61 protein-coding genes and 1 pseudogene (2 of these 62 cut by a window edge) are annotated in these 57,671 nt (G+C 45.8%); 52 read left to right on the top strand and 10 right to left on the bottom strand.

The genetic code is table 11. The features are described 5' to 3' along the window. The 8 genes from DESRU_RS10750 to DESRU_RS10715 form a co-directional block, all read left to right on the top strand. A protein-coding gene (locus DESRU_RS10750) for an ABC transporter permease (protein ID WP_013842133.1) crosses the window boundary here: on the top strand, positions 1-863 show its 3' portion. It extends 157 nt beyond the left edge of the window; 863 of the gene's 1,020 nt are visible here — the last part of the coding sequence; its start codon lies beyond the left edge, outside the window; its stop codon occupies positions 861-863. Then, positions 863-1,780 carry an ABC transporter permease gene (locus tag DESRU_RS10745; protein WP_013842132.1) on the top strand — a complete coding sequence of 306 codons (918 nt, stop codon included), beginning with the start codon at positions 863-865 and terminating at the stop codon, positions 1,778-1,780. Before DESRU_RS10750 ends, DESRU_RS10745 begins: the two co-directional genes overlap by 1 nt. Next, complete coding sequence (locus DESRU_RS10740; protein WP_013842131.1) at positions 1,773-2,738, top strand: ABC transporter ATP-binding protein; 966 nt, start codon at positions 1,773-1,775, stop codon at positions 2,736-2,738. Before DESRU_RS10745 ends, DESRU_RS10740 begins: the two co-directional genes overlap by 8 nt. 12 nt (positions 2,739-2,750) lie before the next feature. After that, positions 2,751-3,740, top strand: coding sequence for an ABC transporter ATP-binding protein (locus DESRU_RS10735; RefSeq protein WP_013842130.1), 990 nt, complete (start codon positions 2,751-2,753; stop codon positions 3,738-3,740). 21 nt (positions 3,741-3,761) lie between these two features. Further along, positions 3,762-4,550: an aspartate/glutamate racemase family protein gene (locus tag DESRU_RS10730; RefSeq protein ID WP_013842129.1), complete on the top strand. Its 789-nt coding sequence runs from the start codon at positions 3,762-3,764 to the stop codon at positions 4,548-4,550. A 246-nt stretch (positions 4,551-4,796) separates the two neighbouring features. After that, complete coding sequence (locus tag DESRU_RS10725) at positions 4,797-6,635, top strand: methyl-accepting chemotaxis protein (RefSeq protein WP_013842128.1); 1,839 nt, start codon at positions 4,797-4,799, stop codon at positions 6,633-6,635. Between the two features lie 151 nt (positions 6,636-6,786). Next, positions 6,787-7,233: a MarR family winged helix-turn-helix transcriptional regulator gene (locus tag DESRU_RS10720; RefSeq protein WP_013842127.1), complete on the top strand. Its 447-nt coding sequence runs from the start codon at positions 6,787-6,789 to the stop codon at positions 7,231-7,233. 16 nt (positions 7,234-7,249) lie between these two features. Further along, complete coding sequence (locus tag DESRU_RS10715) at positions 7,250-8,641, top strand: MATE family efflux transporter (RefSeq protein WP_013842126.1); 1,392 nt, start codon at positions 7,250-7,252, stop codon at positions 8,639-8,641. A gap of 52 nt (positions 8,642-8,693) precedes the next feature. Here the strand turns inward: DESRU_RS10715 and DESRU_RS10710 are convergent, their stop codons facing one another. From DESRU_RS10710 to DESRU_RS10690, 5 genes are all read right to left on the bottom strand, one after another. Beyond that, positions 8,694-10,148 carry an amino acid permease gene (locus DESRU_RS10710; protein WP_013842125.1) on the bottom strand — a complete coding sequence of 485 codons (1,455 nt, stop codon included), beginning with the start codon at positions 10,146-10,148 and terminating at the stop codon, positions 8,694-8,696. 204 nt (positions 10,149-10,352) lie between these two features. Beyond that, positions 10,353-11,405, bottom strand: a complete 1,053-nt coding sequence (arsB, locus tag DESRU_RS10705) for an ACR3 family arsenite efflux transporter (protein ID WP_013842124.1) — start codon at positions 11,403-11,405, stop codon at positions 10,353-10,355. 44 nt (positions 11,406-11,449) lie between these two features. Next, the gene (gene arsA, locus DESRU_RS10700) at positions 11,450-13,213 is read right to left on the bottom strand and encodes an arsenical pump-driving ATPase (protein ID WP_013842123.1); all 1,764 of its coding nucleotides are present in this window, start codon (positions 13,211-13,213) and stop codon (positions 11,450-11,452) included. Between the two features lie 10 nt (positions 13,214-13,223). After that, on the bottom strand, positions 13,224-13,586 hold the full coding sequence (gene arsD / locus DESRU_RS10695; protein WP_013842122.1) for an arsenite efflux transporter metallochaperone ArsD: 363 nt from the start codon (positions 13,584-13,586) through the stop codon (positions 13,224-13,226). A 39-nt stretch (positions 13,587-13,625) separates the two neighbouring features. Further along, positions 13,626-13,955, bottom strand: a complete 330-nt coding sequence (locus DESRU_RS10690) for an ArsR/SmtB family transcription factor (RefSeq protein WP_013842121.1) — start codon at positions 13,953-13,955, stop codon at positions 13,626-13,628. A gap of 185 nt (positions 13,956-14,140) precedes the next feature. Here DESRU_RS10690 and DESRU_RS10685 point away from each other — a divergent pair, with 185 nt between their 5' ends. Further along, positions 14,141-14,857: a metallophosphoesterase family protein gene (locus DESRU_RS10685; RefSeq protein ID WP_013842120.1), complete on the top strand. Its 717-nt coding sequence runs from the start codon at positions 14,141-14,143 to the stop codon at positions 14,855-14,857. A gap of 246 nt (positions 14,858-15,103) precedes the next feature. Then, entirely contained in the window at positions 15,104-15,793 is a 690-nt protein-coding gene (locus DESRU_RS10680; RefSeq protein ID WP_013842119.1) for a hypothetical protein, read from the top strand. Between the two features lie 159 nt (positions 15,794-15,952). On the opposite strand, the gene DESRU_RS10675 is transcribed toward DESRU_RS10680, so the two are convergent. Together DESRU_RS10675 and sigI are read right to left on the bottom strand one after the other, a co-directional pair. Then, positions 15,953-16,855 (bottom strand): anti-sigma factor domain-containing protein, encoded by a 903-nt coding sequence (locus DESRU_RS10675; protein ID WP_013842118.1) that lies wholly within the window; start codon positions 16,853-16,855, stop codon positions 15,953-15,955. Beyond that, on the bottom strand, positions 16,852-17,589 hold the full coding sequence (gene sigI, locus DESRU_RS10670) for an RNA polymerase sigma-I factor (RefSeq protein ID WP_013842117.1): 738 nt from the start codon (positions 17,587-17,589) through the stop codon (positions 16,852-16,854). The genes DESRU_RS10675 and sigI overlap by 4 nt, the downstream gene beginning before the upstream one ends. Positions 17,590-17,866: 277 nt before the next feature. Here sigI and DESRU_RS10665 point away from each other — a divergent pair, with 277 nt between their 5' ends. Then, positions 17,867-18,190, top strand: a complete 324-nt coding sequence (locus DESRU_RS10665; RefSeq protein WP_013842116.1) for a hypothetical protein — start codon at positions 17,867-17,869, stop codon at positions 18,188-18,190. 173 nt (positions 18,191-18,363) lie between these two features. Here the strand turns inward: DESRU_RS10665 and DESRU_RS20870 are convergent, their stop codons facing one another. Next, positions 18,364-18,552, bottom strand: coding sequence for a hypothetical protein (locus tag DESRU_RS20870; RefSeq protein WP_187290674.1), 189 nt, complete (start codon positions 18,550-18,552; stop codon positions 18,364-18,366). A gap of 140 nt (positions 18,553-18,692) precedes the next feature. After that, positions 18,693-19,797: pseudogene (locus DESRU_RS20270) on the bottom strand (IS3 family transposase). Positions 19,798-20,096: 299 nt separating this feature from the next. Between DESRU_RS20270 and DESRU_RS10640 the strand changes: the two are divergent. The 8 genes from DESRU_RS10640 (at position 20,097) to DESRU_RS10600 (ending at position 29,784) form a co-directional block, all read left to right on the top strand. Then, on the top strand, positions 20,097-21,308 hold the full coding sequence (locus DESRU_RS10640; protein ID WP_013842115.1) for an abortive infection system toxin AbiGii family protein: 1,212 nt from the start codon (positions 20,097-20,099) through the stop codon (positions 21,306-21,308). A 184-nt stretch (positions 21,309-21,492) separates the two neighbouring features. After that, positions 21,493-22,290, top strand: a complete 798-nt coding sequence (locus DESRU_RS10635; RefSeq protein ID WP_013842114.1) for an abortive infection family protein — start codon at positions 21,493-21,495, stop codon at positions 22,288-22,290. Further along, entirely contained in the window at positions 22,271-23,593 is a 1,323-nt protein-coding gene (locus DESRU_RS10630) for an AbiJ-related protein (protein WP_238446274.1), read from the top strand. Before DESRU_RS10635 ends, DESRU_RS10630 begins: the two co-directional genes overlap by 20 nt. Positions 23,594-23,700: 107 nt before the next feature. After that, positions 23,701-24,924: a hypothetical protein gene (locus DESRU_RS20865; protein WP_013842112.1), complete on the top strand. Its 1,224-nt coding sequence runs from the start codon at positions 23,701-23,703 to the stop codon at positions 24,922-24,924. Positions 24,925-25,080: 156 nt separating this feature from the next. Then, positions 25,081-25,536: a hypothetical protein gene (locus tag DESRU_RS10620; protein WP_013842111.1), complete on the top strand. Its 456-nt coding sequence runs from the start codon at positions 25,081-25,083 to the stop codon at positions 25,534-25,536. A gap of 325 nt (positions 25,537-25,861) precedes the next feature. After that, positions 25,862-27,910 (top strand): alkaline phosphatase family protein, encoded by a 2,049-nt coding sequence (locus tag DESRU_RS10610; protein ID WP_013842110.1) that lies wholly within the window; start codon positions 25,862-25,864, stop codon positions 27,908-27,910. Positions 27,911-28,220: 310 nt separating this feature from the next. Then, complete coding sequence (locus tag DESRU_RS10605; RefSeq protein ID WP_013842109.1) at positions 28,221-28,547, top strand: thioredoxin family protein; 327 nt, start codon at positions 28,221-28,223, stop codon at positions 28,545-28,547. A 25-nt stretch (positions 28,548-28,572) separates the two neighbouring features. Next, positions 28,573-29,784, top strand: a complete 1,212-nt coding sequence (locus DESRU_RS10600; RefSeq protein ID WP_013842108.1) for an FAD-dependent oxidoreductase — start codon at positions 28,573-28,575, stop codon at positions 29,782-29,784. A gap of 392 nt (positions 29,785-30,176) precedes the next feature. Here the strand turns inward: DESRU_RS10600 and DESRU_RS10595 are convergent, their stop codons facing one another. Beyond that, positions 30,177-31,091: a choline kinase family protein gene (locus tag DESRU_RS10595; protein ID WP_013842107.1), complete on the bottom strand. Its 915-nt coding sequence runs from the start codon at positions 31,089-31,091 to the stop codon at positions 30,177-30,179. 433 nt (positions 31,092-31,524) lie between these two features. Between DESRU_RS10595 and DESRU_RS10590 the strand changes: the two genes are divergently transcribed. From DESRU_RS10590 to DESRU_RS10440, 33 genes are all read left to right on the top strand, one after another. Next, a complete protein-coding gene (locus DESRU_RS10590) occupies positions 31,525-31,824 on the top strand; it encodes a BMC domain-containing protein (protein ID WP_013842106.1) in 300 nt (99 codons plus the stop codon). Between the two features lie 39 nt (positions 31,825-31,863). Further along, on the top strand, positions 31,864-32,154 hold the full coding sequence (locus DESRU_RS10585) for a BMC domain-containing protein (RefSeq protein WP_041275726.1): 291 nt from the start codon (positions 31,864-31,866) through the stop codon (positions 32,152-32,154). 55 nt (positions 32,155-32,209) lie between these two features. Then, entirely contained in the window at positions 32,210-33,673 is a 1,464-nt protein-coding gene (locus DESRU_RS10580; protein ID WP_013842104.1) for an acetaldehyde dehydrogenase (acetylating), read from the top strand. A gap of 13 nt (positions 33,674-33,686) precedes the next feature. After that, a complete protein-coding gene (locus tag DESRU_RS10575; protein WP_013842103.1) occupies positions 33,687-34,823 on the top strand; it encodes a 1-propanol dehydrogenase PduQ in 1,137 nt (378 codons plus the stop codon). Positions 34,824-34,876: 53 nt separating this feature from the next. Then, a complete protein-coding gene (gene cutC / locus DESRU_RS10570) occupies positions 34,877-37,420 on the top strand; it encodes a choline trimethylamine-lyase (RefSeq protein ID WP_013842102.1) in 2,544 nt (847 codons plus the stop codon). Between the two features lie 81 nt (positions 37,421-37,501). Continuing rightward, the gene (locus tag DESRU_RS10565; protein ID WP_013842101.1) at positions 37,502-38,512 is read left to right on the top strand and encodes a DMT family transporter; all 1,011 of its coding nucleotides are present in this window, start codon (positions 37,502-37,504) and stop codon (positions 38,510-38,512) included. Between the two features lie 3 nt (positions 38,513-38,515). Beyond that, a complete protein-coding gene (locus DESRU_RS10560) occupies positions 38,516-38,803 on the top strand; it encodes a helix-turn-helix domain-containing protein (RefSeq protein ID WP_013842100.1) in 288 nt (95 codons plus the stop codon). 131 nt (positions 38,804-38,934) lie between these two features. Continuing rightward, positions 38,935-39,918, top strand: coding sequence for a choline TMA-lyase-activating enzyme (gene cutD / locus DESRU_RS10555; RefSeq protein ID WP_041275377.1), 984 nt, complete (start codon positions 38,935-38,937; stop codon positions 39,916-39,918). Positions 39,919-39,944: 26 nt separating this feature from the next. Further along, positions 39,945-40,298, top strand: coding sequence for an ethanolamine utilization microcompartment protein EutS (gene eutS / locus DESRU_RS10550; RefSeq protein ID WP_013842098.1), 354 nt, complete (start codon positions 39,945-39,947; stop codon positions 40,296-40,298). Then, entirely contained in the window at positions 40,295-40,750 is a 456-nt protein-coding gene (locus tag DESRU_RS10545) for a EutP/PduV family microcompartment system protein (RefSeq protein ID WP_013842097.1), read from the top strand. Before eutS ends, DESRU_RS10545 begins: the two co-directional genes overlap by 4 nt. A gap of 96 nt (positions 40,751-40,846) precedes the next feature. Next, positions 40,847-41,509: a hypothetical protein gene (locus DESRU_RS10540; RefSeq protein WP_013842096.1), complete on the top strand. Its 663-nt coding sequence runs from the start codon at positions 40,847-40,849 to the stop codon at positions 41,507-41,509. Next, positions 41,506-42,348 carry an ethanolamine utilization protein EutJ gene (gene eutJ / locus DESRU_RS10535; protein WP_013842095.1) on the top strand — a complete coding sequence of 281 codons (843 nt, stop codon included), beginning with the start codon at positions 41,506-41,508 and terminating at the stop codon, positions 42,346-42,348. Before DESRU_RS10540 ends, eutJ begins: the two co-directional genes overlap by 4 nt. Before the next feature lie 20 nt (positions 42,349-42,368). Next, a complete protein-coding gene (locus tag DESRU_RS10530) occupies positions 42,369-42,680 on the top strand; it encodes a BMC domain-containing protein (RefSeq protein ID WP_041275376.1) in 312 nt (103 codons plus the stop codon). Continuing rightward, complete coding sequence (locus DESRU_RS10525) at positions 42,677-42,937, top strand: EutN/CcmL family microcompartment protein (protein ID WP_013842093.1); 261 nt, start codon at positions 42,677-42,679, stop codon at positions 42,935-42,937. Before DESRU_RS10530 ends, DESRU_RS10525 begins: the two co-directional genes overlap by 4 nt. Before the next feature lie 21 nt (positions 42,938-42,958). Next, the gene (locus DESRU_RS10520) at positions 42,959-44,293 is read left to right on the top strand and encodes a 4Fe-4S dicluster domain-containing protein (protein WP_013842092.1); all 1,335 of its coding nucleotides are present in this window, start codon (positions 42,959-42,961) and stop codon (positions 44,291-44,293) included. Continuing rightward, on the top strand, positions 44,286-44,834 hold the full coding sequence (locus DESRU_RS10515; protein ID WP_013842091.1) for a BMC domain-containing protein: 549 nt from the start codon (positions 44,286-44,288) through the stop codon (positions 44,832-44,834). Before DESRU_RS10520 ends, DESRU_RS10515 begins: the two co-directional genes overlap by 8 nt. Positions 44,835-44,877: 43 nt before the next feature. Continuing rightward, the gene (locus tag DESRU_RS10510) at positions 44,878-45,552 is read left to right on the top strand and encodes a cupin domain-containing protein (protein ID WP_013842090.1); all 675 of its coding nucleotides are present in this window, start codon (positions 44,878-44,880) and stop codon (positions 45,550-45,552) included. Between the two features lie 11 nt (positions 45,553-45,563). After that, complete coding sequence (locus DESRU_RS10505) at positions 45,564-46,172, top strand: BMC domain-containing protein (protein WP_013842089.1); 609 nt, start codon at positions 45,564-45,566, stop codon at positions 46,170-46,172. A gap of 70 nt (positions 46,173-46,242) precedes the next feature. Beyond that, entirely contained in the window at positions 46,243-47,718 is a 1,476-nt protein-coding gene (locus tag DESRU_RS10500) for an acetaldehyde dehydrogenase (acetylating) (RefSeq protein ID WP_013842088.1), read from the top strand. 2 nt (positions 47,719-47,720) lie between these two features. After that, complete coding sequence (locus DESRU_RS10495) at positions 47,721-48,365, top strand: phosphate propanoyltransferase (protein ID WP_013842087.1); 645 nt, start codon at positions 47,721-47,723, stop codon at positions 48,363-48,365. A 21-nt stretch (positions 48,366-48,386) separates the two neighbouring features. Beyond that, complete coding sequence (gene eutM, locus DESRU_RS10490) at positions 48,387-48,677, top strand: ethanolamine utilization microcompartment protein EutM (protein ID WP_013842086.1); 291 nt, start codon at positions 48,387-48,389, stop codon at positions 48,675-48,677. A 320-nt stretch (positions 48,678-48,997) separates the two neighbouring features. Continuing rightward, positions 48,998-49,759 carry a MerR family transcriptional regulator gene (locus DESRU_RS10485; protein ID WP_013842085.1) on the top strand — a complete coding sequence of 254 codons (762 nt, stop codon included), beginning with the start codon at positions 48,998-49,000 and terminating at the stop codon, positions 49,757-49,759. 58 nt (positions 49,760-49,817) lie between these two features. Next, entirely contained in the window at positions 49,818-50,549 is a 732-nt protein-coding gene (locus tag DESRU_RS10480; protein ID WP_013842084.1) for an ABC transporter ATP-binding protein, read from the top strand. Then, positions 50,536-51,279 (top strand): ABC transporter permease, encoded by a 744-nt coding sequence (locus tag DESRU_RS10475; protein ID WP_013842083.1) that lies wholly within the window; start codon positions 50,536-50,538, stop codon positions 51,277-51,279. Before DESRU_RS10480 ends, DESRU_RS10475 begins: the two co-directional genes overlap by 14 nt. A gap of 313 nt (positions 51,280-51,592) precedes the next feature. After that, entirely contained in the window at positions 51,593-51,892 is a 300-nt protein-coding gene (locus DESRU_RS10470) for a hypothetical protein (RefSeq protein WP_041275375.1), read from the top strand. A 142-nt stretch (positions 51,893-52,034) separates the two neighbouring features. Beyond that, complete coding sequence (locus tag DESRU_RS20860) at positions 52,035-52,181, top strand: hypothetical protein (RefSeq protein ID WP_013842081.1); 147 nt, start codon at positions 52,035-52,037, stop codon at positions 52,179-52,181. Positions 52,182-52,516: 335 nt separating this feature from the next. Then, on the top strand, positions 52,517-53,710 hold the full coding sequence (locus DESRU_RS10465; protein ID WP_013842080.1) for a histidine kinase: 1,194 nt from the start codon (positions 52,517-52,519) through the stop codon (positions 53,708-53,710). A gap of 1 nt (position 53,711) precedes the next feature. Next, positions 53,712-54,482, top strand: coding sequence for a response regulator transcription factor (locus tag DESRU_RS10460; protein ID WP_013842079.1), 771 nt, complete (start codon positions 53,712-53,714; stop codon positions 54,480-54,482). 137 nt (positions 54,483-54,619) lie between these two features. Then, entirely contained in the window at positions 54,620-54,949 is a 330-nt protein-coding gene (locus tag DESRU_RS10455) for a hypothetical protein (RefSeq protein ID WP_013842078.1), read from the top strand. 226 nt (positions 54,950-55,175) lie between these two features. Next, complete coding sequence (locus tag DESRU_RS20855) at positions 55,176-55,316, top strand: hypothetical protein (protein WP_187290563.1); 141 nt, start codon at positions 55,176-55,178, stop codon at positions 55,314-55,316. A 4-nt stretch (positions 55,317-55,320) separates the two neighbouring features. Continuing rightward, positions 55,321-56,112 (top strand): TVP38/TMEM64 family protein, encoded by a 792-nt coding sequence (locus DESRU_RS10450; protein WP_013842077.1) that lies wholly within the window; start codon positions 55,321-55,323, stop codon positions 56,110-56,112. 343 nt (positions 56,113-56,455) lie between these two features. Continuing rightward, positions 56,456-57,058, top strand: coding sequence for a class I SAM-dependent methyltransferase (locus DESRU_RS10445; RefSeq protein WP_013842076.1), 603 nt, complete (start codon positions 56,456-56,458; stop codon positions 57,056-57,058). Between the two features lie 168 nt (positions 57,059-57,226). Next, positions 57,227-57,671: the start of an agmatine deiminase family protein gene (locus DESRU_RS10440; RefSeq protein WP_013842075.1), read on the top strand. It continues 719 nt past the right edge of the window; only the first 445 of its 1,164 coding nucleotides appear in the window; the start codon lies at positions 57,227-57,229; the stop codon falls past the right edge of the window.

Genomic DNA, 57,671 nt, shown 5'->3' with positions numbered 1-57,671 from the left:
TGAGACAGGAAATGCACTTGGATAAACCGCTGACCTCCCAGTACGTTTACTGGTTAAAGGGGGTTGCCACCGGTGATTTGGGAAAATCCCTGATCACCAAGCGTCCGGTGGTGGAGGACATTAAAGAGTTTTTGCCCGCCACCCTGGAACTGGCCCTCTATGCAGGCTTAATTATGGTTTTGTTTTCCATCCTATTTGGAGCCCTGGCTGCCAAGTACCGGGATTCCTGGCTGGATACTTTTATCCGTATCATGGCTTACTCGGGAGTGGCTGTACCGGCCTTTGTGCTGGCGGTGCTCTTTTTACTGCTCTTTGGCTATATCTGGCCTATCATTCCTGTTTTAGGGCGGTTAAGTCCCGGCATGGAGCCCACCACCATCACCAGCCTGGTGACGGTGGACAGCCTGCTGACCGGAAATTTTGCAGCCTTTTGGGACGGCTTTAAGCACCTGATACTGCCGGCTTTGGCTTTGGCCATCGGACCTCTTTTCCAGGAAGCGCGGCTGATCCGTTCCGCCATGACCGACAACATGGGCAAGGACTATCTGGCCGCAGCCACCGGCTATGGGATTTCCAACCGGGTCATCATGCAGAAGTACCTGCTAAAGCCCTCTCTGATCCCGGCGGTATCGGTGATGGGGCTGGACTTGGCCGCTCTGATGGGAAACGCCTTTCTGGTGGAAGTTATTTTCAACTGGCCGGGAATTTCCCGCTACGGCATGACCGCCATGCTGCAAAAGGATCTGAACGCCATCTCCGCCGTCATCATTGTATTTGGTTTGATTTTTGTGCTGGTTAACATCTTAGTGGATTTTATTGTAGCCTATCTTGATCCACGCATCCGGTTGGGAGGAAAGATGTAATGACAACAAAATTACAGCATGCTAGGGAATTATCGCTTCCCTCCGCCTTCACCAGATATAAACTGAGATTCCAAAAGAGTTGGTACAAATTTTCCGGGAATAAGCTTTCCGTCTGCGGCCTGGCCATTGTGTTAACGGTAACCTTTATTGCCATTTTTGCTCCTTATATCGCCCCCTACCCTCAGCATGCCAGGGAGCTGGTGGATTACCAAAATGCCGGTCTGGCTCCTTCGGCAAAATATTTATTCGGTACCGATGTCATCGGCAGGGATATTCTCAGCCGGATCTTCTTCTCCTTCAGGGGAGCCCTTTTGATGTCCGTGCTGGTGATCGCCATTGCCGTTCCCATCGGGGTTTTTCTCGGCCTGCTGGCAGGTTATTACAAAGGAAGCCGGTTGGATACCGTCATTATGCGGATAACGGACATTTTCCTGGCTGTGCCCCCGTTGATCCTGGCCCTGGCCATCTGTGCCGTGTTAAAACCCAACTTAACCAATTCCATGCTGGCCATTACCATTATGTGGTGGCCCTGGTACTGCCGGTTGGTTTACGGCATGGCCACCTCCCTGCGTAATGAATATTTTGTAAAAGCCGCCGAACTCATTGGAGCCGGCAGAGCCCATATTCTGTTTCGGGAAATCCTGCCCAACTGTCTTTCGCCCATTTTAACCAAAATGGCCCTGGATGTGGGCTGGGTCATTTTAATCGGGGCTTCCTTAAGCTTCGTCGGCCTGGGCGAACAACCGCCCACGCCTTCCCTGGGACAAATGGTTTCCGATGGTTCCCGCTATATGCCGGATCTCTGGTGGATGACCGTTTTCCCTTCCCTGGCCATTGTGCTGATCATTCTTGGCTTTAACTTCCTGGGGGACGGAATTCGCGACATGCTCTCGAAAGGAGAAAACGAATATGAGTAACAACATCCTGGATATTAACAACTTGAAGATCTGGTATCGCGTATTCGGGGGTTACTCTAAAGTCCTGGACGGGGTCGGCTTTTCCGTGCAAAAGGGGGAAAAGGTTGCCCTGGTGGGGGAGGCCGGCTGTGGTAAAACCACCACCATGAGGGCTCTGCTAAGAATCCTGCCGGAAAAACAGGTTCATATTGCCGAGGGAGAAATTTTTTTCCAGGGGCAGGATGTGCTGAAAATGAAGCCCAGGGAGCTGCAGCAGGTTCGCACCAAAGGCATCTCCATGATTTTTCAAGAGCCGTCCGCAGCCTTGAATCCGGTTTTCACCATCGGCACACAGCTTTTTGACGTTATAAAATACGCCAATCCTTCCTTAACCAAGGAACAAATAAAAAATATTGCGATGGAAGCCATTAAAGAAGTTTATATCCCGGATCCTGAAAGGATTTTAAACTGCTATCCCAACCAGTTAAGCGGCGGCATGAAACAACGCATCTGCATCGCCATGGCCATTATGACGCCGCGGGAAATGCTCATTGCAGACGAACCGGGCACCGCCCTGGATGTCACCATTCAAGATCAGGTGCACCGACTGCTTAGAGGACTGGTGGATAAGAAGGGCATGTCCCTGGTAATGATCACTCACTCCTTAGGGGTGGCCCGGGAGATGAGCGACCGCATTTACGTGATGTATGCCGGAAATATCGTGGAAATGGCCAAAACCAAAGATCTTTTCTTAAATCCCCTTCACCCCTACACTTTAGGGTTAATGGATTCTGTGCCCAGATTAACCGGAGGCGGTCTTTCGGAAGGAATCTATGGAAGAATCCCCAACTACCTGCGTCCGCCCACAGGCTGTCGTTTCCATCCCCGTTGCCCAAGGGCCACGGAGCAATGCATGGCGGAAAAACCCACGCTGATTCAGAAGGAAGAAGGCCACCAGGTAGCCTGTTTCCACGCATAGGAGGTGCTGGAGATGTCCCAGGAAATATTATCCATTCACGATTTAAAAACCTATTTTCCGGTAAAGGATTCCCAGGGAAAGGAGGTTTATGTCAAGGCGGTAGACGGGGTTCAACTGAAGGTTGAAAAAGGTGAAATTCTGGGTCTGGTGGGTGAATCCGGTTCCGGAAAAAGCACCATTGCTTACACCATTATGGGCATGTACAAACCTACGGGCGGGGAGATTCTTTTTCAGGGTCAAGACATCGGTATGTTAAGCCAAGAGCGTTCTCTGTCCTTGAAAAAGGATTTGCAGATTGTTTTTCAGGATCCCGGTTCATCCTTAAACTCGTACCAGGATATCCAAAAAATCCTGGAGCTGCCCTTAAAAGTGCACAAAATTGTAGGCAAAGGGGATATGAAGCAAAAAGTCATCGACATGCTGCGAATGGTGGAACTGTCACAAAGTTATTTAAATAAATCCCCTTCAGCCATGGGCGGAGGGGAAAGACAGTTGATTTCCATCGCCCGGGCTCTGGCCTGTGATCCCAAGTTCATTATCTTGGATGAACCCACGTCCGCCCTGGATGTCTCTATCCAGGCCAAAATCATTAATACGCTGCTTAAGCTACAAAAAGAAAGAGAACTGACGTACTTATTTATTACACACGATCTAAGTTTGATGCGCAATATTGCTACCCGGGTTGCCATTATGTACTTGGGTAAAATTTGTGAAACAGCCAAAACCAATGATTTTTTTACCAACCCGCTCCATCCCTATACCCGCATGCTGCTTTCTTCGATTCCGGTTATCTCCGAGCAGGAAGAAGCGTTTAAACCCAAAAAGATACAATCCACCGGGGAAATCCCCTCTCCGGTGGATATCCCGCCCGGCTGCAGTTTCCATATGCGTTGTCCGGAAAAAACGGATTTATGCATGAAGGAAGATCCGACAATGATTGAGGCTTCTCCCGGGCATTTTGTACGGTGTCATCTATATTCTAGATGCAAAAGTAAACCATAGAAGAAGGGTGAATTATTAAAAATGAATAGAGTTTTATTTCTTAACCCGGTTGGACATGATCAATGGGACCAGGCGGTAAAAGATGTATTGATGGAAGCCAAAAGAGATACCACAGAGGTTGAAGTTTTGTCTTTACTCCGGGGGCCGCATCATTTAGAGTATCAGTATTATGAAGCATTAGTGGGCCCGGATATGCTGCATGCCCTCAAATTTGCCGAAAACGGCGGTTTTGACGCCGTGGTGATCGGTTGCTTTTACGATCCTTTTCTCCATGCCGCCAGGGAGATTGTTGACAAAATGATTGTTACCGCTCCTTGCGAGGCCGGGGTGCAAATTGCCAGTACCCTGGGAAACCGTTTTTCCATTATCGTGGGCAGGAAAAAACACATTCCTGCCATGCGACGGAATGTTTATGAATATGGCTTTAAAGATAAGCTGGCGTCTTTTCGCTCCCTTGATTTAGCTGTACTGGAGCTTCATACCGATGAAGCGGCCACTCAGGAACGTCTTAAAAAAGAGGCCTTTAAAGCCGTGGAAGAGGACGGTGCGGAAGTGATTCTGCTGGGCTGCACCGTTCAGTTAGGTTTTTACAAAGAACTTCAACAGGAATTAGGGGTTCCTGTGATTGACGCCGTGCTGGCTCCTTTTAAACACGCCGAATATCTGCTGGATATGAAAAACCGCTTTGGTTGGTCCCATAGTAAGAAGGGAGGTTATGAAAAACCCCGGGTGGAGGAAATGATCAATTGGGGGCTGGAGGAACAATATTTTATCCAGGGCTTATGGACCCGGATAAAATGGCCCATTTAAAAGAAGGTGCAGTAATCCTATGCTATAGGATTGTATAAGGGAATTCCTGCGCTGGGATGACGGTTGTGGAAAGAAAAGACAACTTTAAAAAATGGATAGCCCGGAATTGCAAAGCACTTGCCTGAATCACAGGACAGTGCTTTTTATTTTTTGCCTTTACTCTAAATTTCGACAAACCTGGGAGGGAAAATAATACATTTGCTAGAAAAAAATAGTTATAGATGAATTGATAAGGAGAAGAATTTCTTGAAAAGTTTAAGATTAAAACTCGCTTTGTTTATTGCAATCATTCTGGTCCTCAGCAACGTCCTTCTAGCCGGCTTATCCCTCCGCACCATGTCTGTGGAAACGGGCAAAACAGTCTATGACAACACCCAGACCCTCAACCTCTCCCTTCAGGATACTATGGGGAGTTTTTTTGAGGGAGCAGCCAATATGTTGATCACCATCAGTCAATTCCCGGAAATTACCCAAAACAATCAGGAGCAGATGCTTTTTCTTTTTAAGACCATCCTAGCGGGCAATAAAAATTATTTAAATATTTACTTTGCCGATGCGCAAGGAAAAATTATTATTTTCCCGGCTGCGGACATCGGTCCCGACTTTGATGCCAGAACCCGGGATTGGTACAAGAACGCCAAAGAAGAAAACCGGTTGATTTTCTCCGAGGTTTACACGGACGTGGCAACCAAAAAGCAGGTCATTACCATTGCCATTCCTGTCAAAAATGAACTTGGCCAGTTTACCGGGGTTTTAGGCGTGGATGTATCTTTGGCGGACTTGAATGCCCTGATTAATAAACAGAAACTGGGAGAAACCGGTTATGCCTATGTTTCCGATACCCAAGGCAAAATGCTTATTCACCCGGAACCCGGCAAAATTGGTTCGGATCTGGCGGACAGACCTTATGTAAAAGAGGCTCTGGCAGGAAAGTCCGGTTCCGCTCATTATATGGAAGGCCAAGGGCAAAATAAGGTCATTTACTACTCCATGGTACCGCTGACCAACTGGGGATTGTTTGTGCAGCAGGACGAAGGAGAAGTTTTTGCAGTGACCGAACGAATTAAAAAACAGGTGGTTGTTTCCACCTTAATCATCCTGGCCCTGGCCGTACTGATCACCACCGTTGTCTCACAGAAGCTGGTTAAGGCCATAAAAACCATTGAAGCAGGAGCCGGTCTGGTGGCTGAGGGAGACTTAACCCATAGCGTGCCCATTAAGAGTAAAGATGAACTGGGTAGTTTAACCCGGGCTATCAATGCCATGACCGGGAAATTGCGGGAATTGATCTCCCAAGTTAAGGATTCCGCGGCCTCTGTGGCCGGAACCTGCGGCAATCTCATGGAGATAACCAACCAAACCACCGATGCCAATAGCAAGACCACCCAGGAAATAACTGAAGTGGCCGCCACCGTCGAGCAGATATCCGCCTCCTCCCAGGAGGTCAGCGCAGCGGCCCAGGAAGCCTATAACAGTGTGAACCAGGGTCATCAAAAGGTGAATGAAGTGATGGAGGTTATGCGGGAAATTCATCATTCCACCGGCGAAGTGGCTCGCTCGGTAGAGGAGGCCGACCGGAAGGCCCGGGAAATTGGACGGATTGTTGACCTGATAACCCAAATTGCCGAGCAGACCAATCTTCTGGCCTTAAACGCAGCCATTGAAGCAGCCCGGGCCGGGGATCAGGGAAGGGGCTTTGCGGTGGTGGCGGACGAGGTGCGTACGCTGGCCGAACAAACCACCAACGCCACCAAAAATATTACGGAATTGATTTCAGACATGCAGCACCGGACCCAGGATGCGGTGATCAAGATTCAGGATAGCGCGGGACTGGTAGACCAGGGCAGCCATGCCGTAAGCGGTACCGGTACGGTGTTTAACCAAATCCACCGGGTAATTTCCGGTCTGTCCGAGCAGATTGAGCAGGCCTCCGCCGCGACCCAGGGAGTATCCACCAGCATTCAAAATGTTGCGGCTCTGGCCCAGGAGCAAACCGCCGCCATGGAAGAAGTCAATTCTTCCATTGAAAGATTGAATAAAATGGCGGATGAACTGGATCAACTGGTTGACAACTTTAAAGTATAAATTTAGTCCCTTGTTCAGCCACCTGCCGGATTCCAAAACGGCGGGTGGCTTTTTACATGCTTTTTTCATTTGACTTTAGATCTTATTCTGATATAATAATATGGTTAGAATTATTATAGTTAGAATTATTACTAAATAAAGGGGTTTAACCATGAATCAGGAAAAAGCTAAAGAACTTCATTCCTTACTATTTACATTTATGGGGACCTTTCACGAAAAATTTGTCGTTCATTTTCGCAAAAATGTCCATTGTGAACCCAGAATTAAAAAAAATCATGCCAAGATCATCCATATTTTATATCAAAATGACAGCCTGACCCCTACTGAGATTGGCAAAATGCTGGATATCGAAAAGGGGGGGCTAACCACCATCATTGATCAACTGGCTGAAATGGGCCTTATTCTGCGTTCAGCCGATCCCGGCGACCGAAGAAAAATTTTACTATCCCTCAGCCCGGAAGGGAAAGCCCATATGGAGGAAGTCATACAAAAATTTACCCAAACTCTGATGGACTTGTTTGAGGATGTTGATGCAAAGGAATTGGAAAAATACCTTGTAAGCTTGCGGCATGTGGTTGAATTTATGCAAAAATTATAAAAAAGGTGATTTGAATATGAATCTTTCTGCTGACTTGCGAGATAAAGATATAGGCAAACTGTTGCTCACTTTTTCCTGGCCCGCCATTGTAGGCATGCTGGTCAATTCTCTCTATAATATTGTGGACCGGATTTTTGTGGGGCAGGGAGTGGGGCCCGTGGCCATCGCGGCCACCACCGTTGCTTTTCCCATTATGATTATTTTAATGGCTGTTTCCATTTTGATCGGGGTTGGAGCCACCGCCCTGATCTCCATTCGTTTAGGTGAACAAAAGAAGGAAGAGGCGGAAATGGTGGCCGGCAATGCCATGACCATGCTCATACTACTGCCTGCTTTTTTTGCCATCCTGTTTATACTTTTTACCGAACCCATTTTAATTGGCTTTGGCGCCAGTCCAACGGTGCTTCCCTACGCCGAAGACTTTGTATCAATCATCATGATCGGATCGGTTTTTGGATCCATCAGCATGGGTATGAATAATTTTATCCGCGCCGAAGGAAATCCCCGGATGGCCATGAATACACAAATCCTGGGTGCGGTCATTAATATTGGCTTAAATTATATTTTTATCTTTAAAATGGGCATGGGCATCAAAGGCTCCGCTTGGTCAACGGTAATCTCCCAAATGGTTTCAGCGGTCTGGGTATTGAGCTATTTCTTTACGGGCCGAAGTTTAGTCAAGATCAGATTAAAAAATCTGAGGCCGCAAGTCCCGGTTTTACTGGGTATTATGGCCATTGGCTTTTCCCCCTTTGCCATGCAGGTGGCCAACAGTGTGCAGCAACTGATCTTAAACAAAACCCTGATGTCCTTTGGCGGGGATATGGCCCTTTCGGCAGTGGGGATTATGATGAGTTTGTCCACCTTATTGTTTATGCCCATCCTGGGAGTCAGTCAAGGGGCCCAGCCTATTATTGGCTACAATTATGGAGCCCGGCAATATGACCGGGTGGTAGAAACCTTAAAGAAAGCCGTAATAGCCGCTACCGTCATCGCTCTAACGGGGTATCTGATGATCAGGATTTGGCCGGCACAAATTGTGGGATTGTTTAGTAATGAATCCGAACTAATCAAGATGACCACCCACGCCATGATGATTTATTTTGCCATGTTTCCCGTGATTGGTTTCCAAATTATTTGTTCCGGATATTTTCAGGCAGTGGGCAAAGCGCGGCAGTCCGCCATACTGAGTCTGTCCAGGCAGGTATTGCTGTTTATACCGCTGTTGTTGTTCCTACCCCATATCTGGGGCTTGGAAGGGGTTTGGCGCACCGCTCCCATTGCGGATTTCCTGGCAGTCCTTCTTACGGCCTCGGTAATTTACCTTGAAATGAAAGAAATGAATAAGATACGGAAGAAAGACAAAGAAAAAGAACAGTTATGCAAGCAAAGGGAACAATTGTGCTAACCAGATGAATTCTTCTGTATGAAAAGTCCAGGGTGAAAAGAACCCTGGACTTTTATATTTCTTCTTTTGTACGAGATTTTTTCTCAGGCAACTTCACTTCATCCCCCGATAACTCCTCCGCCAGCTCAAATTGAGCCTGATCTACCAGGGGCAGAGGGACCTTTCCGGTTCTCCGGGGCAAAACTCTCGAACCGATCTGCCTTTTTACCTGATATACAATGGCGAAGAAGGCAAGCAGAACCAGTCCGGCCACCAATCCCGCGCCCTGACCGGGCACTAAGGGCATACTGATGATAATGGCGATAAGGCCGGCCAAGCCGATCCAGGAGGTTACCGGATATCCCGGCAGTTGACAGTGCCCATTGGGGCAGCCGTGTAATTTGCGGAATTTATAATGGGAAGCTAAAATCACCACATAAGCCAGCAGCAGGGAAAAACCGCCGGCGCTGACCAGGAATAAGTACACTTGCTGGGGAAGAATCAGTCCAAGCCCCAGTCCAAGAAGCATCCCCACTCCGGAAAACAAAATCCCCCGGTAGGGAATTTCACCCTGATCCCGCAGCCAGGCCGGGGCATGTCCTTCCCAAGCCAGGGACCGGATCATACGGCCCAGCCCAAACATGGCCGCCAGCATGGTGGATAAAATGGCTGTAATCAGTACGGTATTGACCACATTTCCCACCCAGGTTAACCGCCAACGGGCCAAGGATTGCACCAGGGGACTTACTTCGCTGCTGAGGGTTCCGGTAGGAATCAGCGGCAGCAAAACAACAATGGCGATGACGTATAAGCCGATTAAACTGGCCACCGTGATACGGATGGCCTGGGGTACGGTACGGTGCGGGTCCTTGGTTTCCGAAGCGGCCAGGCCGATAATTTCAAATCCGGCGTAAGTAAACATAACAATCAACATACTGCCGGCAATTCCCCCCAGGCCTCCCGGGAAGAAGGGCTCGGTCAGCAGTTCACCGGCGCCAATCCGGGGCACACCGGATATGAATCCTCCGATCAAAGCCAAACCGATGATGATAAAGCCTACAATGGCCAGCAGTTTCACCACCGCCAAACCGCTTTCCAAATGGCTCAAGCGCTCGGCGCCCAGCAAATTAAGCAGAGAGACGAAAATAATAATAAGTGAGCCAATGAGAGGGAGAGAAAGGTCGGGAACCCAGTTGCGTAAAAAGATGGACACGGCTGTAGCCTCGCTGGACATAGCCAGAACCAGGCCCGTCCAATAGACCCAGCCCATAATAAATCCGGCGGCCGGACCGTAGTACCGTTCGGCATAAGTACGAAAGGAACCCGGCGCAGGGTCGGCCACCGTCATCTCGGACAAAGCAAACAAAACAATATAAACCAGCGCTCCGCCTAATAAAAAAGAAATAATAATGGCAGGACCCGCGGCGTTTATGGCCACAGCCGATCCCAGGAAAAAGGAACCGCCAATCACCGTGCCCAGCGCCATCATGGTAAGCTGCCAAACCGATAACCCTTTTTCAGCCTGCATGAACTATCCCTCCAAATGGATTGCTTATAACAAAAGTATCCGCCAATCCATAGAAAAAAATTCTGCAGACCCAAACGAGCGTTGATACAAAAGACGGTTCTTGTGTATCCAAAAAAAACTATTATTGTGAAAGTAAAAGCTTAATAACACATCAGAACGTCAAAGAGGAGGAACTCCATGCAAAGGAGTCCCTCCTCTTTGTTCCTATCTTACATTATCTACTACCCCAAAATATTTTCTTCTAAAGCCTAAAGCCACATTTACCAGAGCAATCATTACCGGTACTTCAATCAGAGGTCCGATGACCGCCGCAAAAGCGGCGCCCGATTCAATGCCGAACATGGCCACCGCTACCGCAATAGCCAGTTCAAAATTATTGCTGGCGGCAGTAAAGGCCAGGGTAGTGCTTTGGCCGTAGTTAATGCAGCTTTGTTTACTCATAAAGAAAGAAAGGAAGAACATAATCGTAAAGTAAATTAACAGTGGAATGGCAATGCGCACCACGTCCATGGGCAGCTCGACAATGTATTTACCCTTTAGGGAAAACATGATAACAATGGTGAATAACAGAGCCATCAGGGCCAGGGGGCTAATTCCGGGAATAAACTCCTTTTCATACCAATCCCTGCCCTTTCTGGGTAACAGAAGTACTCTGGTTACCAAACCGCCCAGAAAGGGAATACCCAGGTAAATCAAAACACTCTTGGCCACTTCGGCCATAGAAACGTGGATCTCGATGGATTTCATTCCCAACCAGCCCGGAACCAAAGTAATAAAGAAATAAGCGTAAACGGAGTAAAAAATCATTTGAAAGATGGAATTAACAGCCACCAAGGCAGCCGCATATTCATTATCGCCTTTGGCCAGATCATTCCAAATAATCACCATGGCAATACAACGGGCCAGGCCGATGAGAATCAGACCGATCATATAATCAGGATAATCTCTTAGAAAAATAAGAGCCAGAATAAACATAAGGGTGGGACCGATAATCCAGTTTTGTACCAGGGATAACCCCATAACCTTCCCGTTTTTAAAGGCCTTACCCATTTCTTCATACTTTACCTTGGCCAGGGGAGGGTACATCATCACAATGAGTCCGATGGCAATGGGAATAGAAGTGGTGCCCACCGACATGCGGTCCAGGATATCGGCAATACCCGGAAAAACATAACCAAGACCTACCCCAAAGGCCATGGCCAAGAATATCCATAAGGTAAGAAAACGGTCCAAAGTAGAAAGGTTTTTCTCAGCCATACATTCATCTCCTGTATTTCTTTATTGAGCAAGACAGAGGGCATTTAAACCTTATCACTGCACCCCGTCAAATATTTTTGGCTTATGCTTTGAACGGAAGCGTCAACCAGCCAGGGGATGGTCGCAAAGTAACCTTTGCTGATTTGTTTAACCTTTTCCAACCACTGTTTTTCAGCTCCGGAGCGGGCGGCGAGCATAGCGTTGCAGGTGTCCGTCATGGATAGGCACTGATTAACCACCCACCACTTGTTGTTTATACCTGCCCGGCTTAGATCCTCCCGAAGTCTGAGCGCTTCAAACACAGGGGTAGCCTCAGGCAGAGTTACAATAACCACTTCTGTTTGCCGTTCATCCCTTAGTCTTGGTAATAGTTTTTGCACAGAGAGCGGTGTTTCACCTTTGCTTCTCTGAACCTCTCGATGATAGCTTTGGGTTGAGTCAAGAAGCAAGAGGGTGTGACCCGTTGGCGCGGTGTCGATCACCACAACTTCGTTTTCTGCTTTATCAACGATTTCGGCAAAGGCCCTAAACACGGCAATCTCCTGGGTGCAGGGTGAACGCAAATCTTCTTCCACGTAAGCAATATCATCTTCACTCATGGTTTCACGAGCCTTGCTCAACACTTCCGTTTGATAGTTTAGAAGTTCTTGTTTTTCATCAATTTTGCTCAAGGTAATGTTTTCTGCACCGTCAATGACATATTGGAGATGGTCGGCAGGGTCGGTGGAGGTCAAATGCACCTTAACCCCTTTTTTTGCAAGGGCCAGGGCAATGGCAGCAGCAATTGTGGTCTTGCCAACCCCTCCTTTGCCCATGGCAAAAATAACTTTTTTTCCTGATGCATAGATGTCATTAATTAATCCATCCATCGGCTTGAGATCAAGGTTTTTAATTTCGGTATTACTGGACAAATAGTGATCTTCCTTAAAAAACGCTCTAATTTTATCAAGCCCTAAAATGTTATAGGAACGAAGGGGGAGGGTGAATGCCTTTAACTGTTTTAGGTTTGCAGGCATATTCTCCAGAGCTTCCTGCTGCTTGTCATAGATTCCCTGGGATACGTCATCCGATGCTTCAGCCAAAACACCGTTTAGGATTAGAAGTTGGTTGTTGATACCCAAGTCACGAAGCTCAAGGCTCGATCGGTCTGCTTCCAGCAGTGGAGTTTTTTCCGGCCTGGATACCAATATAAGCGTGGTTTTGTCCTTATCGGCAAGATTGGCGACAGCATCCTTGTACATATCCTTTTTATCCTCAAGCCCCGCAAGCTGGCCAAGACAAGAGGCTCCGTGGGTGCTTTCACTGATAAAATGACTCCACGCCGATGGAAGTTGCAGCATTCTGAGTGTATGTCCGGTTGGAGCGGTATCAAAGATGATGTTGTCATATTGATCTTCCGTTGCCCTGTCGGTTATGAAGTTTGAAAACTGGTCAAAGGCTGCAATCTCAACGGTGCAGGAACCGGACAATTGTTCCTCCATATTCGCGATCACGCTGCCGGGCAATTTGCCTCGGTAGGGAGCAATCACCGATTCCCTGTATTCCCTGGCAGCTTCCTCCGGATTGAGATTGGCAACCACAAGACCGGGCGCACCCTCAACGGGAACGCCCTTACCGTTAAGCGCTATATTAAAGACATCCTGGAGGTTAGAGGCCGGGTCGGTGCTGATGAGCAGCACATTTTTACCACTGTCCGCTAAACTTACAGCCACTGCACAAGCGGTAGAGGTTTTTCCCACACCACCTTTACCTGTAAAAAACAAGTATTTTGTTAGCTTGATTTTGCTTATATCAAAGGCATCAAACATCCTTTCCCTCCTAACAGCAGCAACCCTTTGATCCACAACCGCCTTTTTGCTCAGATTGTTTTGTTTTGATCTCAATGCCTAACCACTCCGCAAGCTCCTCATTCCTAGGGTATTCCTTTGTTTTGGCAACCTCACCGTCCACAAGAGTAACCGGGAGGACTTCCGCACCCTCTTTTTGCAGAAGGTCGTTTATAACCTTAGTCATAATAAAGTCTTGAGGCTCACTGGATAATCCATGTCTTTTGATTTCAATGCCCTTTTCTTTCAGTGAGTTAATCACCGTGGCGACTCTCAACAGCTCAGGATCGATAGAGGGTCCACAAACTCCCGTGGAGCAGCACATTGCAGGATCAAAAATCTCAACCTTCTTCATGCCAAAATCCTCCCAAAATTTGTAATTGCCATTTTAGGTTTATTTTGTCTCAGTATCTGGAGTGCTGCATCTTTTGCAAATGCAGTCTTCCTTTTCGCTGGTTATCTCGGAAAGAAAAGAGAGAATCAGATCTGTTTTTTCTTTGTTCAGAGTATATCTCATCCAGGCACCATCTCTAACAGCCTTTACCAGTTCATTTTCCACCAGTATTTTCATGTGATAGCTCAGTGTGGGCTGAGTAATGTTAAATTCCTCCAGTATCTTGCAGGCGCAAAGTTCCCCGCAAGAGAGCATATCGATGATCTTTAATCTTGTTTCATCTGCCAGCGCCTTCATTTTAGGCACATATTCCGCATATGACGGCTTCATGAGCTTCCCTCCCGAGATATAGATAATTATAAATGACATAGAAAATTATCTATGTTAAAATAGTATAGCAGACATATAGAGAGTTGTGAATATGGTTGGGTAATATTTATTGGTGACTGGGCACACAAATGTTTTATATTAAGCATTAAAGAGTAAATTAAATGACCGGGAGGCCGCTTTAAGAAATGAAAATCGCCGTAATTTCCGATATACACAGTAACCTTTTGGCGTTGGAAGCTGTGTTAAGGGATATTGAAGCAAGAGAAATTGACCAAATTTATTGCGCCGGTGATCTGGTTGGGTATGGGCCTCGCCCCAATGAAGTCATTGAACTCCTCCACCAAAGGGAGATTCCCACCCTCATGGGGAACTATGATGATGCCATTGGCAATATGAGATTCATTTGCGGGTGTGACTATAAAAATGAAGAAGCTATAAAGCTTGGAGAACAATCAATTCTTTGGACTAAAGAACAGACCACAGAGGCAAATAAAAAGTGGCTGAGGGAATTGCCTCAAAGGATAGAGTTTACTGCAGCGGGAATTCGTTTCTTGATTGTTCACGGCAGCCCAAGGCAGCTTAACGAATATCTTTTTGAAAATACACCCCTTGAACACTTTAATAAACTACTTATAGAGAATAACTGTGACGTTTTAATCTGCGGACATACCCATTTACCTTACTATAAATCCACCGCCCATGGACATATAATCAATGTTGGAAGTGCCGGAAAACCAAAACATGGCAATCCCAATGCGCTCTATGCCTTAGTAGATGTAACAGATGGAATCTTGAATGTAAATTTTACGGAGACACCTTATAACTATGAGGAGACAGCAAAAGAAATTGAGGAATTTGGACTTCCCCAGGAGTTTGCCCAAATAGTACGAACAGGCCAATGAAATTAGGCAACAGTTTTTAAGCAATGGGAAAATGTTGATATACCTGGCCCTTTAAGTTCGAGGTATTGTAATTACTGGCTCAGCCAATATAAAAAATAATTAGCGACGGGTTTTAAAAGAGAAACCCGTCGCTAATTATTTGACCATTTTTATTGCGGCTCGACATTAAATGACAAAATCACCAAAGGTAAAATTTATATTTAAGAGAAGATTAATTTATTGCCGGTAACAGAAGGGGGAAAGTAGGTGCTAAAAGGGCTAGAGGTTATTAAAGTAAAATTTGTTGGCATTGAAGGACTGCCCGTATGGTCCATATTGCATTTCCTTGAAAGAACCTGTTTAAATCACTTAAAATTAGTGACCATCCAAAGAATCTGTGAATTGAGCGCCGAAGGATACCCTGACGGCTGTTTTTCCGTAGCCTCATCATCGGCGGAAATTTTCCCTGGGCGTTCCTTCTTACATAAGCAGCCTGCCCCTGCCAAGCTGATTGTTCTTACAGAGAAAGCCGAGTCACCAGCCGATTTTTGGAATGTCATCAGGAATTTTAAAAGACCCATGGTTTACTTTACAGAGGGCAACCACAAAATACCCCTTTACGATTTTACTTATGAAGAGGCCGCCAGGATATGGAGCTTTAAAGAACAATCTCCCCCGGTGGGAGAAATCATTGGTGCGGGAGGGGCGTTGCTGGATCTTTTGTATGCCGCCGAGAGGGAAGAACGGGAGAAGGATGAGCATATCAACCGGCAAATTGGTCAGACTGCCGAAAACATTGACAGAATGGTTCGGGCAAGTCAAACCATCGCCAGTGCTAAAACCCCGGACGGCATAAAAGTATATGCGGAGTCCATATTAAAAGACTTGATGCAGAAGCAAAGTCAATTGAATAAAAAAATCGGGATTCACAATCAAGAGATCGATACAAATATTTAACGGTCTATAAAACCGAATCACTGATAAAGAGTTCAAAGTCCCTTAGACCTCTACTGGAACACAGGTCTAAGGGACTTTGTGCCATATAACCAACCGCTGTTACCGGTCCATCCCCCTATGACCCTTATGCCCCTTGGCCGGACTCATCTCTGTGTGATCCTATGCATCCTCTGGAGCCTGAGTGGTGGGGTGAGTCATAGTCCGGTGCGGCATCATGGAGCTGCCTTCCGGTATGTTACCGTGATTTGGCATGGGTGCCGATGGATTATGATGATCTCCGGCAGCATCCGTATTATGTTGGGTGTGTACCTCCACATAATCATGGCCAAAAAGTTCCTTTGCCTCAATACCCGACCGGGACAAGGCGCCGGACACATTTTCCTGCCGGAGCAGATCCAGGTCTACAGGCTTATTTTGCTGTTGGCATTTTTCATAGATCACGTATTGGCCTAGAGAAACTCCCTTTTTCTCAGCGGATTGGATCATTTCCTCCGGCTGGCCGGTGACCACCACGGCTCCCTGGTAACCCTGGCGTTCAAGCTGTTGGCACAGAAAATCTTTAAAAAGCTCCTCATTAACGCGGGGAATGTCGCGATCATCCAGTTTAATCAGAGTGCCCATAAGAATTTCCTGATCTTTGGTTAAGTATCCTTGTTTTTGACTGTACTGCAGCAGACCTTCCAAGGCAGTATAAAAATTCTGCCCTTTGAGGCCGGCGGCAAAATGATCGTCCTCCGGACCGTTCATACTGACCCGGGTAACCTTTCCTTCTCTGTCCAGCCACAGCCTGATTTCCGGCTGTAAACTGATATTTACATAAGCGGCAGCCGGAGAAATGAAGAAATGAGGCATCAGGCCGGTAAAGAGGATTAAAAGCACCGCTGCCGCCACTGCCAAGATTTTGGGTTTAACCGGTAAAACCGGAGTTTTTATATAAACCATGGCCCCTACCGGCGGGGCCGGTTGGATGCGGGTGGTCAGATATTGGCCGTCTGTGGTGTAGACCAGGACATTTTTAAACTTCCCGGTGTGGGCCATCACCACTGCTTTGGTTTTAGTCATGCATTTTCCCTCCCAGTCTCGGGGATGAAGCCTTGGGTGAAGCTTTTTAGGGCGGAAAGCTCCGGCTCGGTGAACACCAGCACCGTTGCAATAATATACCTGCGGCCCTTTTCCAGCACCCGGGTACTCAGTCCGGTCATTTCCAGCAATTCCTTGACCGGGAGCTTCCGGGTCCGGTTCAGGACCTTCAGCAGATGCTGGTTATGGACTATGGTTACGGCCACCTGAATAAATCTTTCCCGGGTATCCCGGTGTTTGGGAGAGCACTGCACCAAGTCCTCCAGGGTAATGCCGTAAAGGGCCAAGTGCTGTTGGTACAATTCGATGGTTTCAGCCATTCTTTCCTGCTGCACACCTTCCTGATAGATCCTTTGGGACCGCTGCTCCAGCAATTGCAGAGCATGGTTTTCCCACCGATCCGGGTTGGCCGATAGCAGCAATTCATATTTGGCAGAGTTTCTGCGGAAGTAGTCTGTCAACCGCCTTTGTATGACCGTATAGGCGAAGGAGGCAAAGGAAGCGCCCTGGTTAAAATCATAGCTGTCAATGGCCTCATTGAAAGCCAGCAGGGCGATGCTCAACTCATCATCATTCTCCCAGCTTAAAAAGCGTCTGCAGACCCGGGAGCTCACCCGGGCAATATAGTCCCGGTGTTTTATAATCAGCTCTTCCCGGGCTTTTTCTTCGCCATTTTTCGCCCTTTGTAATAATCGTTTAAGCGTAAATTGCAGCATCACTTTCCTCCGCTACTAGACATTCGCAATGGCTTGGTCTATTTCGGTGGGTCAAAGAGAAGGTAGGGGGCAGGGTACATCATCTCATTTTAAAAGTGTAACGGACCGGTTTCACAGAACCTTCACAAAGATGTCACATTATCGTGATATTTGCTAATGGTACAATGTTCCAGCATTCACCCCACCAAAAACCGGGTCTTAAGTGCGAATGATTGACTGAAAAGGAAAAAGGAAGCACTGGCAGCCAGGCTTCCAGATATTATTAGGGGGTTAATCCATGTTGAACAAAAAGAGCTTGATGATTGGAATTTCCACACTGCTATTGGGAGTTTCCATGGTGGGAGCGGCCTACGCTCTGCCCATGAACACCCCGATGCAATCTCAGAATTCAGTTGCTCCCAAAACCACCGTAACTACGCAGCAAAAAGGCGGGAATACCCTAATGAACAATCAGCAAATGCTTCAGTATCATGAACAAATGCAGCAAAACCACCGGTCCATGAACCAGAATCACCATGCCAACGATCCGGCTATGCATGGTCCCCTGGGCAATCATCACTCAATGGGCAGCGGCCATATGGGCTTCCAGAGTAATAAATAAGAAGCAAAGCAAAGAAGCCAACCTGGAGTAAATTTACGCCGGTTGGCTTCTTTCATTTTTACAGGGGGGCAGCAACAGTGGTTATAAAAAAGGCAGGCCTTTGAGCCTGCGGCTTTACCGGGAAGGTTCTTCTTTCAACCGTTTAAATTCGTCCGCTGTGATTTCACTGCGGGCTACCTGGATTTCAAAATCTCCAGAGCATCGGAGGAAGTACCGTTTTTGCGGGAGTCTCTAATGGCCAGGCGAACCGCCCAGTAAATGATCAATCCGAACAGTCCCATAACATGGACGGAGATATGAGCGATATGGATCACAGCGAGATGAATATGGACGACCACGTCAATAACAATAAGCAGTAGCAAGGGGGCTGTGCAGAAGGAGAAGTCGAAAGCAACAAAACCCAAAAGCGAACCCATTTTCACATTGAAGGGGAAGAGGGGTTCGCTTATTTAATTTATTGGGTTTGACCTGCCCCCAGGTTTTGTACCACAGGGGATGTTAGTCACGAAATTTGTTCACAGGTTTTTTTAGCCAGATCTGTAGCATATTCTACTGGTGTTTTGTTGCTCAGTCCGCTATGTGGACGAACTGTATTGTATTCATGACGCCACTCTTCAATAATTCGACGAGCCTCACTTACGCCTCTGAACCAGTGTTCATTAAGGCATTCATCTCGGAGTTTTCCATTAAAGCTTTCTACATGGCTATTTTGCATTGGTTTACCGGGGTCTATAAACAGTTGGATAACCCTATGTTCATAAGCCCATTGATTCAAGGTCAGTCCTGCAAATTCAGGTCCGTTATCAGAGAGGATTTCTTTGGGATAACCTCTGTAAATAGCAATTCTATCTAGTACTCTTGTCACACGCCGTCCTGTTATTGAAGTATCCACTTCGCTGGCCAGACACTCTCGAGTTGCTTCATCAATCACTACAAAAACTCTAAATCGCTGCCCAGTTGCTGTTGAGTCACTAACAAAATCCATAGACCACCTTACATTCGGTTGAGGCGTAACTGTGGGGGGCGGCCCCTTCCAGAGAGAACACGTTTTCTTTTGCGGCGACGGACAGCGAGTCCAGCAAGCCGGTATAGCCTATATACTTTCTTGTGGTTAACTTTCTGTCCTTCACGCTGAAGTAAGGCATGGATTCGTCTATATCCAAAGCGACGCCACTTAAAGGCAAGTTCAGATATTCTCGTTTTCAATGCCTCGTTCTCTTCTGAAGTAGAAGGAACATATCTATGACTGGAGCGTCCGATACCAACAAGCCTGCACGCTCTGCGTTCACTCATACCAAAAGTATCTTGGAGTTCTTTAACAAGCTTTCGCTTGCGAGCAGGCTTTACTTGTTTTTTTCAATAACCCACTTTAGAGCCTGGTTGTCGAGGGTTAGTTCACCTACGAGTAGCTTAAGTCTGCGGTTTTCCTCTTCCAACTGCTTAAGTTTCTTCGCATCACTTGCTTCCATTCCGCCGTATTTAGATTTCCAGCGATAAAAGGTTTGTTCGCTAATGCCATGTTGCCGAAGAATGTCAGCTACCGGCATCCCATTCTCATGGGAGTTAAGTATTCCAATGATCTGCTCTTCGGTGAAACGTTTTCTCATAACTGTCCCCTCCTGACTTAGTTATACTACATCAGGACTAACATTTCCTTTGGACCAGTTTTCGGGGAGCAGGTCACTGTTGCACTCAATTCTCTTAGCGAAGGACTAAAAAATGTTGAAGGTGCTTGGTTAAAGTTTCAATACTCAAATATTAAGTACCTTATTGTAAAAGACTTACATGACCAGAAAGAACTCATTCAATATATTATTGAAGAACTCAGCTGTAAAATAGATGAAAAATATGATTTAATTTCAAAAATACTAGTTTTAGATGAATTAAATGAGGATTGGTGATAGACATGTTTGCAAACTTTAACAAAGCTTTCCGTAAAAATCCCCTAAAAACTAAAGTGCCTTCTGAAGTGCTTGCTGCACTTAGTCATAAGTTACCAGATGGGTTCAAATATGTTAATATTGGGGAGGGTGCTTGTGGAATAGCTTCAGATTATATGCATCTAAAATTCAATGTAAAAATTCCAGAAGGTGCTATAAAAAATAAGGATTATATTAAGACAGCGAATGATTTAGCTAATTATATATATCGTACACAACAGGAGTTGGAAGTTATACCTGATAAAGATGGTTGTATTTTAATCAATGATAATAAGTTTTCGTTTAGTGACTTATTGCATTTTCCTTTAGAAGAAAAATATATTAAAAGTCAAGGTGCGTTTGTAATAAAGCCAGAGCCTTTTCCAGACCCATTCCCTATTGAATTTGAGGCTAACGGTGCTAAGAAAGTTATTTTAATTCAACGGCAGCCATACGATAGTATATACGAAACTTTATTTAAATCAGTCAATGATGATTGCTTACAAATATCTTACTTAATAAACGAGCGGGATTTTAGTCTAAAACTTACTATTAATATATCTTTAGAAAAGGCTAAAACGATAAAAGAAATTGTAACAGCCTCAAAGCTATACTATGGTTTTTTAAATGGAACTCTAAAGATGGGAGAATTTCCATTAAACCAGAAACCTGATGAAAAGGTAGATGAGGACTTCTCTAAAACCATTGAGTTTTGGGAAAAGGTTCTTGCAGTTGAAAATACACTAGGTATAGTGTTTATTCCTACATCACGAATACAGCATGATGACGGTTATTGGATAGAATGTCTTTACCGCACATTAGTATTAAAACAGCCTTATAGAGAAAACATTAAGATGTCAACGGTTAAAATGAGAAATGTATCCTTTACTCAGGAGGGCGGATTTAAAAAGAAGTCAGGGATGGTATTTGAATATCTTCGGGAAATAGCTGGAGAGTTATTAGGAGCAAAAATTAACCTAATAGAGTTTTCTATAATTTACAATTTCATTATTACAAATGCTACAAAGGTTGATAAATCAGAGAATGACTATGACGTACAAATAGAACCTGATGGCAAAGAGGGTATTTATAGATCAACTCAATACTTTAAAACTAAAGATGAAGCAGATGTTTTCCGGACAGTACATATTAAGAACCATGAAATATTCAAAAAGGCAGAAATAATTGAGGTTCTTTAAAAAAATATTACAGTTTATGCAAAGTAAATGACATAAATATTTCAGATAAGGCTAATAATCTGTAGTTCAAAATGCCAACGGTTTAACAATTATGGGAAGCCCTATTTTGCACTTATTGAGAAGATAACCTAACAAATTACTATGGCTTAAGAATAAAAAATTTAACTGAGAAAAGGAAGAAAATATGCCTAAACTATCTCAAATTGAAAAAGGAACTTTTATGAAGCTGTTCAATAGAGGCGGCTATGTTCTGAATTTTTCCACAAATGACTTTAATCTGTTTACATTAGAAAGTGTTGGGGTTCCGTTGTGCGAGGTTTACAAACAATCAAAGGGTAAATCATTGATGGCTTATATTAGCGAAGCTACCGAGGATGACACCATAAAGTTGTTGAAAGATTTATTAGACTATTACGAAGTTCATTACAAATATGAAATTGAAAACGATGAGGAACATACAAAATTGTATGGCCGATGCAAAGATATAATGGACCGTATCTTATATAAAAAAAATCCTCTTGCTTCTACAGCGGTAGAGTTGAAAGAGAAATTTTCAAGTGCATATCTTTCTGCACAGATTGATTTAATGTTAAAAATGCAGTCTGAAAATCCAACAGAAGCAATTGGAAAAGCTAAGGAATTGGTTGAGAGCTGTTGCAAAACTATTCTTGATGAAAAAGGAGTAGAATGGGACAAGAACTGGGATGTTAGTCAATTGACTGGCGAGACAATTAAACTTCTTAAGCTAATGCCCAAAGACATACCCGACACTACTCCGGTAGCAACTGAGATGAAAGCCATTTTGGGCAATTTGCGTACGATAGCTACAAACTTGGCAGCTTTGCGTAACCCATATGGTAGTGGGCACGGGAAAAGTGCTTCATACAAAGGACTCGAAGAGCGTCATGCTAAACTTGCCGTTGGCAGTAGTATAACGCTTGTTAGTTTCCTTTGGGATACTCATGAAAGGAAGGGCATTTGAAACAATGAACCGAATTAGTGAGATAACAAAACGTGATATTCTCGATTTGTTTCATAATGGGATTGAAATAGACGACTTTTTTGAAACCAAAAAAGTCACCTATCTTTATTTCGGTCGGATGGAAGAACTTGAATTTCTGAAGAGATTATATGATTTGAAGAGTATGCCGAGTTTGGATTCAAGGTTTCCAGATGCTGAAAGTGACATCTGGCAGCACACGGTAAACAATGATGATTATCCATTTTGCTGGGTATTTGAAGACGAACGCTTCCAATTGCAGAACGGAACCGATGAAACGTATTTGAAATTCATTTGTGAGATATTTCATCCAACAGTTAGGTTTGAAAAAAAATATTGGAAAGAGTTTCTTGCAGAGGTAAACAGATTGTTGCAAAATGATGGGTACGAACTTTATCCGGCAGAAAAAATATCTAACCGTGATGTCTATGGATGGAGAATATTTCAACCAGAAGAAAATAAGATGTTCATTCCTTACTCTCAACGGAATGCAAAAGCAATAAAAGAGAAAAAAATCGCCTTATCCATTAAACGTTGTGCAAGAAATCAGATTTACCAACTTTTGCAAAGGTATAATGACATCTATCAAGAAACCACTGAAACAGGATGGCAGTACGAAACTTCAACAAGCGAAGAAGTTTTTAATGATATACGGCAGTTTTATACCCCTAAATGTTATAATGATCAAAAGCAGTATGTTGAAACTGGTAGCCTACAAGATTTTATATGTTATAATTCGCCTTATTGTGTAATAGATGCGATAGAGTTTTTCGAGAAATATAACCGTTCCAACAACTTTGAATCGCAAATTAATGAAATAATGAAGCTGAATGATATTGCTTTGAAATTATATAATGGCAAAATTGTAAGTACGTTTGACAGTCAAATAAAAAGCAGCACATTAGCTTCAATTCAAGAAGCAGGACTCAAAGAGTTGATTCAAGAAGCCACTAAACATTACGACGAAGGTAATTTCAAAATTGCCGTTGAAAAACTCTGGGACGCTTTTGAAAGACTGAAAACATATTATTTTCCAACTTTAGATAAGAAAAAATCGATAAATAGAATCATTAGCGATATGAGTGGCAACAAAGATCCCTATAAAGAACTGTTTGAAAAAGAGTTCTTTGACCTCACAGCGATTGGTAACAATTTTAGAATTCGTCACCATGAAACTATAAAAATAGATATTGAAGATAATCGGCACTATGATTATTTTTATAAACGTTGCCTATCATTAATTTCGGTTACGATTCAATATTTGGATAGTGGAAGAATGTTATAATGTAAATTTCATCCAAGTAAAGCCTTAGGTAAGGCTCTATATCCATGTTTTAAAATGGAGCCCCAACTTACTATAATGTATATTTGGGGTTATTTGGAGGGTTAATCATGAAAAAAGCTTATTTTATGTTGTTTATTATGTTATTCGCATTGATCCCAGTTAAATCAGTATATGCCTTAGAAAAGTATCAACAATACTCCATTGGCGATATTATGGGAAGTTTTCAAAAAAGCAATGCTAAAATGGTCATCATTTTAAAAGATTACGAACGAAGGACCATTCCCGTATATGAAGTAAACGATGAATTGTGCATTTGTGTGGAAGACCTGCAATACTATGGCTATGAAATGACCTGGGATCAGAAAAGCAGAACAACCAGCCTCACCTTTTCCGACCGGCAAAGAACCGGAACCACTCACTTTGTTAAGAGCAGGGGAAATATTTTATATAGTGATATTAAAGTATTTATCGATGGGATTGAGGTCAATGGCTACAATATTGGGGGTTATACCCTGGTCAAAATTTGCGACTTACAAACAATACCCGACTTATACTTCTGGAGGGATTATGGAGAGCAAGAGTACTTTCAAGTAAAGGGAAAAATTTTGCTTCCCCAAGGGGATGTGGCTCCTAAAGCCGGCTTAAATGGGAAGATAATAAAATATGACTATGGTTATAAAGGAAGCCCGGAAAAGGTCTCGGAAATTTCTTTTTATATCCCGGAAAATAAGAATTATTGTGACTATACAACCACGATAACGCCGTTCCAATTCCTGGGATATGAGCTTGATGATCAATATGGTTATTACAATGGCTCCCTTTTTGAAGAAAGCGAGAAGCCACTGGAACATTACAAAATTTATACCACCACCATGAATGATTATCGGGTTAATTATGATGATTTTAATATTTATATTTTTAAGACGGCGCAATTAAGTGGTAAACTGACGATAAATTATCTAACGAATGAATATCCCGGACAAATCAGAACCATTTATATTCTGGCTGAGGAAATAAGCGGCAGTGGGGAAATACTGGAAGCCATAACGGTTCCCACAGAGCAAACGGAAATTAGCTATAGCATGCCGGTCATAGCGGATAAGGGATATAACTTGAAGTTTTATGCAACCCGTTATGCCAGGATTCTCAGCCAATATGAGCTATGGGCGGGACCGGCTCCTCCGCTGCTTTTCTCCGGTTATTACTCCTCTAAAGGCTTTGTTCCGGAAAAAAGTCAAGGGGATATTCTCATGGTGGGTAAGCCGGGAATTCAAAATGTAAATGTTGTCATTGAACCTTCCAATATCTTAAGTGAAAAAGATTTGTATTAAAAGGTGACGCTAAAACCGATAAACAGGAGAGAATTTATATCCCTTTTGGTTCACCAAGAACCACTGTATTTTGGGAGCGTTTCAGAGTAGGGGATATGAAGAGATAAGCAGATAGAAATGAAAAAGTTCGTTGTAAACTTATGTGGATTTTTCATATTGGCCTTGATGATTTTGTTTGTTATTGATGACTATGCTGTTTACACAGTCAAAAAGAGTAATATTCAAAACCATTCCTTAAAGCTTGCTCTTGAGAACGGAATGAGTAACGCCACCATCGTAAAAACGGAGGAGCAGCCATCTTCATTGATTACGGTTTTAAAAGGGCAGGGGGAATACGGCTTTATTGTCTATAGCCGAAGTAGGATTTATGGATATTACCGAATCGAAAAGGCTGCTTTCAAAATTAACGATAAACAAGAATTCCACACGGCAGTCACTGATCCTGTACATGTCTACATACTCACGCTAAAACCGAATGAGCCTGGGGATGTCTCTATTGAGGTTAAAGCAAAAGAAGTTCGCTGGCAGGAAAGAATGATTTTTAGTCTTTTTACTTTCGCTGTTTGTATGATGGCTATTTTTTATAGAAGACTTAAAGAATCAAAAACTTAATTTCATCGGTTCAAAATAGAGTGTAAGACCGGTGAGTACTTTGTACTTGATATGAAGAAAAAATGAGAAAAAAACCCGCCAATGGTAAAAATTTGGCGGGTTTTTGGCATTACTTGACAACCAATTGGTTCCCTGGAAAAATTCGGTTTGAACCTTAGGTTTCATATATGCTGCACTTATACCAGGTATAATTAGCGAGTATTGTACAGGAAACGAAAAAATTCCTATAATGAATATAGTTAGTGAAGGTAAGAACTTACACAATAAGCATAAGAGTTTTAAAAAAATCCCATGATAGATGTTAAAAAGAAAGGAGATAAATCCCATGAAGAGAAAACCGCTTACCAATAAGTTGTTGGTATTGGGCGTCGATGGCATGGACCCCAGAATCAGCCGCAAATATTTAGCCCAAGGGAAAATGCCCAACCTACAGAAATTAATCGACCGTGGAGCCGCCAGAGAAGATTTAACTCTGCTCGGTGCCATTCCAACCATTACACCTCCTTGTTGGACAACACTTGCTACAGGTGCTTACCCGGGAACCCACGGCATCACTTGTTATTGGAGACAGTCTCCGGAAAGCCTGGACGCAGTTGTTTATAATATGGATTCCCGTAACTGCACCGCAGAACAAGTATGGAACATCACCTCGGAAGCCGGTATGAAGACGATGGTTTGGCACTGGCCCGGGAGTTCTTGGCCTCCGACCTCTCACAGCGAGAATCTGAGTGTTGTGGATGGCACCCAGCCCGGTTCTGTCAATATGGGTGTTGCACAGCTTGACTGGGAAAAAGTGATCGTGGCCAACCCGGATATTAAAGGCGTGCGTTATGCCCCCAGGGTAGATAAACCCGCAGGTGTTGGCTGCATTATCTCCGATCTGGAAGACACCTTGGACAATGATGTTGATGATGAAATGATGGAACTCTGGTGGGGCGATACCGCCCGTCAAGGCGGCGAAATCCGCACCTATGTGATGGACGATGAAGATACCGAAGTGGTCATTGGCAGTAAGGTTGCTTATGATATCGTTAACTCTCCCCTTAAAGAGGCTACCGGTTGGGCCAATGCTCCGGAAGGAGCCAAGGAATTTACCATCCTGACCTCCGGCGGGGTTATGAGACGTCCTGCTTTAATTCTTAAAAACGAAGCCGGCGAATATGACCGGGTGGCTGTTTATAAGAATAAGAAAGCAGAAAAACCCATTGTTGTTTTAGAAAAAGGGAAAATGGTATCCGGCATCATTGATGATGTTACCAAAAAAGAAGTTACCAAGCCGGCTTGCCGTTCCATGAAGATTTTAGAATTGGATCCCGCAGGCAATAGCGTTCGTCTTTGGATCAGCAACGCTTTGGATATTTCCAATGACCAATTATGGCATCCCAAATCTCTCTATAAAGAAATCGTTGCCAATGTTGGCGAGGTTCCGCCTGTTAGCTTAATCGGCGGGGAAGATGCCGAATTAGTCCGCGAAATTTTTGAACCCTCTTGGGTGCAGTACAACAAATGGCAGGCGGATTGCCTGAATTACTGCATCAAAGAAAAAGGATATGAAGTGATATTCTCACACCTGCACAATATTGACTGCGCCGGCCACCAGTTATGGCACTTAGCCAAGACACTGCCCGACTGGGATCACACCGACGAGATAACCTATCAAGGGTTTATTGAAAAGTTCTATGTGCAGACCGATGATTATATTGGTGAATTCCTGCATCTGTTGGATGAAGGCTGGACCGTTCTGCTGGTAAGTGACCACGGCCTCATTGTCGGGGAAAACGTACCTCCTATTTTAGGAGAATATGGCGGCCTCAATACAAAGGTCATGGAAGAACTGGGCTATACCGTTCTGAAGAAAGATGAAAACGGCAATACCCTAAGAGAAGTGGATTGGGAGAAAACAAGAGCTGTTCAGATCCGCAGCAACTATATTTATATCAATCTCAAAGGCCGTGACAAATACGGTATTGTGGATCCCAAAGATAAGTATGAATTGGAAGAACAAATTATCAACGATTTGTACAATTACAGAGATGCCAGAACCGGCAGACGGGTTGTGGGCATCTGCCTTAGAAATAAAGATGCCGTGCTAATTGGTACGCATGGACCGGAATGCGGCGATATTTTCTTCTCCATTGAAGAAGGGCATAACCGCCTGCATGGCGATAGCATTTCAACTTCCGAAGGCTATTTTGAAACATCCGTTTCGCCCATCTTTGTGGCTGCAGGCCCTGGTATTAAACCTGGCTTTAAAACGGATCGTATCATCCGCCAAGTTGACGTTGCCCCCTCAGTCTCGGCATTACTCGGTTTGCGTTACCCTGCGCAATGCGAAGGAGCTCCAATTTATCAGATTTTCTCAGAAGAAATCTGATAAATGGTTAAATGCGCAGCTATCAGAAAAGCAGCACTCTGATAGCTGCTTTTTAATAAAAGGAAAAGCGATGAAACGAACTGCAGACTTAGGATGATATTTGTTAACACGAGGTGCCGCTTTTGTCTCGGCAAAGTGACTCCCAGACAATCCTACTCCACTTGCTATTCTAATATTCTATTTAATCGCTGCAGCATTGTTTCTAATCCTACGGCTATGTCATCGCTGTTTGTGCAATTATACCGAAGCCTACGGTTTTATTCCATGTATTTGATATAAATCTTATTCTATATTTCAAGGGGTGGAGATTATGTCGTTGCAAAAATTAGATGCAGAGCGTTTTGAAGAAATTATTTATGATAACTGCGAGCCTTGCCTGGTGATCTTTTCAAGAAAAAACTGCCATGTGTGTAAAGAAGTAGTTCCCATGTTGGAAGAATTGAAACCGGAATATGAGGGTAAGTTTGGTTTCTACTATGCTGATGTGGAAGAGGATAAGGATCTGTATCAGAGGTTTTCCTTAAAAGGAGTGCCGCAAATCCTTTTTTTCAATGAAGGCGAGTATCAAGGAAAACTGGCGGGGAACGTCGATGATGAGAAAGTCGAAGATAAGATTGCAGAAGTTCTTGGCGCATAATTAAATCAAAAGGGATGTGAAAGGCATGGCTGAAACTTACGATTTAATCATTATTGGAGGCGGCCCCGCCGGGCTGGCTGCTTCGATTTATGGCGGCCGGGCGAAGCTTAAGACCTTGGTTGTCAATAAAGGAACCATTGGCGGCTTGGTGGATACGACCCGGGAGATCGTGAATTATCCCGGCTATATTCAAGTCAGCGGACCGGATTTAATGAAGGATTTCCATAAACATGCCCAGAGTTTTGGAGTTGAGTTTCATAAAGGGGAAGTGGTCAGCGTTGATTTTTCTCAGGAAGAGAAAATCGTTAAGACCAAGAAGGGCAAGGAATTTTCCGCCAAAGCGGTGATTATTGCCTCGGGCAGTGAGCCGAGGCTGCTGAATATCCCCGGTGAAAAAAGACTGCGGGGAAATGGCGTGGCCTACTGCGCCACCTGTGACGCCGAGTTCTTTGAAGGAGAAGACGTGGTGGTTGTGGGCAGTGGCGACCAGGCCATTGAAGAAGGCATGTTTATCACCAAATTTGCCCGTAAAGTTACCGTGCTTGTTCTCCATGACGAAGGAATCCTGGATTGCAATAAAGTGAGTGCTGAAAGGGCCTTTAATAACGAAAAAATGGAGTTTATATGGAACTCCACCATTGAGGAAGTTCTCGGGGAAGAGAATGTAGAAGGGGTAAAAATCAAGAATTTAAAAACCGGCACTTCTTCAGAACTGGCGTGCCAAGGTGTATTCCTGTTCGTAGGAATGGTTCCATCAACCAACTATCTTAAAGACAGCGGCATAGAGATGGATAAGCGGGGATATATACCGGTAAATGACCTTATGGAAACCAACCTTGAGGGGGTCTACGCCGTTGGCGACAACCGGGTAAAATACCTAAGGCAGGTTGTCTCCGCCGCGGGGGACGGGGCTACGGCAGCGGTGGCTGCTGAGCGCTATATTGAAGAGCTGAATAGCTTTAACGCCAATGTTCTGCAAAGTGATAAAAAGGTTTTACTCCTGTTTTTCAATGCCTTAGTAAATGAAAGTTTGGAATTCAGTACCTTGTTGGAGGAACTGAACAATGAATTGGGCCATGAGTATAAAATTGTCAAAGTGGATATGGCCTCAAAGAAAAAGCTGGCGGAAAAATATGATGTAAAAATGGCCCCTGCCGTTGTTGTATTGGATCAGGGGAAAGAAATGAAACGGTTAGAATGCACCTTGGATAAAGAAAAATTAAAAACTCAATTCTAGTCATCCATGGAGGCTTTGCCTGAAATAAGTCTTATAATAAGGAAGCTTTGCAAAACGATTGTTATAGGTGCAAAGAGTAGAAAGAGAACACAACGAGCAAGTGGTTACCTAGAATAGACACGGATTTTACAAATTTCCACTGATTTTATTGATTTAGTCATCCTAATTTAAAATCGCGCAAATCCGTATTATCCGTTCATCCGTGTTCTGTTCTTTTTATCTAAAAGGATTGTGCAATAGGAACCTTTCCAAGTTCTCTTGCAGCAGTCCTTTTTTATAAGCCCGGTTAAGTTAACATAATATAATCACAGGCTATCTAAAACAAAGCAGGGAGTTTAAAACCTTTCATAGCAAGATTTTAAACTCCCTGGAGATGATCTTTTTTAATTGGTTTAACTCACGACCATGCCGGCAATGGAACAATGGGGCGATTTGGTCATGGTTTTAATATTTTTTCGGAAACGTTCATAGCGCACACAGCAGTATTCAAGAAAGTCGTCGCCGTTATAATGCCTGATTAAAGCCCAGGCGGTCCAGAGCAAATCCTGTGCCATCATAAAGCTTTTAATTTTTAATTCTTCCATCGGGGTCAGAGGACGGCCGAAGTAGCTCTGAATAAAATACTGGATGGCTTCGTCGGACAGCTTGGATTCAAGCATATAGGCCGCCACATCCCAGCAGGGATCGTTCATTCCGGAATATTCCCAGTCAATAAGATAGATTCTGCCGGCAGCGTCGATGATAAAGTTCTCCGGCACCGTGTCATTGTGACAGGGCACAAAAATGGTACTTTTAATATTTTTTTGGACAAAATCAACCAATTGGTCTTTCAGGGTTGTGTAATCAAAGAAAAAGTCGCCCCGCTGCTGTTGGATAATCCGTTCGTACTTGTCCAATTCCCTTTGCCAATCAAAATGGTTAGAAAAATGCTTGGGAAAGGAATGGATTTTTTTCATTAACCGGGAAACCGTTTCCAGGTTTTGGGGGGCGCTGGGGTTGGCTTGAGCCATGTTTTGGCTGTTTTCTATATAGAGACTGATCTTGATTCCGCTGTTTTCATCAAAATAAATGCAATGGGAGTTTACGCCGAACTCCGAGGCAATTTGATTATTAATCCTTTCCATTTTGCGGTCAATAATCTGTTCCGTCATGCCGCCGGGCTGCCGGATGACATATTCCACGCCCGCAATGTCCATGATGTAGTTGTAGTTGGTAAGCCCGCCGGCAAAGCGGGATTTATCGAATACAAGGTTTTCATTGTGAAAAGCCTGGCGCAGCTTTTCTTGAACTAGTTCTTCTATGCTCATATGTAACTCCGTCAGATAGATAAAACTTTGATTTTAGAATGATTAATAATCTACTTTAGCAGAAAAAAACGACAAAATCAATGCATTTAAGAGGAGATCCGGGTCTAGCCATGATTTTGGATTTCTCGTTCCGGAAGGAAAAGTCAAATCATGGGGCATTTTGTTAAATGGTCCATTTGCAGATAAATCGCCTTTACTTGTGCAGCGGGAATTTTAAAATTTTTGTCTTGATTATTCAAGAAAGTCTCTTTAGTACCATAACTAATTTTTTCTGGGTGTAATTGTACTAATTATGGATACTGATTTTTCAAAAAAATATTTTCCCCATGCGATATGATACAAATAGCAAATGATCTATATAAATAGCGGTTGATATAAGAAGATAAAGGGACAAGCCTGGCAGCAAGATTGATAAGGAAGAGGAGTTGTTTCAATGGAATACTTTGGGGAAGAAGCATTGGGCCTTGTTGAAACAAGAGGGATGGTTCCGGCGATTCAAGCGGTGGATGTCATGTGTAAAACGGCCGACGTTGTTCTCGTCTCCTTTGAAAATATGGGTTCCGGGCTTGTCACAGTCATGGTGAAGGGCGATGTTGCAGCCGTGAAGTCGGCGGTGGAAAAAGGCGCCGCAGCGGCTGCGGCCATTGGCGAGATGACAGCCTCTCACGTCATGCCGCGCCCCATTCGCCGGGTCGGAAAGATTGTTTCGCGACATGACATTGATGCGGACTAAGCAATTGACTACTTGGGAAGGGGAATCCGCGTGGAGAAAGTGGAGAGGAATGACGCTTTAGGATTTATAGAAACCTACAGTCTGGTTTCGGTGCTGGAAGCGGCGGACGCCATGTGCAAGGCTGCGGATGTGGAATTGGTGGGTTATGAAAACGTGGCCTCCGGTTTGGTTTCGGTGGTGGTTCGCGGCGACGTGGGAGCGGTAAAGACGGCTGTGGCTGCCGGCGTCAAACAAGCCGGCAAGGTAGGTCCGGTCTATAGTTCCAATGTCATCGCCAGGCCCCATGAGGATGTAGAAAAGATTGTTGCCAGGTACGTGATCAACTGGTAAGCAAGGGCATGGGTCAACCTTTTCATTTGGGGGTAAAAGGGGGAGTGATTGAAGGATGAACCGAATAGACCACGATCTGCTCTCCGTCCAAGAGGCTCGGATTCTGGTGGAAAACGCCCGGGAGGCGCAAAAAATACTGGCCGCCTTTCCCCAGGAAAAACTGGATCAAATTGTCGGCCGCATGGCTGAGGAAGTTTATCAAGCGGCCAGGGAACTGGCGGTCCTGTCCCAGGAAGAAACGGGATTTGGCCAATGGCAGGACAAGTTGGTCAAGAATGTTTTTGCCAGTGATTTTCTCTATAAAAAGATCCGGGATATGAAAGTGGTCGGCATTATTGGTGAAGACAAAGCAAACCAAACCATGGATATTGGCGTGCCCGTGGGAGTGATTGTGGCCTTGCCCCCTTCCACCAACCCGGTATCCACCACCATCTATAAAACCCTGATTGCCATAAAATCCGGCAATGCCATTGTTTTTTCCCCGCATCCGAAGGCCCAAAAGACCATTGGCAAAGTGCTTGATATCCTGATACGGGCCGCGGAGGAAAAAGGATTGCCCTGCGGCGCCATCAGCTACTTGCACACCCTGGCGGCGGACGGTACGGTGGCCTTGATGAACCACCAGGATACTTCGCTTATTTTGATTACCGGCGTGCCCAAGATGGTCCGGGCCGCGTACACCTCCGGAAAACCGACTATTTATGGCGGTCCGGGGAACGGCCCCGCTTTTATTGAGCGTTCAGCCGACATCAAAAAGGCGGTAGCCGATATTATTGCCAGCAGAACCTTTGATAACGGAATTGTCTCCGCTTCGGAACAATCCATCGTGGCGGAGGACTGTATCGCTGATGAAGTAAAGCAGGAACTGAGGAGAAAGGGCGCTTATTTCATGTCCGCCGAGGAATCGGACAGGCTGGGCAAGCTTTTTTTCCGTGCGGACGGCAGCCTGAATCCGGAAATTGTGGGCAAACCGGCCGTGGAGCTGGCCCGGCGCGCCGGCATAGGTGTTCCGGCAGATACCAAGGTATTGATTTCAGAACAGAAATATGTGTCTCCCGGCAATCCCTATGCCAGAGAAAAGCTTTGCCCGGTGCTGGCCTTTTTCGTTGAAAAGGATTGGATGAATGCCTGCGAAAAATGCATCGAGCTGCTGATTAACGAAGGGCGGGGACATACCCTGGTCATTCACTCCAGGAATGAGCAGGTAATTCGGGAATTTGCCCTGAAAAAACCGGTATCCAGAGTGCTGGTGAATACTCCCGCCACCTTAGGGGGCATCGGAGCCACCACCAATCTGTTTCCGGCCTTCACTCTGGGCAGCGGCGCGGCAGGCGGCGGGTTTACTTCCGACAATGTCTCACCCCTGAATTTGATTAATATCCGCAAAGTGGGCTATGACGTGCGGCGGTTGGAGGATATAACCGGGGGGATGCCGGCGGGGGATGCGGCTGAAGACAGCACGGAAGATTTAAAAGAACTGCTGGCAAAATTACTGGAACAATTTGCGCAAAAGATTTGAGGTGACGGCGGGAATGAAGCAATTTGTTATTAAACCCAAGGTTTATTTCAATGAAGGGTCCATGGCGCTGCTGAAAGAAATCAAAGGCTCTTGTGCCTTGATTGTTTCCGATTCCATGATGGAGAAACTGGGGTACCTGCAAAGGACCATGGATTATCTTAACCAAGCCGGGATAAAATCGGCGGTTTTTACGGAAGTGCGCCCGGAGCCCGATGTAAAAGTCATTGCCGCGGGTGTACAGAAATACCTGGAGACCCATGGGGACATCGTTGTTGCTTTGGGCGGCGGCTCTGTCATTGACGCGGCCAAGGGCATTTTATATTCCCTGTGGCAGTTCAGCAAAGCTGCCGGGGAGGAATTTAAAAAACCGCTGTTTATTGCCATTCCTTCCACCAGCGGTACCGGCTCCGAGGTAACAACCTTTTCGGTCATTTCGGCGGAAGGCGAGAAAGTATGCATTGTGGATGAGTGGATGGCTCCGGATATCGCCATACTGGATTCCACCTGCATCCAGCACGTTCCCCGGACGGTGGTGGCAGATACGGGGATGGATGCTTTGGTCCATGCCGTGGAGGCCTATGTTTCCACCGAGGCGACCCATTGTACCGATGCCCTGGCGGAAAAGGCGGTCCAATTAATTTTTGAAAATCTCAAGACTTTATACAACAATACAGATGATTCCTGCGCCAGAGAACGCATTCAAAACGCATCCTGCATTGCCGGCATGGCCTTTACCAATGCCAATCTGGGCATCAACCACAGTCTGGCCCACGCCCTGGGCGGAACCTTTCACCTTTCCCACGGCCGGTCCAACGGGCTGCTGATGAACGCAGTGATTGAATATAACGCCAATTTGAGCAGCAGTGCCAACCGGTACGCCGCAGAAAAATACGCCAGACTGGCGGCTGTTTTGCAATTACCTGCCCGGACCTACCGGGAAGGAACCATTCATTTCATGCAGGCGGTCCAGGATTTGAAAAAATCCATAGGTATTCCCAACCGGATTCGGGAGTTGGGAATTGATAAAAACAAATTTGAAAATGAACTGGGCACTATGGCGGAACTGGCGCTCCATGACCGCTGCACCCCCACCAATCCCAGACAACCGTCCAGAGAAGATCTGATGGGCATCTATCAAAGATCGTTTTAATCGGACCATAAGCAACTTATCCTGCTGAATAAAGTAAGAGGGAGGAAGAAAAGTTGGATCTTAAAGAGTTTTCAAATAAATTTGCGGATGCCACCAAAGATTTGTCCCCGGAAGAAACAGCGGCCATTATGAAGCTGTTTGAGGGTATCTCCAAGGAGCTTTCCGCCCAGGAGCCGGCAATGTCCAACAAGGCAAAATCACCGGCCTTTGAAGGGGAAATTACCGGACTGACACCCCGCCTGGAGCGGCTGCGGGCCGCTTATTTAAAGGTGAAGCCCAGTGTCAGTACCTACCGTGCCCGGGCCTTCACCCAGGTAGCCAAAGAAAATGCGGGGCTGCCCAAGATTCTGCTGCGGGCCAAGTGCTTTAGAAAAGCCTGCGAAACAGCGCCCCTATTGATTCAAAAGGATGAACTGATTGTTGGACATCCCTGCGGCAAACCCAGGGCCGGCGCGGTATCCCCGGATATTGCCTGGAGATGGATCCGGGATGAACTGGATACCATGTCCACCAGGCCCCAGGATCCTTTTGAAATCAGCGAAGAGGACAAGCGGATTTTACGGGAGGAAGTTTTCCCTTACTGGGAAGGCAAGAGTCTGGACGAAATTTGTCAGCAGCAATATGAAGAAGCCGGCGTATGGTCCTTTTCCGGCGAATCCTTTGTCAGTGATCTTTCTTACCATCAGGTTAACGGCGGCGGAGACACCTGCCCGGGTTATGATGTCATTTTGATTAAAAAAGGCATTGCCGGCGTAAGACAGGAAGCCGTGGACCGGTTGAGCCAATTGTCCATGGAAAATCCCGAGGACATTGATAAGATCTATTTCTATAAAGCGGAAATCGAGACTTGCGACGGCATCCTGGCTTATGCCCGGCGGCTTTCGGATTATGCCGGGGAACTGGCCGGCCGGGAGCAGGACGCTGTCCGTCAGAAAGAGCTTTACAAGATTTCCGATATTTTGACCCATGTACCGGCCCATCCGCCCCGGACCTTTCATGAAGCGCTCCAGTCCATCTGGACCCTGGAATCCCTGTTCGTGGTGGAAGAAAACCAGACCGGCATTTCCGTGGGTCGCTTAGACCAATACATTTATCCCATGTTCCAGGCCGACCTGGAAGCCGGCCGTATGAACAAGCGGGAAGCCTTTGAACTATTAAGTTGCTTCATCATCAAATGCTCGGAAGTCATGTGGCTGTCCAGTGAACTGGGAGCAAAATATTTCGCCGGCTATCAGCCCTTTATCAACTGCACCATCGGCGGACAAAAGAGAACCGGCGGCGACGCCACCAACGATTTAACCTATCTGATTATGGACGCCGTTCGTTTTACCAAGATGTATCAGCCGTCCCTGGCTTGCCGTATTCACAACAAATCGCCGCAAAAATATTTGAAAAAAATTGTGGATGTGGTGAAAGCCGGTTTGGGCTTCCCGGCCTGCCACTTTGACGATACCCATATCAAAATGATGCTGGCCAAGGGATTCTCCATTGAAGATGCGCGGGATTATTGCCTCATGGGCTGCGTTGAACCGCAAAAGTCCGGCAGAATTTATCAGTGGACTTCCACCGGCTACACCCAATGGCCCATTGCCATCGAGTTTGTTCTGAACCGGGGCATTATGAAATGGCGCGGCACCATGGAAGGAATTGATACGGGGGATCTTGACCATATTAAGACCTATGAAGAATTTGACGCTGCCTGCAAAAAACAACTTGAACATATCATCCGCCTGTCGGCCATCGGCACCATTGTCAGCCAGCGGGTGCACCGGGATATTGCTCCCAAACCCCTGATGTCCCTGCTGGTAGAGGGCTGCATGGAAAAAGGCGCCGATGTTACCCACGGCGGCGCGATGATCAATTACGGTCCCGGACTGATCTTCTCCGGCCTGGGCACCTATGCGGATTCCATGGCAGCCATTAAAAAACTGGTTTTTGAAGAGAAGAAATATACGCTGAAACAAATCCGGGACGCCCTGGCTGCTAATTTTGAGGGCTGCGAAGCCATCCGGACCGACTGCCTGAACGCACCGAAATATGGCAATGACAATGATTATGTGGATGAAATTGCCTCGGATATCGTCACCTGGACGGAACGGGTTCACAACAGCTTTAAAATGCTGTACTCGCACTTTACCCATGGAACCCTTTCCATTTCCAACAACACGCCCATTGGAGAGATTACCGGCGCTATGCCCAACGGACGTCTGGCCTGGGCGCCTCTGTCCGACGGCATCAGCCCCACCCAGGGGGCCGATAAACTGGGACCCACAGCCATCATTAAATCGGTCAGCAAGCTGAATAATGAGGCCATGAATATCGGCATGGTGCACAACTTCAAGCTGCTGCGCGGTATTCTGGAAACCCCCGAAGGGGAAAACGGCCTGATTACCCTGCTTAGAACCGCCTCCATTCTTGGCAACGGTCAGATGCAGTTCAGCTATGTGGACAATGAAGTTTTAAAGAAAGCCCAAATTGAACCGGACAAATATCGGGACCTGATCATTCGTGTGGCCGGGTACAGCGCTTACTTCGTAGAGCTGTGCAAGGAAGTACAGGATGAAATTATCAGCCGAACCGTTTTGGAGCATTTTTAAACCGACTTTAAGTTATGGGAATATCTGAAGCATGCCGGCACTTCAGATATTCCACAAATAAGGGGGGAAGACATCGTTTATATGAACAGCGCGGGAAATCAAACAGCCATGATGATGAAGGAAAAATTGAATGCCGATTTTGCCAGAAAAGGCGTATTTACAGGTCTTTTCAGCGGCTGCGCCTGGGGTTTGAACAGTGTGCTCCTGGGTCTGGCTTTAGGTCTTGTGCCTGTTATGGGTGATAAAGCGGCCCTGCTTACCATCCCACTGGCCGCCGCCTGTATGAATGACAGCTTAGCAGGCCTGTGGCTGCTCCTTTATAACGGAGGGGCCGGACGCTTTCAGGAAATCCTTCGCAGTCTTAAAACCTTTCCCGGCCTCATGGTTTGTGTAGCCGCTTTGCTGGGCGGACCCATTGCCAATGGCGGCTACCTTTTGGGAATTTCCCTGGCAGGACCCGCTTATGCGCTAACCATTACTGCACTCTATCCCATTGTTGGTGCGATTCTTTCCCGCGTTTTCCTTAAACAAAAAATTGTCCCCCGGGTGATGGTCGGTATGTTTCTCTCGGTGATCGGCGCCATTGTGATATCTTATGTGCCGCCCGAAGGCGGCAACAGCTCGGCCTTTTATCTCGGAATTTTGTTTGCGTCCTTAGCGGCCTTTGGCTGGGGCGCGGAGGCGGTTTTAGCCGTATTCGGCATGTCCATGATTGATCCGAAGATTGCCATTAATATCCGTGAACTGACTTCCGGTCTTTTTATGGCGATCTTCATTCTTCCCATGGTCGGCGGCTGGGTCGTGATTTCCAAAGTCCTTACCATGCCCGGAGTCTTTGGCGCCTTTGCCATTGCCGGCCTGACCGCCGCAGTGTCTTACCTGGCCTGGTATAAGGCCAACACCACCATTGGCGTGGCCAAAGGAATGGCTCTCAACGGAACCTATGTCATGTGGGGCGTGATCTTTTCGGTTATCTTACTGAGCCAGCCCCTGACACAGAATCTGGTCATTGGCAGCGGCCTGGTGCTGATTGGCGCTACCCTGGTAGCCATTAACCCCAAGGAATTTTTCAATAAAGGCGGGAGGGTATAAATTATGAAGGATCTATTACCTTTGCGCTTTAGAATTCTTCATTATCTTTCCACCGTTGAAAAGGCCTGCGTTGATGAGATTATGAAGGCCTTGAAACCGGAATACGGCACGGAAAAACAGTTTAAAAAACAAGTCTTTATGAATCATCTCCTGGATATGAAAGCCAACTTTATCCTTGACGATAACGATGTGGCCCTGGACGAAAAGGGAGAACTGGTAATTTACTACTCCATCAATCCTGAAGGGAGAAAACTTCTCAAAAAATATCTTCCTAAGCGATGGACAAAATAAACTTTTCAACAGGCAGGTTTTAGCAGATCGGAAAGTTTAAAATGTTGTCCGATCCGCCTAAGGACAAACTGTCTTACGACTGCGTCAGGTACTTGGCGCAAGCCAAGTTTACTAAAAGGGATGGGGACATGATGAGTACAAAGACAGGCTGCATCTTGGAAAGAAAAGCGAGAATCTTCAATGTCCAGAAATATTCCATTTATGATGGGCCGGGCGTTAGAACGTTAATTTTCTTCAAAGGGTGTCCCCTGAGATGCAAATGGTGTTCAAATCCCGAAGGACTTGAAAGAAAATATCAGGTCATGTACAAAGAGGAGCTTTGCATTCACTGCGGTAACTGCATTCCGGTTTGTCCCGTGCACATCCATGATTTCTCGGATGAAGAATCTGGGCAGCAGCAAACCGGAAGGGAAGGGCCCAGGCATCAAGTAAACAGAAGCATTGATTGTGTGGGCTGCCGGAAATGTGAAAATGCTTGTCCCAAACAAGCACTGTCCATTGTAGGCTCGGACAAGACCATTTCCGATATTCTGGAAATCATCCAACAGGATGCGCTTTTCTACCTGAATTCCGGTGGAGGGGTCACTCTGGGGGGAGGGGAAGTCACAGCCCAGCCGGAATTTGCCGCCAATCTGCTGATGGAATGCCAACGGCTGGGAATCCATACCGCCATTGAAACCAGCGGCTATGCCAAGCTGGACTCCCTGCTCACCATGGCCCGGTTTACGGATTTGTTTCTGTATGATCTGAAGCACATTGATTCGGACCGGCATTATGAACTTACCGGGGTGCGCAATGAACGCATTCTGGATAATTTAACGGAACTCATCCGCCGCGGTTTTACGGTGAAAATCAGGATGCCCCTGCTGCGGGGATTGAATGATGATGAAGAAACCCTTGGCCGAACCATGGAATTCCTGCAGTCCTTTAAAAGCTGCAAAAACTTTCTGGGCATTGACTTGCTTCCTTATCATAAATTGGGCATCAACAAATACAAGCAATTGGGCCTGAAATACGCCATCACCGAAGATTTGAGCTTCAGAGAAGCAGAACTGGATCAAATAGAAGCTTTTATAAAAAGGGATGACTTACCGGTGGAAGTCATCCGGCACTAAAGAAACCACTGGAACGGAGGGATTTTATGAGTGCAGCCGATGAATTCGACAAAAAACGGATTATCCAGGAATCGGTACCGGGCAAGCAGGTTACGCTGGCTCACATCATCGCTTCACCAATACCGGACCTTTATGACCGTTTGGGCATTGAGGAAAAAGGGGCCATTGGAATTTCCACCCTTACTCCCTGCGAGACAGCCATTATCGCAGCGGACATTGCCACCAAGGCCTCGGACGTAGAGATCGGGTTTCTGGATCGCTTTACAGGATCACTGGTAATCTCCGGTGATGTGGCCAGCGTGGAAGCCGCCATGATTGCCATTAACGACACCCTGGAAAAGCTGCTGGAATTTACACCGGCCAAGATTACGCGCACATGAAAAAGCGAATCATGGTAGTGGGACCCGGCCAATCGGGCAAATCCACTCTGATCGATGTATTGAATGATTGCGCCGGACCCTTAAGAAGGACCCAGGATGTGATTTATGGCCAGAGGACCATTGACACACCCAGTTCCTATATAGAAAACCCTTTCATGTATAAATATCTGATTGCAATAGCCCAAACGGCATCCCATGTGCTTTTGCTTGTGGATCAATCAAGACCCGTTGAAGTCTATCCGCCCGGTTTTGCCAAATCCTTTAACCGCCCTGTCATCGGGGTGATTAACAAGATCGATTTGGCGCCGGAAAATGCCCGGCTTTGTATGCAGCAGTTGAAAAGAGCCGGAGTTTCAGAACCTTACTTTCGGATCTCTTTAAAAGACCAGGAGGGTGTAAAAGCCCTGAAAGATTATTTATTTGGAAAACAAGAAACATCTGAAAAGAGTTGAGTTTCTTCATTATATATATTCGCTGTGTTTTTCGCTTTCAGCAATCAATCGAAGGAAATTGGGTAACAGGGAAGTTAAGGAAGGGTAGGTGAGGCAATGAGATTCATCACCGAAATGGAATTACGGGATTTGTATAAAACAGAACCCTTTGCCACTTACGTTCTGGAACCGGATACAAAGATTACGCCCGGAGCCCGCCAATTTCTTGTGGACCGGCGGGTCACCCTGGTACAAGCCCGGTGCAGTGACAGCGAGAAAGCACCTCCCCATCAACCGCATCCGGCTCAGGAAAAGGAAAACTGGTGCCTCCTGAGATTGCGTGGAAAAATGGACTGCATACAATCTTTATTTCTCCTTGGGGCGGCAGAAATTTTACAGGCCGGAAACGCTGTCTTGTCCGAAGAAGTCATGGCCCTGGACCGGTGCTTCCGGAACCTGCGCAAGGCCGAACAGGAACAAATGGCGCCGGACAGCATCCAATGCTGGGGCTGGTCGGAAGCAGAGATTAAAAAGCAATTGGAGAATGCGGAAAAATCCATGGACATCAGTGAGATGCCCCTGGGGCTGGAAAATAACAAAGAGTTTGCTCTGTTAAATCATTTGCGCGCTTCCCTCCAGGAAGTGGAACCCGGCCTTCTGGAAAACTATTGGGATGAGGAGAAGCAGGTCTGCTCACGGCAGGATCTGATTGATCGGGTCCGTCTGATCATAAACCTACTCTGCATGATGATGCGGAAGTGTATAGGAGGGAAGAAATGAAAACCCTGAATTCGGCTTTTCTATACTGTGATCAACTGGTTGGTGATTTTGAACAAGTCATCCAAAAACCCGTATTGAATCAATCCTCCGTTTATTATACCGGCATTGACCTGGGAACCGCCTATATTGTACTGGCTGTCCTTGATGAGCATTACCGGCCGGTGGCCGGCGCCTATCGTTTTGCCAGCGTGGTGAAAGACGGCATGGTGGTGGATTATATCGGCGCCATTCGCATTGTCAAAGAACTAAAGCAAGAACTTGAAGAGAAGCTGGGCACAGAGCTGATCTATGCCGCAGCGGCCCTTCCCCCGGGAACCTTTACCCTGGATTCGGGAGCCATTAAACATGTGGTACAGGGGGCGGGCTTCGAAATTACCGGTCTGTTGGATGAACCCACGGCGGCCAATGCCGTGTTAAAGATTAAAGACGGCGCCATTGTGGATATTGGCGGCGGTACCACCGGGATTGCCATCCTGAAAGACGGCGAAGTCATTTATGTGGCCGATGAACCCACCGGCGGCACGCACTTTTCTCTGGTCATTGCCGGTGCTTACAAAATGAGTTTTGACCAGGCGGATCAATATAAGCGGGATTTTAAGAACCATCGGGAGTTGGTTCCCGTATTACGACCGGTGATTGAAAAGGTTTCGTCCATTATCAATCGCCATATCGGCCAATACTCGGTAAAAGAAATCTATCTGGTGGGTGGAACCTGTTGTTTGGACGGAATCGAAGAGATGATCGCCAAACAAACCAGCCTTCCCACTTATAAACCGCAAAACCCCATGTTTGTAACCCCTTTGGGGATTGCGCTGAACTGCACCCAGGAAATCCTTTGAGATTGGAGTGACTTTTACCCATGGAGTATCGCATGATCAAATCCCCTTCCCAGGGGACCTTGGATATTCTTTTTCGGCGAAAGGGCTCTGCCGCAACCACCTCCATCGGGAATTATGACGCGGTGGGTTTGGTCCAGGGACGGTTAATTGACATGGTTTTTGCGGCGGATATCGCAGAAAAGGCGGCCGGAGTGGTTGTGGAAGACATTAAAGGCCATTGCCCCCAGAATCTGATTATGATCGCCATCTTTGGCGATACCGCGTCGGTGGAAGCGGCCATGCAAGAAATACAGGATAAGTTAAAAGCAGTTAAAAAGGGGGAAGGCTCATGATCGCCGCCAAAGTGATTGATAATATCTGGGCCACCAGAAAAGCCGAGTCACTGATAGGGCTGAAATTCATGCTGGTGGAAGTCCTCGGCGGCATTGACGCCGGCCGCCTTATGATTGCCGCCGATACCATCGGCGCCGGCATTGGTGAACGGGTGGTTGTCTGTACCGGCAGCTCGGCCCGTAAAATGATGAACCAGGACGATGTGCCCATTGATGCCGCCATTGTGGGAATCATTGATGAAGACTGTACCTTTTAAGAAATCCGGAGGTGGGAAATTTTGGATCTGCTGAACATGATCAAAGAGGCAGGGATTATCGGGGCGGGAGGCGCTGGATTTCCAACCCACGCCAAGCTAACTTCCAAAGCCGAGTATATATTGTTAAACGGAGCTGAATGCGAGCCCCTGCTGAGAGTGGATCAGCAATTAATGGAGCTGTTTCCGGATGAAATCATCCGGGGGCTGGAAGCGGCGGGAAGAACCATTGAAGCCCGCAAAGCCATCATTGGGATCAAAGGGAAACACAAAGAAGTGATTGTCCTGCTGCGGGAAAGAATTACGGCTTTAGGGCTGGCAGATTATATGGAAGTCATGGAACTCCGGGATATCTATCCCGCCGGTGACGAACAGGTTCTGGTCCATGAACTGACCCAAAGAATTGTTCCGGAGGCATCCATCCCCTTGAAAGTGGGCTGTGTGGTGATCAATGCGGAAACGGCATTGAATATCGCCCGGGCCATGGCCGGGAAGCCGGTCACCGAGACCTATATCACCCTTGCCGGAGATATTCCCCGCCGCCTGACGGTTAAAGTACCGGTAGGCGTAGCCATCCGGGATGTCATCGAACAATGCGGAGTAGAGAATGTAGATGATTATGCCGTGATCGACGGCGGCCCCATGATGGGCTCGCTCATGAACAATCTGGACGGGCATGTCACCAAAAAAAGCAAGGGCTACCTGTTGTTGAAAAAAGATCACTTTCTCATTCGCAAGAAATCCGTCAGCATCCACCGGGCCAGAGTCATCGGCAGAACCGCCTGTGAGCAATGCCGCATGTGCACCGACCTGTGTCCCCGTTATCTCCTGGGGCACAATATGCAGCCCCATAAGGTGATGCGTGCTTTAAGCTATAATTTGGACCTGGAGGGAATACAGTTCGCCCAATTATGCTGTGAATGCAATGCCTGTGAATTATTCGCCTGTCCGGCGAACCTCCATCCTAAATCGGTCAATATTCTTTATAAGCAAAAGTTAGCGGAACAAGGGCTGCGCTATCAGCCCACACAGATGGAGTTCCAGCCGCGGACAGCCAGAGAATATCGCCTGATTCCCAGCAAACGCCTGATCGCCAAAATCGGCTTAACGGATTTCGATCAGCCGGCGCCCATGACCGAGGTTGAATTCCGGCCGCAAATCCTTCGTATTGCTTTGCGGCAGCACATCGGGGCCCCGGCAGTACCGGTTGTGGCTCCGGGCGAACAGGTAAAAGCCGGACAACTGATTGGAAAAATTCCGGACAACAGTCTCGGCGCGGCGGTTCACGCCAGCTGCGATGGGACGGTTATCGAAAACACGGATCATTCTATTGTGATAAAGGTGGGTTCATATGTATAACGCGATTGGTATGATTGAACTTACGAGTATTGCCAAAGGAATTTATGCCACAGACTTGATGCTGAAAACCGCCTACGTGGAAGTGGTCAGCGCAACGCCTGTCTGTCCGGGAAAATATATCGCCATCGTCCAGGGAGACGTTGCCGCCGTGGAAAGCTCCATCAACGTGGGCGTAGCAACAGCGGGAGAATACCTGGTAGACAGTTTTATCCTTCCCAATGTCCACCCGGCGGTTTTCCCGGCCATTACGGCCACCACCATGCCCGATGGAACCGGAGCCCTGGGGATCATGGAATCCTTTTCCCTGGCCTCCATGATTATTGCAGCCGATGCGGCCCTCAAAGCAGCGGACGTACAAGCTCTGGAACTGCGTCTGGGCAGTGGGGTGGGGGGCAAAGCCTACTTCACCTTTACCGGGGATGTTGCCGCCGTGGAAGCAGGGATTGAAGCCGGGAAAGCCCTGGTGGCGGAAAAAGGACTGCTGGTTGATCTGGAGGTCATTGCCTCTCCGGCCAGCAAATTGTGGACAACCTTGTTCTAATCTTACCTTCACATAGAACACTCTAGCCAAAGGAGGTGCTATTTTGAAAAAACTTGTTTGTGCAGAGGAGGTAAAAGCAGCGGCAGAAAAAGGTCAAAAAACATTCTGCGTAGACTGCCATACCTTGATTACACCGTCAGCCAGGGATTTAGCCAGAGAACTGGGTGTGGAATTTGCAGCAGGTTCATCTGCTGCAGGAACTTCCGCCGGTAAAGATTGCGGCCTGCCGAAGAGAGGCCAAAAGGACATTGACCCGGAGATGATCTATCAGGTTGTCAAAGCGGTATTGGCCAGCAAACTCCTGGCCGGTGCTGCCGCCCCGTCATCCGGAAAGCCCTTCCGTGCAGATTATGATCCCAAAAGCGGATTGAAAATTGTGCGCGGCAGGACTGCGAACTATGAACCCTTTGACACGGGTGATTCCAGCACCCAGGTGGCTTATTGCGAAGTGGTGGGCAAAGAGGATTCCCGCATGAGCGCAGGCTTTTTGACCATTGAAAAATCCAGCTTTGAGTGGGAACTGTGCTATGAGGAGATTGATATTGTTCTCGAGGGAAGCCTGTCTATCACCATCAATGGTGAGACCTATCAAGCTCACCAGGGAGATGTCCTCTTTGTACCCAAGGGTTCCAAAGTAACCTGGAGTTCCCCTGAGTATGTCAAACTTTTTTACGTAACTTATCCGGCAAACTGGGCTGATCTTATGGCACAACAATAGGAGGGTAAGCGATGCAGGCTCTTGGCTTAATTGAAACACGAGGACTCCTTCCGGCCATTGAATGTGCCGACGTCATGGTCAAAACGGCCCAGGTGGAGCTGGTGGAGAGAACCCTGGTGGGCGGCGGCTTGGTAACCATTATCGTAACCGGTGACGTGGGAGCGGTTAAAGCCGCGGTGGAAGCCGGCGTGGCAGCGGTTGAAAAGATTGATCCTTCCTCCCTGGTTTCTCAACACGTCATTCCCAGACCGCATCCAGATATGGAAAGCCTGGTAACTGTAAGCGCAAATCCCGTCGGCCCTCCGCCAAGTTCCGTGGCGCCGGAGCAGGATAGGACAGCGGCATCGAGAGAACCGGAAGCAGCCATTACAACAGAAAATGCTCCCTCTGAGCCAATGACGCTGAAGCACTACCATAAAGAGGAGGTTGATGCTTTCGTACAGACCTATGGACTTGAAAAAAGTGTTAACGCCTTAAAATTACTCCCTGTAGTAAAACTTCGCCAATTGGCAAGAGAATACAAAAAACTTAACCTGGCAGGCAGAGCCATATCCAAGGCCAATAAAGACTTACTGATTGAAAAACTGACGGAGTATTACCGGAGGGAAACGAACAAGTAACCTTTATACAAGACGCTAAATACTGAATGCCTCTAAACAGGTAGAAGACGTTGTAGAGAGGAAGAGTCAATTGCAAAACTTTGATTATGATTTACAATCCCTGCAGGAAACCAGAAATCTTGCCCGTCAGGCCAAACTGGCACAAACTGAACTGGCCAAATTTAATTCCGAGCAGATTGATAAAATCATCTGCAATATGGTGAAAGCCGCGGAGGAAAATGCGGTTTCCCTGGCCAAACTGGCGGTGGAAGAAACGGGATTTGGTAAAGTGGAAGATAAAACTTTCAAAAATCAGTTTGCTTCCACAGAACTGTACAAATTTATCAAACCTATGCAAACCATTGGCGTCATCAAAGACGATCCGGTCAATAAAATCGTAGAGATTGCCGAGCCGGTAGGATTGCTCATGGGGATTATTCCCTCAACCAATCCCACCTCTACGGTGATCTACAAATCCATTATTGCCATGAAAACCCGGAACGGGATTGTGTTCTCACCGCATCCTTCGGCGCTGAAATGCACCCTGCAGGCCGCCAGACTGATGAATGACGCCGCAGTGGCTGCCGGCGCTCCGGCCAATATTATCGGATGCATTTCCAAGCCCACCAAGGTTGCCACGGATGAATTGATGAAATGCGATGAAGTGGCCATGATTATTGCCACCGGCGGCTCCGCCATGGTAAAGGCCGCCTACAGCGCCGGGAAACCGGCTCTGGGCGTAGGACCGGGCAACGTTCCGTCCTATATCGAGAGAACCGCTAATGTGGCCAAGGCAGTCAAGAATATTATCACCAGCAAAACCTTTGACTATGGAACCATCTGCGCCTCCGAGCAGGCGGTGATTGTTGAAGAATGCATGCGGGATCAGGTGATGGAAGAGTTCAAACGCCAGGGCGGATACTTCATGACCCCCGAGGAAACCAACCGGGTTGCTAAAAAATTGTTTGTCCGCGGCCACGCCATGAACGCCAAATTGGTTGGCAGATCCCCGGCCGTCATTGCAGAAAGCGCCGGTATAACCATTCCGCCGGGAACTAAAGTTCTGCTGGGTGAACAACAGGGTGTGGGCGAAGGATATCCCCTTTCTTACGAAAAGTTGACCACCGTATTGGCCTTTTATACCGTAAAGAATTGGGAAGAAGCGTGTGATTTGTGTATTAAACTTCTAAATAACGGCGGCGTAGGCCACAGCCTTTCCATTCATACGGAAAATCCTGAAATGGCCATGAAATTCGCTGAAAAACCGGTGTTCAGGATCTTGGTCAACACTCCCTCCACCCATGGCGGCGTGGGCGTAAGCACCGGACTTGCCCCGGCCTTTACACTGGGATGCGGTACCTGGGGGGGAAGCGCAACCTCCGATAATGTAACCCCCATGCATCTGATCAATAAAAAGCGTGTAGCCTATGGTATTAAAGAGTGCGCCGAAAATGCAGCAACCACCTCCTATTCAGCTTGCTCCGCAGAGAGCGGCATCAGTGAAGATCAGCTTATGAATGTTGTCAATGAAGTTATTTCGCTACTGAAAAAAAGAGGTGATCACTAAAAGTGGGAAAGTATGACGCTTTAGCAGCACTTCTGCTGGAAGCAATCAAAGAAGGGGGGTATTTGGAAAAAGAGGTCGATTACTCCATACCCGTAGGGATATCGAACCGCCATATCCATCTTTCCCAGGCAGATTTGGAAACCTTGTTTGGCGCCGGATACCAACTAACAAAAGTCAAGGAACTTTCTCAGCCCATGCAGTACGCTTGTAAGGAAACCCTGACCATTGCCGGGCCGAAAGGAGCCATTGAAAAGGTTCGCATCCTCGGGCCGGTGCGCAGCGAATCCCAGGTGGAAATACTCCAGGGAGACTGCTTTAAACTGGGCGTAACCGCCCCGGTGAGGTTGTCCGGAGACCTGCAGGGAACGCCGGGAGTTACCCTCATTGGTCCCAAAGGAAGCGTGATTCTTGCTAAAGGCCTTTTGATCGCCCAGCGTCATATTCACATGACCCTGGAAGATGCAAAACATTTTGGCGTAACCGATGGGGAACAGGTGACCATTAAGATAGACGGACTTCGGGGAGGAACCTACTCGAATGTCGTTATCAGAGCCAACAACACCTCGGCTCTTGAATTTCATATCGACACGGAAGAAGCGAATGCCATGCATCTCGCCTCAACCTCAAGGATAACCATTGCAAAATAAAAATTTTAGGAGGAAACAAAAATGAGTAAATCGGAAGCTTTAGGATTAATTGAAACCAAAGGTTTAGTAGGAGCCATTGAAGCGGCAGACGCCATGGTTAAAGCCGCCAATGTTCATCTGATTGGCCGCGAATTCGTCGGCGGCGGACTGGTAACCGTTATGGTAAGAGGCGATGTTGGCGCCGTAAAAGCAGCAACCGATGCCGGTGCTGCCGCAGCTCAGCGAGTTGGCGAGCTGATCTCCGTTCATGTTATTCCCCGTCCCCATGGCGACGTGGAACTGATGCTTCCCGCAGTTAAGACTCAAGCCTAAGCGACCAGCAAACAGGCCATACCACAAAGGGCCGCCTCATTTTAGTGAGGCGGCCTCAGACTGTTAAAAAAGGTCGGCCATTAGGTAGTCCTGCATAAGACAGTATGAAAACTAAACTGTTTATGGGCACTGCCAAGTAGATGTCTAAAAACAAGCGTATCGTTCAAAATGGGCGACACGCTTGTTTTCATTTTATAGAGTGACACATAGTTTTCACATGCTTGAGCCTTTCGTTTTTATGGGTTACAATTAAAACCCTCCATTATAACACCAGACTTTTATATGGTGATATTATGGTGCAATAGAATGGTGGTGATAAAATGAACACTTACAAGACATCCGAAATTGCACATAGCATTGGAATCCATCCCAATACCGTGCGGCTTTATGAAGAACTTGAACTGATTCCCAAACCGGAGCGTAAAGAAAATGGCTATCGTGTTTTTACAGATTTTCATATGGAGCAGATTAAATTTGCGAGAACTGCTCTAAAGGTTGAAGTCCTGCAAAATGGCCTGAGGAAGCAAGCAATTACTATTATTAAAACTTCCGCGCTTGGGAATTTTGGCAAGGCAATTTGCTTGACGGAATATTATCTGCAACAGATTAGAAATGAGCAAAGAAATGCCGAAGAGGCCATAGCGATTACTGAAAAGCTGTTATCAGGTAACAGCCAGGAAACAGGCACTACATTTTTAACCAGAAAAGAAGCGACCGATTATTTACAAATCTCAATAGACGCTTTAAGAAATTGGGAAATGAACGGATTACTTACTGTAAAGAGAAAACAAAATGGATATCGCGTTTATGGTGACGAAGATATTCGGCGGTTGAAAATCATACGTTCCCTGCGTTGTGCCAATTACTCTCTTTCAGCAATTTTGCGAATGCTGAATACCCTATCTCGAAATCCCGAAGCGGACATTCGGCAGGTAATTGACAATCCAGAGAGAAATGACGATATTATTTCCGTATGCGATAAGCTACTCACATCATTGCATTGCGCTGAACAAAACGCAAAAGTTATGCTTGCTCATCTTGCAAAAATGAAAAAACAATTTCAGGAAAACTCTACACTTTAACACCAGACTTTGTTCTGGTGTTATTCTTTTATGCAAAGAAAAGGAGGGAATTAATCGCATGGAAACAACGATTGAAGTAAAAAACCTATGCAAGTCTTATGATCACATCAAAGCCGTGGAGCATATCAATATCTCCATTTGCCGTGGAGAAGTATTTGGCTTGCTGGGTGCAAATGGCGCGGGTAAAAGTACAACAATTGAATGTATTTTGGGAACAAAAAAGCAAGATCGTGGAACCGTATCCATTTTAGGAATGAATCCGCAGAAAGAGCGAAAAAAGTTGTTTGAGAGAGTTGGTGTTCAATTTCAGGAAGCGAACTATCAGGACAAAATAAAGGTAGCTGAACTTTGTGAGGTCACAGCTTCGCTTTACAAAACTTCTCTGGATTATGGCGCTCTTCTAAAACAATTCGGACTTTCTGACAAGCTGAAAAGCCTGGTCAGTGAGCTTTCGGGAGGTCAGAAGCAGCGACTTTTTATCGTGCTGGCACTAATTCCAAATCCCGAGGTCGTATTTTTGGACGAGCTAACCACCGGTTTGGATGCTAAAGCACGACGGGATGTGTGGAAAAGCCTTTCCGAATTAAAAGCGAAAGGAATTACGATTTTATTAACCTCTCATTTCATGGACGAGGTAGAAGCTCTTTGTAACAAAATCATGATTTTGAAAAAGGGAGAAAGTATTTTTTACGGGACAGTACAAGAAGCAATCGCTACCAGTCCTTATGAAAAATTTGAGGACGCATATCTTTGGTACACAGACGAGGAGGTAGAAAATGAAAGCATTTAGAACCTTACTAAAAACAGAAATCAGGTTATCCCTCCGTGGGATGGACATGTTCATTTTTGCTATCTGTATGCCTATTGTTGTCGTTATTATCTTGGGAGCGGTGTTTGGAAATAAGCCTGCTTTTGACGGTGCGGAATATACCTTTTTGGAACAATCTTTCGGTGCGGTATCAACCATTGCCATTTGTGCCGGAGGTGTGATGGGGCTTTCCTTAGTTGTATCTGATTATCGAAGCAGAAAAATATTAAAGCGGTTCAAAGTCACACCTACCAGTCCTGCTCTTATCTTGGCGGTACAAGTTGTCATTTACGCACTTTATTCAATTATTTCACTTATTCTTGTCTATGCAACAGGGGCGATATTTTTCGGCTATCAGTTATACGGCTCATGGCTTCAATTCTTAGGAGCATACTTACTGGTTATGCTGTCAATGTTCAGCATTGGGCTACTGGTGGGAGGAATTGCGCCAAACATTAAAATAGCAAGTGCCGCTGCCAGCCTGCTGTATTTTCCAATGCTTATTTTTTCGGGAGCTACCCTGCCTTACGAAGTGATGCCCGTTGCACTACAAAAAGTAGCAGATATATTGCCATTGACACAAGGAATAAAACTTCTCAAAGCTGCTTCACTCGGTCTGCCAATAGATAGTGTTTTTATTCCGGTGGTTTTGATGATTGTAATTGCAGTAATATGTACTACTGTTTCTCTCCGCTTTTTTAACTGGGAATAGACTTCCACAATTTATTTGATAGAAACTTCTAGTATATCGGCCGATATCCAAAAACGGCGGCTACTGCGCCCATTTTTATACGACATCGTTCGAGGTTTTTCTCGAATAGGTGTCTTTTTATTTGCTGACCTTTCGGACAAACCCTTGTGCAACTTCGGATCAACTTGGCCCGAAGTGCCATACTGCCCCGGCTGTCGCTCCCCGCCTACTCCATTCGATTTTGCAACGCCAACCCCTAAAAATCGAATGGAGGATTAACCATGATAACCGTAAACCTGAAAGACTTTACTACTGGTGCAAGGAAGATATATTCGTGGAAATCACGGAGGAAATGCTGGAAGCCATGAAAACCGCAGACCGTCAGGAATCCGCATGTAAGCGGCGTACTTACCGTTACAAAGCGCATTATATTCTCGACATGGGCGATGGCATTGATAACGAGTGCCTTACCAAACCGGAAACCCCGGAGGAAATCTACATCGGCGAAGAAACCGAAGCTATCATTTTAACCGCCATTGGTGAGTTGACCGAGGTACAGCCAGATTGCGAGAATGGAGGGACTGACAGACGGAAGTATCAGCAGTTCGGTGAAGTCTGCGCTGAAGCAGTTTAAAGGCTATATTTTATTTATTATGCACATTTTCCTCAACTTCACAATCACAACCACTTCGGGCCAACTTGGCCCGAAGTTCCTTTTTCCCGCAGACCAGCAAAAAGTATCAGAAATATCACGGTAATTGAGGGGAGGGTGTGCCATGCCACAGACAGACCGTTGCATTGTTCGCAACGAAGCCTATCAAAAGAAAAGCGTATTCATTCGGGAACGCCACAACCAGCGGAAAAATCAAGGGTACTCCAACCCGGATATTATCAAGAACCCCGTTTCTTACGAGGTTTTTTGACAGTCTGAGGCCGCCTCATTTTAGTGAGGCGGTCTTTAAATACCCCAATGGAGGAAAGTACACAATTGTAGGTTAAACTGTACAGAATTGTGTGCTTTTGCTTATTCCTTTACATTTTTATAAGGGTATTGTATTATAAAAATGTAAAATTTTTGTTTTATTCAACTTTTTTGGCATAATTAGGGTTGCATCCGAAATCCGTGACCACTTTTTCTTTTTGTCTTTAACCGCTTAAAGAATTGGGTCCCATGCCCTCGGATGCTTTTTTGTGATGGATTCACAATATCTTGCTACGTAAAATACAATCAATCATAGAAAGAGACATAGCGAAAAGGATGAATAAGACAGACAAAACATTAAAAGATTTCGTGGATTCCAATCTATATTCTCGATATAGCGGCCTTTTATCCCTGTCCAATATTTCTGTACAACTGGTGGATACCCAAGGTGAGATCCTGCTTGAGTTTAATCCGTCTCCTGATTTTTGTAAGCTGATTTGCCAGCAGGATGAAAGGCGGGTATGCTCCGACTATATTTGCAAATTAGAACCCGGTAAGGGAGACCGCTTTACCTGCCGGCATGGACTTTCCAACATTGTTTTGCCGGTGGATTTTAATGACCAAACGGTCGGCTATGTGGTGGGAGCGCAGGTTTATTCACCGGAAAGTGAGCACCGGAAGTATCTGATTGATATCATGGCTTTGGCCAAAGAGAAAAATCTGGAGCCGGAATTTATTGCTAAATCCATTTCAGCTATAAAAACCATTGAAGAAAGCAAAGTTGATATTCACGAACAACTCTGCAACCATATTGCCAAAAATATTTCCTACGATTTTTCTGAAAGCCTCCAGAATACCGATACGGCCATCGCCAGATTGTCTATTGAAAAAGAAATGCTGGAAAAAAAGATTCTGGACCTGGAAGCAAAAAATATGTCTCTGGTGGTTAATCCCCATTTCCTATTTAACACCTTGAACACCATTGCGCGTATCGCCTATTTTGAAAAATCCCATACCACCGAAGAACTTATTTACTGTCTATCGGATTTACTGCGCTATAATTTAAAGCAGGACGATGAACTGCACACCATTGGAGCCGAGATTGATAATATCGATAAATACCTTTATATTCAAAAGAAAAGATTCAGAAACCGTCTGGAATATGAAATTGATATTGCCGACTCCGTTAAACCTCACCGGATACCCAACATGATCATACAGCCTATGGTTGAGAATGCCCTTATCCATGGCATTACCCCCAAAAGGGACGGGGGCAAGATAAAGATTTATGCTGAAAAATATAAAGATGACATCCATATTTTTGTCGTAGATAATGGCAATGGCTTTCCCAAAGAAGTCTTACAAAGCCTGCAGCAGCCGGAAAACAAGCTGGGAATTGGTTTTCGCAGTACGGACAAACGGTTGAAACGGTATTTTGGAGAGGATTACGGGTTAAAAGTTGTAAAATCGGACTATAGCGGAAGTACGGTCAAGATTTCGATTTCTACCAAACCCAATGCGAGGAGATAGTATGAGCGTCGTTTTAATTGTGGAAGATGAATTACTCGAATTGGAATTTCTCAAATCCATTGTAGCCGAAGAACTTCTCGCTAAAGATAAAATACTTACCTGCCAAAGCGGCGGCCAGGCGGTTAAACTGGCCAAACAATATCGACCGGACATGATCATCATGGACATCCTCATTCCTGAAATGGACGGCTTAAAGGCTCTGGAGGAGATCAGAAAATTCCTTCCCCAGGCCCGTGTTATCATTCTATCGGCTTATTCGGACTTTTCTTATGCCCAAAAAGCCATTCGCCTGCGCGTTCAGGAATATTTGCTGAAACCCATTAAACCGTCGGTTTTCAAACAGATATTCCATGACCTGTTGACTACCCCGACCACGGTAACTGTGCGTCAGGTCGACCCCGGTGAAGAAGTCACGGAAACCAAAACCAACAATAAACACCTCATTGAAAAATCAATCAAATATATTCACGATAACTTTAAACAAAAACTATCCCTGCAAGCGGTTTCATCCTATGTATTTTTGAACCCCCAATATTTCAGCCGCATCTTTAAGAAGGAAGTAGGGGTTCCCTACATAGACTACGTCAATAAATTAAAGATCGAATATGCCTGTAAATTATTGGAAACCACCAACTATCCCGCCTATCGTATTTCCAGTGAATGCGGTTTTACCGATCCTTCTTATTTTAACCGCGTTTTTGTGCAGCAAATGAATATGACCCCCAAAGCATACCGAAGAAAACATCTAAGTGACAATGCGGATAATGGCTGATTCCCTTGCTGCTATCCTTCAATGATATCAAAAACCCGCTGGTCAGATGATGATGCCAGCGTTTTTTTGCGGATGGTTATCGACCTTTCTTGAATTTGGCAATGGGCAAAAAAATATCGGTGTTTGGAGGAATCCAATTGAAGATTATGAAGTTGAATGAACTAACAGGGCATGATGTTTATGAATTTTGTTATTCGCACAACTATCCTAATCATTGGAACGATTCATCCATTTATATTACTGATGAAGATTTGGGCCTGCTTTCACCGTACATAGATACTGTAATTAAAAATTATCATTATTACGGCCCTCAAAAAGTAAGTAAAAAGCAATGGAAGGATATTAAGAAAGGCTATTTGAAATCGGAAAACAAGGCTGCAACAACGGATCAAATTTTTCATGCGGTACAATTATGGCTGGAGAATGATTCCTCAAATGCAGATTATTTTTGGATTTTGGGGATATAAAGATGTGAGGAGCGGTTACTCTTTACTATAAAATAGATTATATTATTATAGCTAATTTTAATATATCAGTCTCCTTCTGTTGGATTAACTACAACAACAGGGAGCACCTCAAACAACGTGACCCACTTTAGCGAAGGCTGTACCTATGCGTATAAAGGCAACGGTTATATTTGATATGCAACGTATAAAAGTCCTCAACTATTCTTAATTATTGAAGGTGAACGAAATGAAACCATGCGCCATCGAAACTTCTTTTGCCGACCAGCCGACCGTTACCGACACCACGGCTGCCGGCGTTGTCGGTTCATCCTCCGCCGTAGCCATTGAATTGGAAACACGGAACGGCGATATCCACGGTTCCAGGTGACGCCATGAACAAAATGGACAAAGCAACCAAACAATTGATCATGGCCGTCGTGGTTTTTGTTATGGCCATGCTGGCGCTGACCTGGCTGGCGCTGCCGTACATCCGGCTTTTATCCGAACCGGAAACGCAACAGGAATTTACAGACTGGGTCACATCTCTGGGCCTCTGGGGCGGGCTTGTCTTCTTGGGAATTCAGATCCTGCAGGTGATCGTGGCCTTTATTCCCGGGGAACCTGTCGAGCTTTTAGCCGGTGTGCTGTACGGCGGTTGGGGCGGTTTGCTCATTTCTCTCATGGGCTGTATGGTGGCTTCTTCGTTCATTTTTTTGCTCACTAAAAAGTGGGGTGTGACCCTGCTTACCAAATTATTCCCTCAAAAGAAGATCGCCAAGTTTGCTTTTCTCAATAATTCACGGCAGTTGGAAACCGTTGTCTTTATTCTATTCCTGCTGCCGGGCACACCCAAGGATATGCTCACCTACATTGTCGGCACCACCCCCATGCGCCTTTCCCGCTTCCTGTTCATCTCCACGCTGGCGCGCATCCCCAGCATCGTTTCTTCCACATTCATTGGGGCGACCTTGTGGCAGGGGGAATGGGATGTTTCTTTGCTCTTCTTGGCGGTTACGACGCTGGCAGGGCTTGCTGGCATCGTCTACAAAGACAGGCTGGTGGCCTTCTGTAGAAAAAAAGGATCCCGGATGAAGGGGGCGGTTTTGCTGAAAACAAAAAAACAATTCAAAAGACCGAGCAGACGAACGGCGGAGAAAACATCTTTCCGTCGGCCTCGATCATAAAATGGTGGAATGTTTCAATAAAAAGCCGGATTCGGAGGAATATAAATGTTTTGTCCATTTGATTGTTACGACTGTCCTTTCTCGGACGAGTGTATTAACGATGATGAATATATCGGGGAAGATCAACTTCTATAAGAAGAGGAAATTACCCTAGCGCGGGAGTTTTGTGATTAATAAATGCACGGGGAGAAATAACTGTCTTCGTTTTGAAAAAAGGACTTGCTTTAATTTGAAATAATATATAATAATGGATAAAAAGAACGGTCTAAAAACAGCGGCTGGGTGGAAAGTGGTGCACCGTTGAAGAAAACGTTCTATGTCTATAGGAGGTATCAAAAAGACAATGATAGAGGAACGTTACCAAAAAAGATATAAAGCCGGCGATACTCCTTGGGCCATTGGGAAACCGGATTTCAACCTTATTCAGACTGTAACCGCCATGGATATAAAACCCTGTAAAGCGCTGGATATTGGGTGCGGAACCGGTGATAACTCCATATGGCTTGCGCAAAAAAACTTTGCTGTAATCGGTATTGATACTTCGGATGTTGCCATACAGAAGGCTATAGAAGAAGTCTCAAAAGGGAATGTCAAATGTACCTTTATGGTGTTTGATTTCCTTACAAACAAAATGGAAGAAGCGCCCTTTGGCTTTGCCTTTGATAGAGGCTGTTTTCATTCATTAAATTCGGACGAAGAACGGAAGAGCTTTGCTAAAAATGTAGCCGCTCATTTAGAAAAAGACGGCTTGTGGCTGAGCATCGTCGGCAACGCGGATGAACAACGGGATGGCCCGGGCCCACCGCAGCGAACTGCCGGAGATATTGTTAACTCTGTGGAACCCTACTTCGAAATCCTTTCACTGGTTTCAAGCCATTTTGGCTCTAACCGCCAAAACCCGCCTAGAGCCTGGGTTTGCCTCATGCGGAAAAGGCCTTTGGCATAGCGGATACAAGTGATTTTGATTAAAAAAGGAAGTGTCGCAAAGCTGCTTTTAGTGGTTAGCGACACTTTCTTTTAATTTAATAGACTTAAGCCTTCCCTCAGGGCCAGGGGCAAATAATTTTAATAACCGCGTGTTATATTAACTTTAAAAATTTAAGGTAGATAGCCCATGAAAAAAACCTATTCAATCATCTTAGTTATTTTTCTTTGCCTACTGGTGATCATGATAGCCCGGGATTTTAACCAACAGCCATCTAAAAAAGCCATGGTTTATCCTTTCCCCGCTGAGTTTAATAAACAGCAGGCTGTCTGGCTGCAGTGGCCCTCCGAAATATATAACACCGACCGCCCGGTTTACCCGGTGATCCTTAATATAATTAAATCTCTGGATCCCTACATTAGAATTAATCTGATGGTACGAAGCCAGGAAGAAACGAACCAAATTAAAGACCTGCTTAAAAATAGCGGCTACACCGTTAACAATGTTCACTACTACGTTGTTAATCACATGTCCATCTGGACCCGGGATGTGGGACCGATTTTTGTTAAGAGTCCGCAAAATAAACTCCAGGTAGTGGATTTCGGCTTTAACAACTACAGCCGCAGTGGCAACC

Origin of the sequence: Desulforamulus ruminis DSM 2154 (assembly GCF_000215085.1) — a bacterium.
GTDB lineage: Bacteria > Bacillota > Desulfotomaculia > Desulfotomaculales > Desulfotomaculaceae > Desulfotomaculum > Desulfotomaculum ruminis.
This window is presented reverse-complemented; position numbering and strand designations above follow the sequence as displayed.

Excerpts from the sequence above, each read along its gene's own strand:
- DESRU_RS10740 (WP_013842131.1), top strand. The coding sequence starts at position 1,773 with ATGAGTAACAACATCCTGGATATTAACAACTTGAAGATCTGGTATCGC.
- DESRU_RS10745 (WP_013842132.1), top strand. The coding sequence starts at position 863 with ATGACAACAAAATTACAGCATGCTAGGGAATTATCGCTTCCCTCCGCC.
- DESRU_RS10460 (WP_013842079.1), top strand. The coding sequence starts at position 53,712 with ATGAGCGTCGTTTTAATTGTGGAAGATGAATTACTCGAATTGGAATTT.
- DESRU_RS10630 (WP_238446274.1), top strand. The coding sequence starts at position 22,271 with ATGAAAGGAAGGGCATTTGAAACAATGAACCGAATTAGTGAGATAACA.
- DESRU_RS10540 (WP_013842096.1), top strand. The coding sequence starts at position 40,847 with ATGAGATTCATCACCGAAATGGAATTACGGGATTTGTATAAAACAGAA.
- DESRU_RS10605 (WP_013842109.1), top strand. The coding sequence starts at position 28,221 with ATGTCGTTGCAAAAATTAGATGCAGAGCGTTTTGAAGAAATTATTTAT.
- eutJ (WP_013842095.1), top strand. The coding sequence starts at position 41,506 with ATGAAAACCCTGAATTCGGCTTTTCTATACTGTGATCAACTGGTTGGT.
- DESRU_RS10480 (WP_013842084.1), top strand. The coding sequence starts at position 49,818 with ATGGAAACAACGATTGAAGTAAAAAACCTATGCAAGTCTTATGATCAC.
- DESRU_RS10735 (WP_013842130.1), top strand. The coding sequence starts at position 2,751 with ATGTCCCAGGAAATATTATCCATTCACGATTTAAAAACCTATTTTCCG.
- DESRU_RS10525 (WP_013842093.1), top strand. The coding sequence starts at position 42,677 with ATGATCGCCGCCAAAGTGATTGATAATATCTGGGCCACCAGAAAAGCC.
- DESRU_RS10730 (WP_013842129.1), top strand. The coding sequence starts at position 3,762 with ATGAATAGAGTTTTATTTCTTAACCCGGTTGGACATGATCAATGGGAC.
- DESRU_RS20865 (WP_013842112.1), top strand. The coding sequence starts at position 23,701 with ATGAAAAAAGCTTATTTTATGTTGTTTATTATGTTATTCGCATTGATC.
- DESRU_RS10560 (WP_013842100.1), top strand. The coding sequence starts at position 38,516 with ATGAAGGATCTATTACCTTTGCGCTTTAGAATTCTTCATTATCTTTCC.
- DESRU_RS10610 (WP_013842110.1), top strand. The coding sequence starts at position 25,862 with ATGAAGAGAAAACCGCTTACCAATAAGTTGTTGGTATTGGGCGTCGAT.
- DESRU_RS10505 (WP_013842089.1), top strand. The coding sequence starts at position 45,564 with ATGCAGGCTCTTGGCTTAATTGAAACACGAGGACTCCTTCCGGCCATT.
- DESRU_RS10685 (WP_013842120.1), top strand. The coding sequence starts at position 14,141 with ATGAAAATCGCCGTAATTTCCGATATACACAGTAACCTTTTGGCGTTG.
- DESRU_RS10675 (WP_013842118.1), bottom strand. The coding sequence starts at position 16,855 with ATGACTAAAACCAAAGCAGTGGTGATGGCCCACACCGGGAAGTTTAAA.
- DESRU_RS10545 (WP_013842097.1), top strand. The coding sequence starts at position 40,295 with ATGAAAAAGCGAATCATGGTAGTGGGACCCGGCCAATCGGGCAAATCC.
- DESRU_RS10565 (WP_013842101.1), top strand. The coding sequence starts at position 37,502 with ATGAACAGCGCGGGAAATCAAACAGCCATGATGATGAAGGAAAAATTG.
- DESRU_RS10450 (WP_013842077.1), top strand. The coding sequence starts at position 55,321 with ATGAACAAAATGGACAAAGCAACCAAACAATTGATCATGGCCGTCGTG.
- DESRU_RS10720 (WP_013842127.1), top strand. The coding sequence starts at position 6,787 with ATGAATCAGGAAAAAGCTAAAGAACTTCATTCCTTACTATTTACATTT.
- DESRU_RS10595 (WP_013842107.1), bottom strand. The coding sequence starts at position 31,091 with ATGAGCATAGAAGAACTAGTTCAAGAAAAGCTGCGCCAGGCTTTTCAC.
- sigI (WP_013842117.1), bottom strand. The coding sequence starts at position 17,589 with ATGCTGCAATTTACGCTTAAACGATTATTACAAAGGGCGAAAAATGGC.
- arsB (WP_013842124.1), bottom strand. The coding sequence starts at position 11,405 with ATGGCTGAGAAAAACCTTTCTACTTTGGACCGTTTTCTTACCTTATGG.
- DESRU_RS10445 (WP_013842076.1), top strand. The coding sequence starts at position 56,456 with ATGATAGAGGAACGTTACCAAAAAAGATATAAAGCCGGCGATACTCCT.
- DESRU_RS10690 (WP_013842121.1), bottom strand. The coding sequence starts at position 13,955 with ATGAAGCCGTCATATGCGGAATATGTGCCTAAAATGAAGGCGCTGGCA.
- DESRU_RS10465 (WP_013842080.1), top strand. The coding sequence starts at position 52,517 with ATGAATAAGACAGACAAAACATTAAAAGATTTCGTGGATTCCAATCTA.
- DESRU_RS10530 (WP_041275376.1), top strand. The coding sequence starts at position 42,369 with ATGGAGTATCGCATGATCAAATCCCCTTCCCAGGGGACCTTGGATATT.
- DESRU_RS10635 (WP_013842114.1), top strand. The coding sequence starts at position 21,493 with ATGCCTAAACTATCTCAAATTGAAAAAGGAACTTTTATGAAGCTGTTC.
- DESRU_RS10575 (WP_013842103.1), top strand. The coding sequence starts at position 33,687 with ATGAAGCAATTTGTTATTAAACCCAAGGTTTATTTCAATGAAGGGTCC.
- DESRU_RS10600 (WP_013842108.1), top strand. The coding sequence starts at position 28,573 with ATGGCTGAAACTTACGATTTAATCATTATTGGAGGCGGCCCCGCCGGG.
- DESRU_RS10590 (WP_013842106.1), top strand. The coding sequence starts at position 31,525 with ATGGAATACTTTGGGGAAGAAGCATTGGGCCTTGTTGAAACAAGAGGG.
- eutS (WP_013842098.1), top strand. The coding sequence starts at position 39,945 with ATGAGTGCAGCCGATGAATTCGACAAAAAACGGATTATCCAGGAATCG.
- DESRU_RS20855 (WP_187290563.1), top strand. The coding sequence starts at position 55,176 with ATGAAACCATGCGCCATCGAAACTTCTTTTGCCGACCAGCCGACCGTT.
- cutD (WP_041275377.1), top strand. The coding sequence starts at position 38,935 with ATGAGTACAAAGACAGGCTGCATCTTGGAAAGAAAAGCGAGAATCTTC.
- DESRU_RS10665 (WP_013842116.1), top strand. The coding sequence starts at position 17,867 with ATGTTGAACAAAAAGAGCTTGATGATTGGAATTTCCACACTGCTATTG.
- DESRU_RS10580 (WP_013842104.1), top strand. The coding sequence starts at position 32,210 with ATGAACCGAATAGACCACGATCTGCTCTCCGTCCAAGAGGCTCGGATT.
- DESRU_RS10485 (WP_013842085.1), top strand. The coding sequence starts at position 48,998 with ATGAACACTTACAAGACATCCGAAATTGCACATAGCATTGGAATCCAT.
- DESRU_RS10710 (WP_013842125.1), bottom strand. The coding sequence starts at position 10,148 with ATGCAGGCTGAAAAAGGGTTATCGGTTTGGCAGCTTACCATGATGGCG.
- arsA (WP_013842123.1), bottom strand. The coding sequence starts at position 13,213 with ATGTTTGATGCCTTTGATATAAGCAAAATCAAGCTAACAAAATACTTG.
- DESRU_RS10475 (WP_013842083.1), top strand. The coding sequence starts at position 50,536 with ATGAAAGCATTTAGAACCTTACTAAAAACAGAAATCAGGTTATCCCTC.
- DESRU_RS10640 (WP_013842115.1), top strand. The coding sequence starts at position 20,097 with ATGTTTGCAAACTTTAACAAAGCTTTCCGTAAAAATCCCCTAAAAACT.
- DESRU_RS20860 (WP_013842081.1), top strand. The coding sequence starts at position 52,035 with ATGCCACAGACAGACCGTTGCATTGTTCGCAACGAAGCCTATCAAAAG.
- DESRU_RS10715 (WP_013842126.1), top strand. The coding sequence starts at position 7,250 with ATGAATCTTTCTGCTGACTTGCGAGATAAAGATATAGGCAAACTGTTG.
- DESRU_RS10515 (WP_013842091.1), top strand. The coding sequence starts at position 44,286 with ATGTATAACGCGATTGGTATGATTGAACTTACGAGTATTGCCAAAGGA.
- arsD (WP_013842122.1), bottom strand. The coding sequence starts at position 13,586 with ATGAAGAAGGTTGAGATTTTTGATCCTGCAATGTGCTGCTCCACGGGA.
- eutM (WP_013842086.1), top strand. The coding sequence starts at position 48,387 with ATGAGTAAATCGGAAGCTTTAGGATTAATTGAAACCAAAGGTTTAGTA.